This window comes from Actinomadura mexicana, from assembly GCF_900188105.1.
Classification (GTDB): domain Bacteria; phylum Actinomycetota; class Actinomycetes; order Streptosporangiales; family Streptosporangiaceae; genus Spirillospora; species Spirillospora mexicana.
In genome coordinates this window covers 1-55,617 of the sequence record NZ_FZNP01000016.1, presented here as the reverse complement: position 1 = coordinate 55,617, position 55,617 = coordinate 1, and the positions used below count along the sequence as shown (strand labels likewise).

Annotated in this window: 53 protein-coding genes (1 of these 53 only partly in view); 31 read left to right on the top strand and 22 right to left on the bottom strand. The window is 75.0% G+C overall.

Features of this window, described 5'->3' with window-relative positions; genetic code table 11:
* Together CHC11_RS32130 and CHC11_RS32125 are read right to left on the bottom strand one after the other, a co-directional pair.
* A protein-coding gene (locus CHC11_RS32130) for an anthrone oxygenase family protein (protein WP_089315622.1) crosses the window boundary here: on the bottom strand, positions 1 to 137 show its 5' end (the start). The gene continues 367 nt to the left of window position 1, outside the view; 137 of the gene's 504 nt are visible here — the first part of the coding sequence; it begins with the start codon at positions 135 to 137; its stop codon lies off the left edge, out of view.
* Positions 138 to 154: 17 nt separating this feature from the next.
* A complete protein-coding gene (locus tag CHC11_RS32125; protein ID WP_089315621.1) occupies positions 155 to 1,003 on the bottom strand; it encodes a Rossmann-fold NAD(P)-binding domain-containing protein in 849 nt (282 codons plus the stop codon).
* An 82-nt stretch (positions 1,004 to 1,085) separates the two neighbouring features.
* Between CHC11_RS32125 and CHC11_RS32120 the strand changes: the two genes are divergently transcribed.
* Positions 1,086 to 2,027, top strand: coding sequence for an AraC family transcriptional regulator (locus tag CHC11_RS32120; RefSeq protein WP_089315620.1), 942 nt, complete (start codon positions 1,086 to 1,088; stop codon positions 2,025 to 2,027).
* Positions 2,028 to 2,308: 281 nt separating this feature from the next.
* Here the strand turns inward: CHC11_RS32120 and CHC11_RS32115 are convergent, their stop codons facing one another.
* On the bottom strand, positions 2,309 to 3,640 hold the full coding sequence (locus CHC11_RS32115) for a hypothetical protein (protein WP_089315619.1): 1,332 nt from the start codon (positions 3,638 to 3,640) through the stop codon (positions 2,309 to 2,311).
* Between the two features lie 195 nt (positions 3,641 to 3,835).
* Here CHC11_RS32115 and CHC11_RS32110 point away from each other — a divergent pair, with 195 nt between their 5' ends.
* The 6 genes from CHC11_RS32110 to CHC11_RS32085 all read left to right on the top strand — a co-directional run bounded on the left by CHC11_RS32110 (position 3,836) and on the right by CHC11_RS32085 (position 8,080).
* A complete protein-coding gene (locus tag CHC11_RS32110; RefSeq protein WP_245920038.1) occupies positions 3,836 to 4,567 on the top strand; it encodes a GntR family transcriptional regulator in 732 nt (243 codons plus the stop codon).
* A 101-nt stretch (positions 4,568 to 4,668) separates the two neighbouring features.
* Complete coding sequence (locus CHC11_RS32105; protein WP_089315618.1) at positions 4,669 to 6,108, top strand: PTS ascorbate transporter subunit IIC; 1,440 nt, start codon at positions 4,669 to 4,671, stop codon at positions 6,106 to 6,108.
* Positions 6,109 to 6,206: 98 nt separating this feature from the next.
* Complete coding sequence (locus tag CHC11_RS32100; RefSeq protein ID WP_089315617.1) at positions 6,207 to 6,509, top strand: PTS sugar transporter subunit IIB; 303 nt, start codon at positions 6,207 to 6,209, stop codon at positions 6,507 to 6,509.
* A gap of 50 nt (positions 6,510 to 6,559) precedes the next feature.
* Entirely contained in the window at positions 6,560 to 6,988 is a 429-nt protein-coding gene (locus tag CHC11_RS32095; protein ID WP_179279107.1) for a PTS sugar transporter subunit IIA, read from the top strand.
* Positions 6,981 to 7,724, top strand: coding sequence for a sugar isomerase domain-containing protein (locus tag CHC11_RS32090; protein WP_089315615.1), 744 nt, complete (start codon positions 6,981 to 6,983; stop codon positions 7,722 to 7,724). The genes CHC11_RS32095 and CHC11_RS32090 overlap by 8 nt, the downstream gene beginning before the upstream one ends.
* 98 nt (positions 7,725 to 7,822) lie before the next feature.
* Positions 7,823 to 8,080 (top strand): EF-hand domain-containing protein, encoded by a 258-nt coding sequence (locus tag CHC11_RS32085; RefSeq protein ID WP_089315726.1) that lies wholly within the window; start codon positions 7,823 to 7,825, stop codon positions 8,078 to 8,080.
* 66 nt (positions 8,081 to 8,146) lie between these two features.
* On the opposite strand, the gene pgi is transcribed toward CHC11_RS32085, so the two are convergent.
* On the bottom strand, positions 8,147 to 9,775 hold the full coding sequence (pgi, locus tag CHC11_RS32080) for a glucose-6-phosphate isomerase (protein ID WP_089315614.1): 1,629 nt from the start codon (positions 9,773 to 9,775) through the stop codon (positions 8,147 to 8,149).
* Positions 9,776 to 10,014: 239 nt separating this feature from the next.
* On the opposite strand from pgi, the gene CHC11_RS32075 reads away from it, so the two are divergent.
* Positions 10,015 to 11,034 (top strand): lactonase family protein, encoded by a 1,020-nt coding sequence (locus tag CHC11_RS32075; protein WP_089315613.1) that lies wholly within the window; start codon positions 10,015 to 10,017, stop codon positions 11,032 to 11,034.
* An 84-nt stretch (positions 11,035 to 11,118) separates the two neighbouring features.
* Entirely contained in the window at positions 11,119 to 12,498 is a 1,380-nt protein-coding gene (locus tag CHC11_RS32070) for an NADP-dependent succinic semialdehyde dehydrogenase (protein WP_089315612.1), read from the top strand.
* A gap of 42 nt (positions 12,499 to 12,540) precedes the next feature.
* Here CHC11_RS32070 and CHC11_RS32065 read toward each other — a convergent pair whose 3' ends face one another.
* The 8 genes from CHC11_RS32065 to CHC11_RS32030 all read right to left on the bottom strand — a co-directional run bounded on the left by CHC11_RS32065 (position 12,541) and on the right by CHC11_RS32030 (position 19,782).
* Positions 12,541 to 13,941, bottom strand: a complete 1,401-nt coding sequence (locus CHC11_RS32065) for an aldehyde dehydrogenase (NADP(+)) (protein ID WP_089315611.1) — start codon at positions 13,939 to 13,941, stop codon at positions 12,541 to 12,543.
* 122 nt (positions 13,942 to 14,063) lie between these two features.
* Positions 14,064 to 15,065, bottom strand: a complete 1,002-nt coding sequence (locus CHC11_RS32060; protein ID WP_089315610.1) for a proline racemase family protein — start codon at positions 15,063 to 15,065, stop codon at positions 14,064 to 14,066.
* Positions 15,065 to 15,991 (bottom strand): dihydrodipicolinate synthase family protein, encoded by a 927-nt coding sequence (locus tag CHC11_RS32055; RefSeq protein ID WP_089315609.1) that lies wholly within the window; start codon positions 15,989 to 15,991, stop codon positions 15,065 to 15,067. Before CHC11_RS32055 ends, CHC11_RS32060 begins: the two co-directional genes overlap by 1 nt.
* Positions 15,988 to 17,412, bottom strand: a complete 1,425-nt coding sequence (locus CHC11_RS32050; protein WP_089315608.1) for an FAD/NAD(P)-dependent oxidoreductase — start codon at positions 17,410 to 17,412, stop codon at positions 15,988 to 15,990. Before CHC11_RS32050 ends, CHC11_RS32055 begins: the two co-directional genes overlap by 4 nt.
* A complete protein-coding gene (locus CHC11_RS32045) occupies positions 17,409 to 17,717 on the bottom strand; it encodes a (2Fe-2S)-binding protein (protein WP_089315607.1) in 309 nt (102 codons plus the stop codon). The genes CHC11_RS32050 and CHC11_RS32045 overlap by 4 nt, the downstream gene beginning before the upstream one ends.
* The gene (locus tag CHC11_RS32040; RefSeq protein ID WP_089315606.1) at positions 17,714 to 18,874 is read right to left on the bottom strand and encodes an NAD(P)/FAD-dependent oxidoreductase; all 1,161 of its coding nucleotides are present in this window, start codon (positions 18,872 to 18,874) and stop codon (positions 17,714 to 17,716) included. Before CHC11_RS32040 ends, CHC11_RS32045 begins: the two co-directional genes overlap by 4 nt.
* Positions 18,875 to 18,964: 90 nt before the next feature.
* A complete protein-coding gene (locus tag CHC11_RS32035; RefSeq protein WP_245920036.1) occupies positions 18,965 to 19,603 on the bottom strand; it encodes a helix-turn-helix domain-containing protein in 639 nt (212 codons plus the stop codon).
* A complete protein-coding gene (locus tag CHC11_RS32030; RefSeq protein ID WP_089315604.1) occupies positions 19,600 to 19,782 on the bottom strand; it encodes a hypothetical protein in 183 nt (60 codons plus the stop codon). Before CHC11_RS32030 ends, CHC11_RS32035 begins: the two co-directional genes overlap by 4 nt.
* A 178-nt stretch (positions 19,783 to 19,960) precedes the next feature.
* On the opposite strand from CHC11_RS32030, the gene CHC11_RS32025 reads away from it, so the two are divergent.
* The 4 genes from CHC11_RS32025 to CHC11_RS32010 are packed head-to-tail and all read left to right on the top strand — an operon-like array spanning position 19,961 to position 24,565.
* A complete protein-coding gene (locus tag CHC11_RS32025; protein ID WP_218826339.1) occupies positions 19,961 to 21,163 on the top strand; it encodes a branched-chain amino acid ABC transporter substrate-binding protein in 1,203 nt (400 codons plus the stop codon).
* Between the two features lie 11 nt (positions 21,164 to 21,174).
* The gene (locus CHC11_RS32020; protein ID WP_089315603.1) at positions 21,175 to 22,074 is read left to right on the top strand and encodes a branched-chain amino acid ABC transporter permease; all 900 of its coding nucleotides are present in this window, start codon (positions 21,175 to 21,177) and stop codon (positions 22,072 to 22,074) included.
* On the top strand, positions 22,071 to 23,834 hold the full coding sequence (locus tag CHC11_RS43000) for a branched-chain amino acid ABC transporter ATP-binding protein/permease (protein ID WP_179279106.1): 1,764 nt from the start codon (positions 22,071 to 22,073) through the stop codon (positions 23,832 to 23,834). The genes CHC11_RS32020 and CHC11_RS43000 overlap by 4 nt, the downstream gene beginning before the upstream one ends.
* Positions 23,831 to 24,565: an ABC transporter ATP-binding protein gene (locus CHC11_RS32010; protein ID WP_089315601.1), complete on the top strand. Its 735-nt coding sequence runs from the start codon at positions 23,831 to 23,833 to the stop codon at positions 24,563 to 24,565. Before CHC11_RS43000 ends, CHC11_RS32010 begins: the two co-directional genes overlap by 4 nt.
* Here the strand turns inward: CHC11_RS32010 and CHC11_RS32005 are convergent.
* Positions 24,549 to 26,675, bottom strand: a complete 2,127-nt coding sequence (locus tag CHC11_RS32005; RefSeq protein WP_089315600.1) for a thiamine pyrophosphate-dependent enzyme — start codon at positions 26,673 to 26,675, stop codon at positions 24,549 to 24,551. The two genes, CHC11_RS32010 and CHC11_RS32005, sit on opposite strands and share 17 nt — an antisense overlap.
* 213 nt (positions 26,676 to 26,888) lie before the next feature.
* On the opposite strand from CHC11_RS32005, the gene CHC11_RS32000 reads away from it, so the two are divergent.
* From CHC11_RS32000 to CHC11_RS31990, 3 genes are read left to right on the top strand one after another with little or no spacing between them, the layout of a single operon-like run.
* Positions 26,889 to 28,427 (top strand): aldehyde dehydrogenase family protein, encoded by a 1,539-nt coding sequence (locus tag CHC11_RS32000; protein ID WP_089315599.1) that lies wholly within the window; start codon positions 26,889 to 26,891, stop codon positions 28,425 to 28,427.
* A gap of 8 nt (positions 28,428 to 28,435) precedes the next feature.
* Positions 28,436 to 29,605 carry an NAD(P)/FAD-dependent oxidoreductase gene (locus CHC11_RS31995; protein ID WP_245920034.1) on the top strand — a complete coding sequence of 390 codons (1,170 nt, stop codon included), beginning with the start codon at positions 28,436 to 28,438 and terminating at the stop codon, positions 29,603 to 29,605.
* Positions 29,598 to 30,740: a Glu/Leu/Phe/Val family dehydrogenase gene (locus tag CHC11_RS31990; protein ID WP_089315598.1), complete on the top strand. Its 1,143-nt coding sequence runs from the start codon at positions 29,598 to 29,600 to the stop codon at positions 30,738 to 30,740. Before CHC11_RS31995 ends, CHC11_RS31990 begins: the two co-directional genes overlap by 8 nt.
* On the opposite strand, the gene CHC11_RS31985 is transcribed toward CHC11_RS31990, so the two are convergent.
* Both CHC11_RS31985 and paaZ read right to left on the bottom strand, forming a co-directional pair.
* Positions 30,718 to 31,644, bottom strand: coding sequence for a LysR family transcriptional regulator (locus tag CHC11_RS31985; RefSeq protein WP_089315597.1), 927 nt, complete (start codon positions 31,642 to 31,644; stop codon positions 30,718 to 30,720). The two genes, CHC11_RS31990 and CHC11_RS31985, sit on opposite strands and share 23 nt — an antisense overlap.
* A 96-nt stretch (positions 31,645 to 31,740) precedes the next feature.
* A complete protein-coding gene (gene paaZ / locus CHC11_RS31980; RefSeq protein WP_089315596.1) occupies positions 31,741 to 33,780 on the bottom strand; it encodes a phenylacetic acid degradation bifunctional protein PaaZ in 2,040 nt (679 codons plus the stop codon).
* Between the two features lie 212 nt (positions 33,781 to 33,992).
* On the opposite strand from paaZ, the gene mgrA reads away from it, so the two are divergent.
* The 3 genes from mgrA to CHC11_RS42220 all read left to right on the top strand — a co-directional run bounded on the left by mgrA (position 33,993) and on the right by CHC11_RS42220 (position 35,927).
* Complete coding sequence (gene mgrA / locus CHC11_RS31975; protein WP_089315595.1) at positions 33,993 to 35,018, top strand: L-glyceraldehyde 3-phosphate reductase; 1,026 nt, start codon at positions 33,993 to 33,995, stop codon at positions 35,016 to 35,018.
* A gap of 69 nt (positions 35,019 to 35,087) precedes the next feature.
* Positions 35,088 to 35,531 carry a YbhB/YbcL family Raf kinase inhibitor-like protein gene (locus tag CHC11_RS31970; RefSeq protein WP_245920032.1) on the top strand — a complete coding sequence of 148 codons (444 nt, stop codon included), beginning with the start codon at positions 35,088 to 35,090 and terminating at the stop codon, positions 35,529 to 35,531.
* 3 nt (positions 35,532 to 35,534) lie between these two features.
* Entirely contained in the window at positions 35,535 to 35,927 is a 393-nt protein-coding gene (locus tag CHC11_RS42220; RefSeq protein WP_218826338.1) for a DUF6343 family protein, read from the top strand.
* A 22-nt stretch (positions 35,928 to 35,949) separates the two neighbouring features.
* Here the strand turns inward: CHC11_RS42220 and CHC11_RS31960 are convergent, their stop codons facing one another.
* The gene (locus tag CHC11_RS31960) at positions 35,950 to 36,849 is read right to left on the bottom strand and encodes a helix-turn-helix transcriptional regulator (protein ID WP_089315722.1); all 900 of its coding nucleotides are present in this window, start codon (positions 36,847 to 36,849) and stop codon (positions 35,950 to 35,952) included.
* 108 nt (positions 36,850 to 36,957) lie between these two features.
* On the opposite strand from CHC11_RS31960, the gene CHC11_RS31955 reads away from it, so the two are divergent.
* Positions 36,958 to 38,400 (top strand): MFS transporter, encoded by a 1,443-nt coding sequence (locus tag CHC11_RS31955; protein WP_089315721.1) that lies wholly within the window; start codon positions 36,958 to 36,960, stop codon positions 38,398 to 38,400.
* A 22-nt stretch (positions 38,401 to 38,422) separates the two neighbouring features.
* Here CHC11_RS31955 and CHC11_RS31950 read toward each other — a convergent pair whose 3' ends face one another.
* The gene (locus tag CHC11_RS31950) at positions 38,423 to 39,250 is read right to left on the bottom strand and encodes a glycosyltransferase family 2 protein (RefSeq protein WP_089315593.1); all 828 of its coding nucleotides are present in this window, start codon (positions 39,248 to 39,250) and stop codon (positions 38,423 to 38,425) included.
* A gap of 12 nt (positions 39,251 to 39,262) precedes the next feature.
* A complete protein-coding gene (locus CHC11_RS31945) occupies positions 39,263 to 40,150 on the bottom strand; it encodes a glycosyltransferase family 2 protein (protein WP_089315592.1) in 888 nt (295 codons plus the stop codon).
* 231 nt (positions 40,151 to 40,381) lie between these two features.
* Between CHC11_RS31945 and CHC11_RS31940 the strand changes: the two genes are divergently transcribed.
* From CHC11_RS31940 to CHC11_RS31895, 10 genes are read left to right on the top strand one after another with little or no spacing between them, the layout of a single operon-like run.
* Entirely contained in the window at positions 40,382 to 42,022 is a 1,641-nt protein-coding gene (locus tag CHC11_RS31940; RefSeq protein ID WP_089315591.1) for a carbamoyltransferase family protein, read from the top strand.
* A complete protein-coding gene (locus CHC11_RS31935) occupies positions 42,019 to 43,536 on the top strand; it encodes an HAD-IIIA family hydrolase (protein ID WP_089315590.1) in 1,518 nt (505 codons plus the stop codon). The genes CHC11_RS31940 and CHC11_RS31935 overlap by 4 nt, the downstream gene beginning before the upstream one ends.
* Positions 43,533 to 44,561, top strand: coding sequence for a glycosyltransferase family 9 protein (locus CHC11_RS31930; protein WP_089315589.1), 1,029 nt, complete (start codon positions 43,533 to 43,535; stop codon positions 44,559 to 44,561). Before CHC11_RS31935 ends, CHC11_RS31930 begins: the two co-directional genes overlap by 4 nt.
* A complete protein-coding gene (locus CHC11_RS31925; RefSeq protein ID WP_245920030.1) occupies positions 44,558 to 45,553 on the top strand; it encodes a glycosyltransferase in 996 nt (331 codons plus the stop codon). Before CHC11_RS31930 ends, CHC11_RS31925 begins: the two co-directional genes overlap by 4 nt.
* Complete coding sequence (locus CHC11_RS31920; RefSeq protein WP_089315588.1) at positions 45,550 to 46,782, top strand: glycosyltransferase; 1,233 nt, start codon at positions 45,550 to 45,552, stop codon at positions 46,780 to 46,782. Before CHC11_RS31925 ends, CHC11_RS31920 begins: the two co-directional genes overlap by 4 nt.
* Entirely contained in the window at positions 46,782 to 47,387 is a 606-nt protein-coding gene (locus CHC11_RS31915; RefSeq protein WP_089315587.1) for a D-sedoheptulose-7-phosphate isomerase, read from the top strand. The genes CHC11_RS31920 and CHC11_RS31915 overlap by 1 nt, the downstream gene beginning before the upstream one ends.
* 27 nt (positions 47,388 to 47,414) lie before the next feature.
* Entirely contained in the window at positions 47,415 to 48,812 is a 1,398-nt protein-coding gene (locus tag CHC11_RS31910) for a PfkB family carbohydrate kinase (RefSeq protein ID WP_089315586.1), read from the top strand.
* A complete protein-coding gene (locus tag CHC11_RS31905) occupies positions 48,809 to 49,486 on the top strand; it encodes an SDR family oxidoreductase (RefSeq protein ID WP_089315585.1) in 678 nt (225 codons plus the stop codon). The genes CHC11_RS31910 and CHC11_RS31905 overlap by 4 nt, the downstream gene beginning before the upstream one ends.
* Positions 49,477 to 50,433 carry a glycosyltransferase family 9 protein gene (locus tag CHC11_RS31900; protein ID WP_245920028.1) on the top strand — a complete coding sequence of 319 codons (957 nt, stop codon included), beginning with the start codon at positions 49,477 to 49,479 and terminating at the stop codon, positions 50,431 to 50,433. Before CHC11_RS31905 ends, CHC11_RS31900 begins: the two co-directional genes overlap by 10 nt.
* Before the next feature lie 10 nt (positions 50,434 to 50,443).
* Positions 50,444 to 51,400, top strand: a complete 957-nt coding sequence (locus CHC11_RS31895; protein ID WP_089315584.1) for an NAD-dependent epimerase/dehydratase family protein — start codon at positions 50,444 to 50,446, stop codon at positions 51,398 to 51,400.
* 40 nt (positions 51,401 to 51,440) lie between these two features.
* Here CHC11_RS31895 and CHC11_RS31890 read toward each other — a convergent pair whose 3' ends face one another.
* The 3 genes from CHC11_RS31890 to crcB form a co-directional block, all read right to left on the bottom strand.
* A complete protein-coding gene (locus tag CHC11_RS31890; RefSeq protein WP_089315583.1) occupies positions 51,441 to 52,334 on the bottom strand; it encodes a polysaccharide pyruvyl transferase family protein in 894 nt (297 codons plus the stop codon).
* A 266-nt stretch (positions 52,335 to 52,600) separates the two neighbouring features.
* Positions 52,601 to 52,963, bottom strand: a complete 363-nt coding sequence (locus CHC11_RS31885; RefSeq protein ID WP_089315582.1) for a fluoride efflux transporter FluC — start codon at positions 52,961 to 52,963, stop codon at positions 52,601 to 52,603.
* Positions 52,960 to 53,475, bottom strand: a complete 516-nt coding sequence (gene crcB, locus CHC11_RS31880; protein ID WP_089315581.1) for a fluoride efflux transporter CrcB — start codon at positions 53,473 to 53,475, stop codon at positions 52,960 to 52,962. Before crcB ends, CHC11_RS31885 begins: the two co-directional genes overlap by 4 nt.
* A gap of 220 nt (positions 53,476 to 53,695) precedes the next feature.
* Between crcB and CHC11_RS31875 the strand changes: the two genes are divergently transcribed.
* Complete coding sequence (locus CHC11_RS31875; protein ID WP_089315580.1) at positions 53,696 to 54,484, top strand: SigB/SigF/SigG family RNA polymerase sigma factor; 789 nt, start codon at positions 53,696 to 53,698, stop codon at positions 54,482 to 54,484.
* A gap of 18 nt (positions 54,485 to 54,502) precedes the next feature.
* Here the strand turns inward: CHC11_RS31875 and CHC11_RS31870 are convergent, their stop codons facing one another.
* The gene (locus CHC11_RS31870; protein ID WP_089315579.1) at positions 54,503 to 55,366 is read right to left on the bottom strand and encodes a S1 family peptidase; all 864 of its coding nucleotides are present in this window, start codon (positions 55,364 to 55,366) and stop codon (positions 54,503 to 54,505) included.
* Positions 55,367 to 55,617: the final 251 nt, after the last annotated feature.

Sequence of the window (55,617 nt, the reverse complement as noted above, 5' to 3'; positions counted from 1 at the left end):
GCGTCGATCGCCGACGCGGGCCGCGCCGCGTTCAGCCCGGGCATCACCCCCGTGGAGAACCCGAAGAACGTTCCGGCCATGCCGGCCGCCATGATGATGGAAAGGGTCGCCGAGACGCCCGCGAGAGAGAATTTCATGATGTCCGATCCTCGGGTCAGTGGTTCCAGATGCCGCTGGCGGCGGTTTCGCGCGCGTACTCGGAGAAGTCGCGCGGCGGCCGGCCGAGGGCCCGCTCGACACCGTCGGCGGGCCGGGCGTTGCGGCCGTCCAGCACGGTCGTGAACAGGTAGGTCAGCAGGCCGATGACGTCCTCGGGCACGCCGTGCTCCCGGAGGGCCGCCGCGTTCTCGTCCGCGCTGACGGGAACGAAGGCGATCTCGCGTCCGGCGGCGCGGCCGATCTCGGCGACCGCGTCGGCGAACGTGAGCGCCCGGGGGCCGGTCACCTCGTACACCTCGCCGGCGTGGCCGTCCCGGGTGAGCGCCTCGACGGCCACGTCCGCGATGTCGTCGGCGTCCACGAACGGCTCCGGGACGTCGCCCGCCGGGAGGACGACCTCGCCGGCTCGCACGGGGTCGAGCAGGTAGTCCTCACTGAAGTTCTGCGCGAACCAGCTCGCCCGCACGACCGTCCAGACCAGGCCCGACTCCTGGACGATCCGCTCGCACTCCCGCGCCTCGGGCTCGCCCCGCCCCGACAGCAGGACCACGCGCCGCACACCCGCGCCGGCCGCCGCACCTGTGAACGCGCGGATGGCGTCGGGGGCTCCCGGCACGGCCAGGTCGGGATAGTAGGAGAGGTAGACCTTCTCGACGTTCCGCAGGACGGGCGCCCAGGTGGACTCGTCCTCCCAGTCGAAGGGCGGCGAGGCCGACCGCGAGCCCATCCGGACCGGGACGTTCAGGGCCTCCAGCCGCTCGACGACGCGGCGGCCGGTCTTGCCGGTCCCGCCGAGGACGAGGGTGAGGCCGCTTTCGATGATGTCGGATCCGCTGTTCGTCATGCCCTTGAGTCAACAGCCGGGCGGTTCCGGCCACCATGGTTGAGAAGCTCGCCCCCATACGCGAGCGTCTACGCTGACCTCCATGGACGCTCTGGCCGAACTCCTCGACGGTCCTCGCGCGCGGGGAGCGTTCATGCTGCGCTCGACCCTCGCGCCGCCCTGGTCGCTCCGGATCCAGGACGAGGCGCCGCTGACCCTGCTCTCCATGGTCAGGGACGAGGCGTGGCTGGTCCCGGACGATGGCGAGCCGCAGCGCGTCGGCCCGGGCGACATGGTCATCTTCCGGGGGCCGGCCCCCTACACCGTCAGCGACGACCCGGCGACCGCGCCGCAGATCGTCATCCATCCCGGGCAGCGCTGCACCACCCCGGACGGCACGAGCCTGTCGGAGGCCATGGACCTCGGCGTCCGCGCCTGGGGCAACGACCCGGACGGGCCGGCGGTCATGCTGATCGGCACCTACCAGATGCGCGGCGCCGTCACGCAGCGGCTGCTGGCCGCGCTGCCCCAGATCGCGGTCGTCCGCGGCGACACGTGGAGGTCGCCGCTCGTCGCCGTGCTGCAGGAGGAGATCGGCAAGGACGAGCCCGGCCAGGACGTCGTCCTCGACCGGCTCCTCGACCTGCTGCTCATCGCGACGCTGCGCGCCTGGTTCTCCCGCCCGGACGCCGCCGCGCCCGGCTGGTACCGCGCCCACGGCGACCCCGTCGTCGGGCCCGCGCTGCGGCTCCTGCACGACGACCTCGCGCACCCCTGGACGGTCGCGGACCTCGCGGCCGGGGCCGGGGTGTCGCGCGCCGCGCTCGCGCAGCGGTTCGCGAAGCTGATCGGCGAGCCGCCCATGGCCTACCTCACCGGCGTCCGCCTGGCGCAGGCAGCCGATCTGCTGCGCGAGACGGACGCGACGCTGGAGGCCGTGGCCCGCAGGGTCGGCTACGGCAACGCCTTCGCGCTGAGCACGGCCTTCAAGCGCGAGCACGGCGTCAGCCCGCAGGAGTACCGAACCGGGGCGGCGACGGCCTGACCTGCCGGGCTCACTGCTCCCTGCGCAGTGTCGGCTCGGGCAGCGCGAGCGGGCAGGCCGGTGAAGATCATGTCCATGAAGACCTGCCCGGACAGGAAGACGTCGAGGCCGGGCGGCGGACCCGTCCCGGCGTACGGCCGCCGCCTCCCGCTCGGCGCAGGGTTCGGCGAGGGGACGGCTCGGGCGCCCGGCCGGGCGCGGTCTGCTGGGTCACGGGGCCCCCTGGGCGAGGCATGGAACGTTCTCACGGACCCTAGCCCGCACCACCGACATCCGGTCCGCTATCGCGGAACGTACAGGCGGATGTCGTCCACCTGCGCCGATCCCTCGTAGAAGTTCATGTGCGGGTCACCGACCATGAACCGGTCCGGGTAGGCGGACCCGGCCGGCCAGGTGCCGCGGTCGACGAGGGTGCCGCCCGGGCCCGTCCAGGTCCAGTCGGCGTCGAACCGGCCGTCGTACTCGCCGGGCTTCTGGTTGTAGTGCCAGATCGGCTCGCCGTCCTGGACGAACGAGCGCGTGTAGCGGAGGGTCGCCCTGCCCACATGCGCGAAGACCCCGGACATCTCCATCGTGTAGGCGCCGCCGCGCCGCTCCACCGCGAACGTGTACGGCTCCGCCGGCAGCAGCTCGGGCCGCAGGTCGACGGTCGAGACGATGGCGCCGCCCTTGCGCAGCCCGCACTCGCTCTCCATCAGGTACTCGGTGCCCGGCATAGTCGGGTAGCGGCGGTCGTCGGTCATGAAGATCGCGTTGACGCCGTTGCCCGTCCCGGCGGAGTACGGCTCGTACCGCCCGGTCGCCGGGTCGCAGTACAGCAGGCCCTTGCCGGTGTACTCGTACCGGTTGTAGCCGTCCATGGCGACCTTGCGGTGGCCGTGCACGAACACGTTGTTGTGCGGCGCGACCTGCCGGTAGTCCATGATCGACATGTAGTAGAAGCCGTTGGAGTCGGTCCGGACGTCGGCCCATTCGCACTCGGGCCGGGTCTGGTCGCCGCCCGAGGCCCAGGGGAAGTTGGTCTTGCAGCCCTCCGGCGAGTAGCCGTTGATCCTGCCGTCGGGGTAGTCCCAGGACCCGTTCCTCTGGCCGCCGAAGTCCAGGCCGCGCAGCGTCATCTCCACCCGGTACTCGGCGGGCAGGTCGCGGGTCGAGCGGATGACGACGCCCGCCTGGTGGACCGGCTCGTCCAGCCGGGCCACGCCCTCGCGGGAGGTGAGCGTGGGCGGCGCGTCCGGCCGGCCGTCCCCGTCGGCGTCGCGGGCGGCCAACTCGGCGGTGAGCCAGCCGCGCTTCCCGAAGGTGAACGACTTGCGGTAGGTCTTCATCTCCGCGAGCCGCTGCCGGAACCCCGGGCCGCCCATCGTGTCGAAGTAGGCGCCGTCGTTGTCGTAGATGTCGACGTCGTACGGACTGGACGGACCGTCGCCGTCCGGCTTCCAGGGGGCCTTCGCGTCGTCGATGTGCCGGTCGAACGGCTCGGCGGCGACCAGCCTCCAGCCGTCCCTCGCCCCCGGCCGGCTCGCGTCCGCCTGGGCCGGCGCCGCGCTGAGCGCCGCCGGCATGAGCATCGGCAGGGCCAGCGCCACGGCGCCGCGCACGAGCTTCCTCATCTGGCCGCCTTCCTCGCCGCGGCGAGCGCGGCGTCGACACGGTCGGGATCGGCACCGTCGGCCGATCTGCCGAGACGGTATTGCGGACCTTCCGGCGCTGACCACGGCAAACATCGCCAAAGTGGTATTGACCAGTCGCCATAATGGGACATACCGTGTGCGACGACAGGAACCACGTCAAAGGAGGTGACAGGCGTGCCATCCGCCGGTGAGGGCCGGGCCGCGAGCACGAAACGGCAGGCGGTGCGCCGCGAACTGCTCGCGATGCTGGACGACCTGGACGTCGGGGACGCGCTGCCGTCCGAGCGCCGGCTGGCCGAGGAGCTCGGCGTCTCGCGGCCGACACTGCGCCAGGCCATCGACGGGCTCGTCGCCGAGGGCCTGCTCGACCGGCGCCACGGAAGCGGGACCTACGTGGCGCAGCCCCGGATCGCCGTGTCGCTGACCATGACCTCGTTCACCGAGGACATGATCAGGCGCGGGATGAAGCCGGGCGGCAGGGTGCTGTCGTTCCGCACCGAGACCGCGGGGGCGCGGATCGGCCGCCGGCTGGCCCTGTCGCCCGTCGAAGAGGTATTTACCATTCGGCGGCTCCGGCTGGCCGACGAGGCCCCCATGGCCATCGAGACCCTCTACCTTCCGCGGGCGCTGATGCCGGGCCTGCGGCGGAGCGACCTGGAAGGGCGGTCGTTCTACGACCTGCTCCGGGGCAGCGGCATCGCGATCGCCTCGGGCACCGAGACCATCGAGCCGACCGTCACCACCGCCGAGGAGGCCGCCGAGCTCGGCGTCCCGGTGCACATGCCGGCCTTCCTGTTCGAGCGGATCACCAGGGACGCGGCCGGCCGGCCGCTGGAGTACGTCCGGTCCCTCTACCGCGGCGACCGGTACCGGCTGGAACTGGACCTGCGACCACCGAACCACTGACCGCACGCCCGGGCCCCGCGCACCGGGCGCACGATCGTCCGTCCGCGCTGACGGGGGCGACAGCGCACCACCCATCCCCCGAGATGTGAGGCGAGTTCACCATGGACGTCATCAAGGACATCCTCACCTTCCTGGCCGACAACGTGTTCGGCCAGGTGCCCATCCTCATCGGGCTCATCACGCTGGCGGGCCTGCTCCTGCAGCGCAAGCGGTTCGAGGACGTCTTCGCCGGGGCGCTGCGCGCCACGATCGGCGTGGTCATCCTGTTCATCGGCGTGGAGGTCTTCACCGGCGGGCTGACGAGCTTCCAGACCGTGCTCGCCAGCGCGATGGGGACCACGCCGCCGAAGGCCGACCACAGCCTCGCCGACTTCCTCGCCGACCAGGGCGGGACGGTCGCGCTGGTGATCACGGTCGCGTTCCTCGCGCACGTGCTGGTCGTGCGGCTCTTCCCCGCGGCCCGGTACCTGTACCTGACCGGCCACCTGATGTTCTGGGTCAGCACGGTGACCGTCGCCTCCCTGGTGACGATCGCGCCCGGCGCCGACCAGCTCACGCTCGTGCTCTGCGGGGCCGGGTTCGTCGCCGCGTACTGGACGCTGCAGCCGCTGTGGATGCGGCCGCTGATGCGCCGCGTCATGCCGGACGACCGGTTCGGGTTCGCGCACACCAGCTCGCTCGCCTGCCTGATCACCGGCTACGCGGCCCGCCCGCTCGGCAGCCGCGAGAAGCACGACACCGAGAAGCTGAAGCTCCCGCGCCAGCTGTCGTTCTTCAAGGACGTCAACGTCAGCACCGCGCTGATCATCACCGTGATCATGCTGGTCGGGGTCGCGTTCGCCGACCACGGCGTGGTGACCAGGGCCGCGGCCGAGATGGACGACAAGCTGTCGCCGTGGGTGTGGGCGATCCTGGTGGGCCTGCGCTTCGCGGGCGGCATCGCGATCCTGCTGTTCGGCGTGCGGATGTTCCTGGGTGAGATCGTCCCGGCGTTCAAGGGGTTCAGCGACCGGGTCATCCCGGGCACGCGCCCCGCGCTGGACGCGCCCACCGTGTTCCCCGTCGCGCCGACCGCCGTCATGGTCGGGTTCGTCGCCTCCACCGCGGTGTTCCTGGTCTGCCTCGCGGTCTTCGCCGCCGCCGGCTGGTTCACCCTCGCCCCGCCCATGATCATGCTGTTCTTCGTGGGCGGCGCGGCGGCGCTGTTCGGCAACGTGGTGGCGGGCTGGCGCGGCGCGGTCCTCGGCGGCGTCATCACCGGGCTGGCCCTGGCCGTCGGGCAGGCCGTCACCTGGGGCCTGTACGAGCGGACCGCCCCCGAGCTGGCGACGCTCGCCGACCCCGACTGGTACGCGATCGGCTGGCTGCTGAAGGCCGCGGACCCGGTCGTCGGCGGCAACTCGATCTGGCTCGTCCCCGCGGTCGCGGTCGGCGCGATGATCATCACCCTGCTGCTCCTCGGCCGCGCCGAGAAGCGCCGGGCGGCGGCGGACGAGGAGGAGGAGACGGCGCCCGAGAGCACGGCCCCCGCGGAAGCCTGACCGGCGGCGGGAGCCCGAGGGCGGAAGCCCGGCGGACGGCGCAGTCCTGGCGGGCGCCCGCGCAGCCCTGACCGACCCTACGAGGAGAGAAGGACGACATGGCACTGGACCGGCAACTGGAGATCCTCGCGGTCTGCGGCGTCGGCATGGGCTCCAGCCTCATGCTCAGGATGACGGCCGAGGACGCGCTGCGCTCGCTCGGCGTGGACGCCCGGGTGGAGAACACCGACGTGTCCACGGCGCGCGGGATGTCGCCCGACGTGGTGATCGGCCAGGGCATGCACACCGGCGAGATCGCCGACCTGGCACCCGTGGTGATCACGATCAGCGACTTCCTGGACAAGGAGGGCCTGGAGGCCCAGCTCAGGGAGCGCTTGACCGAGCAGGGCTGGCTCTCGTGACGGCCCGCTCCGAGGGGGCGGCCACCGGGTCCGCCGCGCGGGGACCGGTCGTGGCCGCGACGGACGGGGCGAGCGCGGGCGGCTGGCGGGAGGCCGTCCGCGTGGCGGCCTCCGCGCTGGTGGCCGCGGGCGCGGCGGGCGAGGGCTACCCGGAGGCGTGCGTCCGGGTGGTGGAGGAGAACGGCCCCTACATCGTGCTGACCAAAGGGCTCGCGCTCGTCCACGCCCGCCCCGAGGAGGGCGGGCTGGCCGTCGGTGTCGGCGTGACCCGGCTGGCCACGCCGGTCGGGTTCGGTCATCCTGACAACGACCCGGTCGACCTGCTGCTGGCGTTCTGCACACCCGACCCCGACGCGCACGTCGGCACCCTGTCCGGGCTGGCGCGCGCGCTGTCGGGCGGTCTCGCCGACCGCCTGCGCGCCGCGTCCGGCGAAGACGACCTGGCCCGCATACTGAAGGAGGCTCTACCGAATGCCTGACGCGGCGTCCTCCGGGTTCCCCGCCGGGGTGCGCACCCTGCTCGACGACCTCGACGCGACCTCGGGCGGGGCGGCCGGCGACGCCGCCGCCCTGCTGCTCGACGCGATCGGGGCCGGCGGGATCGTGCACGTCGCCGGCGCCGGGCATTCCCTGGCCATGGTCTGCGAGACGTTCTACCGGGCCGGCGGCCTCGCCGCCGTCCGCCCGATCTGGGACCCCGCCGTCTTCCCGCTCGACCACGCGCTGCGCAGCACCCGCGCCGAGCGGCGGGACGGGGTGGGGCGCGCCGTCGTCGAGAAGGCGGCGCCCGCCCCGCCCGACGTGGCGGTGGTGTTCTCCACCAGCGGCCGCAACCCCTATCCGGTGGAGGTCGCGCGGGAGTGCGCGGCGCGGGGCGTGCCGGTCGTCGCGGTGACGTCGGCGCGGGCGTCGCGGGGCGCGGCGGCGCGGGCCGACACGACCCTCGCCGACCACGCGGTCATCGTGCTCGACACCTGCGTCCCGCCCGGGGACGTGCTGCATCCGGCGGGCGCGCCGCGCACCGCGGCGGTCTCCACCGTCCTCGCCGCGTACGCGTGGGCGCGGGTGCTGGCCGACCTCGACGACCTCGCGGCGGCGCGGGGCGTGGAGCCGCCGCGCTGGACGAGCGCGAACGTCCCCGGCGGCGACGAGGTGAACGCCGCGCTGCTGGAGCGCTACCGGCACCGCATCCCCGAGTTGACGGGCGGGGGGTAGCGGGGAACCGCGGATCGCCCCGCGGCGTTTCTCATATGACCGGACCGACCCGCCATGACAAGATGCGGGGCCTGGTTCGGACCGGAACGAGGAGCGAGATGACGACGAGACCGACCGGGGACGACCTTCTTGCCGTGTTCAGGCGCGCGGACCTCGGCGGCGACGAGAAGCTCGACCTGATGGAGTTCACGCTGGTGCTGGACGAGCTGGGACTGTCCTGGACGCGGGCCGAGACGCAGGACAGGTTCGAGAAGGCGGACAGCAACCTCGACGGGTTCATCTCCTACGGCGAGTTCCGCGCCATCCTGGAGTCGCAGGGCTGGGTCGGGGGGCCCCTGCCCGGCGCGCACGCCTGACGGCGAAGAGGTGGGCCCGCCGGACGGCCGGCGGGCCCTTCCGCGCGTCTCGGACCGGCGAAGAGGTCAGACCCTGCGGCCGCGCAGTTCCCGGTACCTGCGCACGAGCGCGCCGGTGGACGGGTCGGGCGCCTCGGACGGCGGCTCCTGCGAGGTGAGGGCCGGGGCGAGGTCCATCGCCATGACCTTGCCGAGCTCGACACCCCACTGGTCGAAGGAGTCGATGCCCCAGATCGTCCCCTCGACGAAGACGATGTGCTCGTAGAGCGCGACGAGGGAGCCGAGGGTCTTCGGGGTGAGCTTCGGCGCGAGGAGCGTGCTGCTCGGCCGGTTGCCCGGCATGACCTTGTGCGGGACGACCGCCGCGGGCGTGCCGTCGGCGGCGATCTCCTCGGCGGTCTTGCCGAACGCGAGCGCCGAGGTCTGCGCGAGCATGTTCGCGGTGAGCAGGTCGTGCATCCCCTCGCGGTCCTCGAACGGCTCGGCGAAGCCGATGAAGTCCGCGGGCACGAGCCGGGTGCCCTGGTGCAGCAGCTGGTAGAAGGCGTGCTGGCCGTTGGTGCCGGGCTCGCCCCAGAAGATCGCGCCGGTCTGCGCGATGACCGGCGCGCCGTCGGCCCGCACCGACTTGCCGTTGGACTCCATCGTGAGCTGCTGGAGGTAGGCGGGGAACCGCGACAGCCGCTGGCTGTAGGGCAGGACGGCCCGGGTCTGCGCGCCGAAGAAGTCGGTGTACCAGACGCCGAGCAGCCCCATCAGCACCGGCATGTTCGCCTCGAACGGCGCGCTGCGGAAGTGCTCGTCGACCTCGCGGAACCCGGCGAGCATCGCGCGGAACGCCTCGCCGCCGATCGCGATCATCAGCGACAGGCCGATGGCGCCGTCGAAGGAGTAGCGCCCGCCCACCCAGTCCCAGAACCCGAACATGTTGGCGGTGTCGATGCCGAACTCGGCGACCCGCTCGGCGTTGGTCGACACGGCGACGAAGTGGCGGGAGACGGCGTCGTCGCCGAGCCGCTCGGTGAGCCACCGCCGCGCGACCTTGGCGTTGGTGAGGGTCTCCAGCGTCCCGAACGTCTTGGAGCTGACGACGAACAGCGTCTGCTCGGGGTCGAGCCCGGCGAGCTTGCCGAGGATGTCGGCCGGGTCGATGTTGGAGACGAACCGGCAGGAGACGCCCGCGTCGGCGAAGTCGTGCAGCGCCTCGTAGGCCATGGCGGGGCCGAGGTCGGAGCCGCCGATGCCGATGTTGACGACGGTCGTGATGCGCTTGCCGGTGAAGCCCGTCCACTCCCCCGACCGGACGCGGCCGGCGAAGTCGGCCATCTTGTCCAGGACGGCGTGCACGTCGCCCGCGACGTCCTGCCCGTCCACCGTCAGGGCCTCGGCGGGAGGCAGCCGCAGCGCGGTGTGGAGGACGGCGCGGTCCTCGCTGACGTTGATGTGCTCCCCGCCGAACATCGCCTCGATCCTGGCGCGCAGCCCGGCCCGCTCGGCGAGCGCCGCGAGCAGCGTCAGGGTCTCGCCGGTGATCCGGTGCTTGGAGTAGTCCAGGTACAGGTCCCCCGCGGTCACCGTCATCCGGTCGGCGCGGCCCGGGTCCTCCGCGAAGAGCTCGCGCAGGTGCCGCCCGGCGATCGCCGCCTGGTGCTCGGCCAGCGCGGTCCATTCGGGCGACTCGGTGATATCAGCCATTGCCTTCTCTCATCTCCTCGTGGGGGCGGGGGGCGTACCCCCGCGGGCGGGCGCCGAACGTCCCCCTGGCGCCACGCCGCTCCCACCGGCGATCATAGATTCGACCGCGCGTGACCGTATCAGGGCCGTCGCCGCGCGCGCAGCGATCCGCCCCGTCCGCCGGTACCGATCATGAACGGGACTAGGCTCGCCCTCGGCCGCCGAGGGCGGGGTGGATCGCGGTTCGAGGGGAGTCCCGGGTGGGCGAGCGGGCGTTCTGGGTGGGCACGTACACCGGCGCGGCCGGCGGCGGCGCCGGGATCTACCGCGTCGCGCGGGCGGCCGACGGGACGCTGCGGGCGGCCGGGCTCGCGGCGGAGGCGGTGTGCCCGTCGTACCTGGCCGTCCATCCCACCGAGGACGTCCTGTACGCGGTCCGGGAGGAGGACCGCGGCGGGGTCGTGGCCTACGCGGCGGCCGGACCGCGGCTGACGGAGATCGGGGCGCGGGAGGCGGGGGCGCTGCCCTGCCACCTGTCCGTCTCGCCGGACGGCCGGCGCCTCCTCGTCGCCGACTACGGGTCCGGAACGGTCCGGGCCTACCCGCTGGGCCCCGGCGGCGGTCTCGCCGGGGAGCCGGACGTGGCGGACGGGCACGGCGGCGGGCCGAGGGCCGACCGCCAGGAGGGCCCGCACGCCCACATGACCGTCCACGCCCCCGACGGGACGGTCCTGACGACCGACCTGGGGGCGGACCTCGTGCGGTCCTTCCGGTTCGAGGGCGGCGCCCTGCGGCCTGCCGGGGAGACGGCTCTTCCGGCCGGGTGCGGGCCGCGGCACCTGGTCGTCCATCCGAGCGGGCACGTGCACGTGCTGGCGGAACTGGCCGCGTCCGTCCTGGTCCTGAGGCCGGCCGACGGGTACGCGAGCCTGGAGGTCGTGGCGGAGTCGCCCGCGACGGCCGGCCCGGCGGGCGACGCGGCCCAGGGCGCGGCGATCAAGCTCGGCGACGGCGCCCGGTACGTCTACACCTCCATGCGCGGCACGGACGTGGTGACCACCCACCGGGTGCTGGACGGCGGCGCGGCGCTGGCGCCGGTCGCGGACGTCGCCTCCGGCGGGCACTGGCCGCGCGACCTGCACGTGGACGGCGAGTGGATGCACGTGGCGAACGAGCGGAGCGACGCGATCGCGACCTTCCGGATCGGGGCGGACGGCGTCCCGGCGCCGGCGGGGCCGCCCCTGGACGTCCCCTCGCCGGTGTGCGTGATCCCCGGCTGACCACCGGTCCGGGCGGGCGTTTCCTGCGGGCCGGCTCGGGCACGTCCCGGGTGGACGAGCCCGACACCCAGGGAGCATCCCGACATGACGACGATCGCCACGACCAACCCCGCGACGGGCGAGGTCGAGAAGACCTTCGACGCGCTGACCGACGAGGAGGTCGACCGGCGCGTCGCGCGGGCGGCGGACGCGTTCGCCTCCTACCGCACGGTCCCCCTGGAGCGGCGGGCGGAGTGGATGAACGCCGCGGCGGACGTCCTGGACCGGGAGGCCGGCCAGATCGGCGCCATGCTGACCACCGAGATGGGCAAGACGCTCAAGGCGGCCGTGGCGGAGGCGCACAAGTGCGCGAAGGCGTGCCGGTACTACGCCGGGCACGCGGCGGAGTTCCTCGCCGACCGGCGCCCCGCCGACCCGGCGGACGTGAACGCGCGGGACGCCTACGTCCGCTACCAGCCGCTCGGGCCCGTGCTGGCGGTCATGCCGTGGAACTTCCCGCTGTGGCAGGTGATCCGCTTCGCGGCGCCCGGCCTGATGGCGGGGAACGTCGGACTGCTGAAGCACTCCTCGAACGTCCCGCAGACGGCGCTGTTCCTGGAGGACCTGTTCCGCCGCGCCGGGTTCCCCGAGGGCGCGTTCCAGACGCTGCTGATCGGCTCGGCGAAGGTGGAGCGGGTGCTGCGCGACCCGCGGGTGAAGGCCGCGACGCTCACCGGCAGCGAGCCCGCCGGGCGGTCCGTCGCCTCCATCGCCGGGGACGAGATCAAGCCGACCGTGCTGGAGCTCGGGGGCAGCGACCCGTTCGTGGTGATGCCGTCCGCCGACCTGGAGGCCGCGGCGCACACGGCCGCGGAGTCCCGGTGCCTCAACAACGGGCAGAGCTGCATCTCGGCGAAGCGGTTCATCGTCGACACCGGCTGCGCCGAGGAGTTCGAGCGGCTGTTCGTCGAGCGGATGCGCGCGAAGAAGGTCGGCGACCCGATGGACGAGGCCACCGACGTCGGCCCCCTCGTCAGCGAGCAGGGCCGCGCCGAGGCCGAGGAGCTCGTGGCCGACGCGGTCGGCAAGGGCGCCACCGTGCTGTGCGGCGGCGAGCGCCCCGGCGGGCCCGGCTGGTACTACCCGCCGACGGTGGTCTCCGGGGTGACGCCCGAGATGCGGATGTACCGCGAGGAGGTCTTCGCGCCGGTCGCGTCGCTGCTGCGCGTGCGCGGGGTGTCGGAGGCCGTCGAGGTCGCGAACGCGACGGGCTTCGGGCTCGGCTCGAACGCCTGGACGCTCGACGACGACGAGCGGGAGCGGTTCGTGCGGGAGCTGGACGCGGGACAGGTCTTCATCAACGGGATGACGACGTCCTACCCCGAGCTGCCCTTCGGCGGGGTGAAGCGCTCCGGGTACGGGCGCGAGCTGTCGGCGGACGGCATGCGCGCGTTCTGCAACGCCAAGACCGTCTGGGTCGGTTGACCGCACGCCCTCGGCCCGCCGCGCGAAGCGGGCCGAGGGGTCTCACCGGACGTCCTGCGGGACCTTCCACGGATTGTCGTCGCGGAGCGGCGGCGGGAGCAGGTCCTGCGGCCAGCCCTGGTAGGCGACGGGACGCAGGAACCGCTCCATCGCGGCCGTGCCGACCGAGGTGGTGGAGGGCGCCGTCGTGGCCGGGTACGGCCCGCCGTGCTGCATCGCGTGCGTGACGGACACACCGGTGGGCCACTGGTTCCACAGGACGCGGCCGCTCCGGCCGGCGAGCACGGCGGTGAGCGCGGCGAGGTCGCCGGTCTCCTCCGGCTCGGCGTGCAGCGAGGCGGTGAGCTGGCCGGGCAGGGCGGCCACGACGCCGGCGAGGTCGGCCAGGCGGTCGTAGGTGACGACGAGGCCGAGGGGCCCGAAGCACTCCTCCGTCGCGGCGTCGATGTCGGCCTGGAACGCCGCCAGGTCCATGGTGAGCAGGCGCGGTGTCAGCGCGTCCTCCTCGTCCGGCCAGACGAGGCGCCGCGCGCCGGGCAGGGCGCCGAGCGCGCCCGCCGCGGCCAGGTACCCGGAGCTGATCCGTTCGTTGAGCATCGGCGCGCCGGCGGCGGCGCGCAGGTGCGCCGCGAGGCCCTCCAGCAGCCCGGCCGGCGCGAACAGCAGGCCGGGGTTCGTGCAGAACTGGCCGGCCCCCAGGGTGAGGGACGCCGCGTAGCCCTCGGCGATCTCCTCGGCGCGGGCCCCGGCCGCGCCGGGCGTGACCACGGAGGGGTTCACGCTGCCCATCTCGGCGTAGAAGGGTATCGGCGCCGGCCGCTCCGCCGCGATCCGCGCGAGGGCGAGCCCGCCCCGCTGGGAGCCGGTGAACGCGGCGGCGGCGACGCCGGGATGCCGCAGGGCCTCGACTCCGGCGTCCTCGCCCTCGACCAGGGCGAACACGCCGTCCGGGAGCCCGGCGCCGGCGATCACCTCGGCCGTCCGGCGCGAGAGCCGGGGGTGGCCGGGGTGCGCCTTGACCACGACGGGGCAGCCCGCCGCCCACGCCGACGCGGTGTCGCCGCCGGCGACGCTGAAGGCGAACGGGAAGTTGCTCGCCGCGAACACCAGCACCGGGCCGACGGCCGTCCGGTGGCGGCGCAGGTCCGGCCTCGGGCCGGTGGCCCACCCCGGGTCGGCCCGGTCGATGCGGGCGTCGTGGAAGGCGCCCTCCAGGACCTGCTCGGCGAACAGCTTCAGCTGGAACGTGGTGCGGGTCAGCTCGCCGTTCAGGCGCGCCTCGCCGAGGCGGCTCTCCTCGTCGGCGAGGGCGACCAGTTCGCCGCGGGCGGCCTCCAGCGCGTCCGCGACCGCCGCCAGGCGGGCGGCGCGTTCGGCCGGCGGCGACGCGGCCCAGCCTGGCGCGGCGGCGACCGCCGCGGATACGGCCTGGTCCGGTGTCATCAGGGTTCCTCCGTGGATGCCCCGGCCTTCGGGCCGGGGAGGAAGCGGACTCTTCTCCATACCAAGGTGAAGCGGCGGTCACGGCCGCCGTGAAGGGATCGGGGCGAGCCGGCCGGCCCCTCCTAGAGGACGAAGCCCTCGGGGAAGGGGTCGGCGGGGTCGAGCAGGTAGGTGGCGGTGCCGGTGATCCAGGCTCGCCCGGTGAACTCGGGGATCACCGCGGGCAGGCCGCCGGCCTCGGCGGTGCCGACCAGGCGCCCGGTGAAGCGGGTGCCGATGAACGACTCGTTGACGAACTCGGTGTGCAGCGGCAGCTCACCGCGGGCGTGCAGCTGCGCCATGCGGGCGGAGGTGCCGGTGCCGCACGGCGACCGGTCGAACCAGCCCGGATGGATCGCCATCGCGTTGCGGGAGCGCCTGGCGTCCGACCCGGGCGCGAGGAACTGGACGTGCTTGCAGCCTCCGATGAGCGGGTCGGCCGGATGGACGGGGCGGTCGGTCCCGTTGATCGCCTCCATGATCGCCAGCCCCGCCCGGAGGATGTCCTCCTTGCGGGCCCGGTCGAACGGCAGCCCGAGCGGTTCGAGGTCGGTGATGGCGTAGAAGTTGCCGCCGTAGGCCATGTCGTAGCGGACTTCCCCGAACCCGGGCACCGTCACCACGGCGTCCCGCCGGAGCGCGAACGAGGCGACGTTGCGGAGCGTGACGTGCTCGGCGACGCCGTCGCGGACCGCGACGCGGGCCTCGACGAGGCCGGCCGGGGTGTCCAGCCGCACGATCGTCTCCGGCTCGGTCACCTCCACCATCCCGGTCTCGACCAGGACGGTCGCGACGCCGATGGTGCCGTGCCCGCACATCGGCAGGAACCCGCTGACCTCGACGTAGACGACGCCCCAGTCCGCGTCCGGTCGAGTGGGCGGCTGGAGCAGGGCGCCGCTCATCGCGGGGTGGCCGCGCGGCTCATCCACGAGGAAGCGGCGCAGCCCGTCCAGGTGCCGCACGGCGTGGCGGCGCCGCTCGGCCATCGTGGCGCCCGGGATGGGCGCGACGCCGCCGGTGACGACGCGCGTCGGCATCCCCTCGGTGTGGGAGTCGACCGCGCTGATCGACCGGGCCGAGCGCATCAGGCCGCCCGCCGCGCGAGGGCCGCGATCGCGCGGTCCATGTCGGCGGTGACGGCGGCGCGGTGCTCGGGCACGAGCGGGCCGCGCGGCGGGCGGCAGGGGCCGCCGTACCGGCCGACCTGCTCCATGCCGAGCTTGATCGCCTGGACGAACTCGGTGCGCGAGTCCCAGCGGAACGCGGCGACGAGCGGCTCGTACAGGGCGCGGGCCTCCTCCAGCTTCCCGGTGGTGGCCAGCTCGTACAGCAGCGCCGACTCGGCGGGGAAGACGTTGGGGAAGCCCGCGAACCAGCCGGTCGCGCCCATCAGCAGCGCTTCGAGGGTGACGTCGTCGGCGCCGGCGACCACCTCCAGGCCCGGGGCCCTCTCCCGGATCTCCAGGACGCGGCGGACGTCGCCGGAGAACTCCTTGACCGCGACGACGCCGTCGATCTGGGCGATCTCGGCGAGCAGGTCCGGGGTGAGGTCGACCTTGGTGTCGATGGGGTTGTTGTAGACCATGACCGGCAGGCCGACGGACGCGACGGCCTCGAAGTGCGCGATGATCTCGCCGCGGTTGGCCCGGTACATCGTCGGCGGCAGGCACAGGACGCCGTCGGCGCCGTCCTCGGCCGCGATCTGCGCCCAGTGCCGGGCCTGGTGGGAGCCGGGGCCGTGCACGCCGACCACGACGACACCGTCCCGGCCGACCGCCTCGACGGCGGTGCGGGCGACGCGCCGGCGCTCGTCGTCGGTCAAGGAGGAGTACTCGCCGAGGGAGCCGTTCGGGCCGACCCCGCGGCAGCCGTTGTCGACGAGCCAGCGGCAGTGCTCGGCGTACCGGTCGTGGTCGACGGCGAGCCCGGCGGGGGCGGCGGCGTCCTCGCGGTAGGGCAGGGCCGTCGCCACGATGACGCCGCCGAGGCTCTGGAGCTTGCTGTCGCTCATCGGGCGCTCTCTTTCTTGTCGGGTGGGTCGACCGGAGGGTCGGCGAGCTCGCCGAGCCGGATGGGCTGGGCGACGGGCCTGCGATGGGGATCGCCCCCGCCCGCGCGGTCGCGGAGCAGCTCGGCGACGGTGGGGCCGCAGACGCGGGCCTGGCAGGGACCGAGGCCGGCGCGGGTGCCGAGCCTGACGGCGCGGGCGGAGCCGGCGGCCTCGCCGTCCGCGGCGCGCAGCAGGGTCCCGTAGGCGGTCTCCTCGCAGCGGCAGACGATCGTGTCGGGGCGCAGCCAGCCGGGCCACGCCGCCCCGACGGGGTGCGCGGCGGCGAGCCGGGCGGCGAACGCGCGCGCCCGGTCGCGGCGCCGGCGCAGGACGGCGGCCGCGCGGTCGCCGCGGGCTCCTCCCCCGGCGGCCCAGCCGGCGAGCAGCCCCTCGGTGCGGGCGGCGGGCGCCCCGGCGATGCCGGTGATCTCCCCGGCCGCGTAGACGCCGGGGACGCTGGTGCGCTGGTCGTCGTCGACGTCGGTGAAGGCGCCGCCGCGCAGCCGGCAGCCCGCGGCGACGGGCAGTTCGAGCTGCGGGCTGAAGCCGTGGGTGACGCAGAGCGCGTCCACCGCGACGGTGCGCTCGGTGCCGGGCACGACCGACCAGTCGTGGTGGAGCCGCGCCGTGACCGCCTCTTCGACGCGCCCGTCGCCCCGGGCCTCGATCACGGCGCGGCCCGTCCGGTACGGGACGCGGTGCCGGGCCAGCAGCCCCGCGTACCCGGCCAGCTCCGCCGCCTTGCCCGCCTGCGGCGCCAGCTCCCACGGGCGCGCGGTCCAGCCGCGCGCCACGGTGGCGGCGGGGTTGGCCTCCAGCACTTCCAGGACGGTGGCGCCTGCCTCGACCAGCGACGCGGCGACCGGGAGCAGGAACGGTCCAGAACCGGCGATGAGGACGGGGTCGCCGATGACCAGGCGCTCCCCCTTCGCCAGCGCCTGCGCCGCCCCCGCGGTGTAGACGCCGGGCAGCTCCCAGCCCGGGAACGGCAGGACGCGGTCGTGTGCGCCCGGTGCGAGCACCAGCGCGTCCGGGCGCAGGACGTGCCGTTCCCGTCCGGCGCCGTCGGCCTCACCTCGCAGCACGTGGACGTGCGGCGGCCCCTGTTCGGTGCGGTCGACGGCCCAGACGGCGCTCTCGGGCCACCAGCCGCAGCGCGGATGGCCGAGCACGCGGTCGCGCAGCCGCTCGAAGCCGCGCCGGCCGTGGTGCAGGCGGCCGGGGCGGGCGGCGCCGAACGCGGCGGGCGGCATCCGGTGGTACTGGCCGCCGGGCTCCTCGGCCGCGTCGAGCAGCGTGACCCGCGACCCGGCGCGCAGCGCGCCCGCCGCCGCGCCGAGCCCCGCGGGCCCGGCGCCGACGACCACGACGTGCCGGCTCACCGGGCGTCCCGGGACTGGGTCGCGACGACGTCGCCGTCGCGGGCGCGGCGGCGGCAGGCCCGCACGTCGCGGGCGCCGTTGACGGTGAGGAGGCAGTCGAAGCAGGCGCCGATCCCGCAGAAGACGCCGCGCGGGGCGCCGGACGGGCCCCGCCGCCAGGCGCGGCGGCCCGCCGCCAGCAGCACCCCGGCGAGGGTCTGGCCGGCGACGCCGTCCACGGGCTCGCCGTCCACGGTGATCCGCAGCGGGACGTCGGGGCGGCGCCCGGTCCGGTCGCCGCCGGCCGGGACGAGTCGCGCGCTCATCGGGTCTCTCCCTCGCACTGGGCGGCGGGCCGGTCCGCGCGGAACGGCGCCGCGTCGATCGCCGGGGCGCGGCCCAGCATGAGGTCGCGCAGGACGGCGGCGGTCCCGGCGGACAGCCCGATCCCGGCACCCTCGTGCCCGGTGGCGTGCCAGAGGCCCTCCAGGTGCGGGTCGGCGCCGATGACGGGCAGGTGGTCGTCGACGTACGGGCGGAACCCTCCGTAGGCGCGCATCACCGGCACCCCGGCCAGGGACGGGAACAGCCGCAGCGCCTTGGCCGCGATGACCGACAGCACCTCGGGGCGGATCCGGTCGTCGAACCCGACCCGGCGGCGCGAGGAACCGAGGAGGATCGTCCCGGCCCGGGTGGACTCGACGACGGCGGACGCCTGCAGGTCCCCGACACCGCTGCCGACCGCGCCCACGTAGTCGGCGTCGTAGACCTTGTGGAAGACGGTCGGCGGCATCGGCGCGGTCACCAGGACCTCGCCGCGGCGGGGCCGGACGCCGAGCCGGGCGCCGAGCCTCCCGGCGACCTGCCCCGACCAGGGCCCGGCCGCGTTGACGACGGCGTCGGCCGCGATCGTCCCGCCGGAGGTGCGGACGCCGGTGATGCGGCCGCCGCGCCGGACCGCGCCGAGGACCTCGCACCCGGTGCGCAGCACGGCGCCGGCGCGCACGGCGGCGGCCAGCAGGGCGACGGCGGCCCCGGCGGGCTGGACCTGCGCGTCCTCGGGGTAGTGGACGGCCTTGGCGAAGTCGCGCGTCACGTGGGGTTCGGCGGCGGCGAGGGCGGCGGCGTCCAGGTCCTCGGCGGCGACCCCGGCCTCGCGCTGGGCGGCGGCGAACCCCGTCAGCGCCTCGGCGCCCGCGGCGGTGGTGGCGACGACGATGCCGCCCTTGGCGTCCCATTCGACACCGCCGGCGTTCGGGTCGCCGTCGAGGATGGCGGGCCACAGCTCGCGCGACAGCCGCGCCAGTTCGAGCTCCGGGCCCGGCCCCTTGTCGGAGACCAGCACGTTGCCCTCGCCGCGGGCGGTGGTCCCGGCGGCGGGTCCGCCCCGGTCGGCGACGGTGACCGCGCAGCCCGCCAGGGCCAGTTCGCGGGCGCAGGCCGCGCCGATGATCCCGGCGCCCAGCACCACCACCCGCGCCATCGCACCTCCCGTTCCGTCGTTCGTTAAACCGAACGATCCCGAGCGTAAGCGCGTCCCGCGCGCGATGTCAACGCGCGGACGGCTGCGGATTCAGGGGGTTTCGACCAGATGGGACGGGGTCCCAGGTGAGGCGTGAAGCCGCTGGTCAGCGCTGTACTGCAGCAGCAGGACGGACCGGACCGGCCCCTCGACGGCGGTGTAGCTGTGCGGCAGGCGCGCGTCGAAGCCGACGTAGTCGCCCGGCCCGAGCTCGACGTCCCGGTCGTCCACCCGAACGGCGAGCCGCCCGGACTGGACGACCGTGTGCTCCGTCCCCACGTGGCCGAGCGAGTCCTGCCGGCGGCCGGCCCTGACCTGCTGGTCGTACACCTCGACCATGGCGCCGCCGGACTCGATGCCGCGCAGCGGCCGCAGGTCGACCCCCTCCCCGCTCAGCACCTCCACCTCCGCCGCCCGCACCACCGTGAGCCCGGACGGCTCCTGGTGGTCGAGCAGGTCGGAGATGGGGACCTCCAGCGCGCGCGACAGGCTGAACACGGTCTCGATCGTGGGGTTCCCGGCGCCCGCCTCCAGCTGGGACAGCGTCGCCTTGCCGATCTTGGAGCGGCGGGACAGCTCCGACAGCGACAGGCCGAGCTCCAGGCGCGCGCGGCGCAGGTTGCCGGCCAGCACGTCCCGCACCGATTCCCCCGACGCGCCCACGCTCCCGCCCCTCGCCCGCTCGCTCACGTTCGCTCTATCGAACGGCCAGTGTACTCGGCGGGCCGACAGGGGCAGAGTTCCACCAGCGTCCCGGCGCCGGCCTCGCGGCCGAGCGCGCCGAACGCCTCCCGCTGCGAGGCGATCGCGGCGGGCAGGTCGAACACCGCGCGCACGTCGGCCGCGGAGAGCAGCAGGACACCGGCCATGGGGAGATCCTTTCCAGGCCGCAGCCGCGCTGTCGAGTGGCGAAAGGGCAAGCGGTGCTTACCGATCAGTGCATGAGATCGCATGCTTGCCCGTCTCGACGCCCGTGCCCCGACGTTTCACGCTTTCACCATCCCGGACCACGAGGACCTGCCGGCCACGAGCGACGGAGAGCCGCCGATGACTCCACTGACCCCGCGGGACCGCGGACGCCGGTTCCGGATGTTCGGCGCGGCGGGCGCCGGCCTGCTGCTCGTCCCGCTCGCGGCCTGCGGGCCGGGCGACTCCGGCGGCTCGGGCGCCATCAAGATCGGCGTACCGGCGCCGCTGAGCGGCGACTCGGCCTCGGCGGGGCAGGACATCCTCGCCGCGGCCAAGGTCGCCGCCGACGAGATCAACAAGGCCGGCGGGGTGGACGGCCGCAGGATCCAGATCGTGGAGGCCGACGACCAGTGCAGCGCCCAGCAGGGCGCCCAGGCCGCGCAGAAGCTGCTCAACAGCGGGGTCGTGGCGGTCGCCGGCGGGTACTGCTCGGGCGCGGCGGTGCCCGCGATCCCGATCTACGGCAGGCGCGGGGTCCCGTTCGTGATGGACGCCTCCACCAACCCGTCCCTCACCGACGGCGGCAAGGGCAAGGTGTTCCGCACCTGCGGGCGCGACGACAACCAGGGCCTGGTCGCGGCCAAGTTCATGACCGGGCCGCTCGGCGCCAAGCGGATCGCGCTGCTGCACGACAACACCACCTACGCCAAGGGGCTCGCGGACGCGGCGGCCGGCTCGGCGAGGCGGGCGGGCGGCCAGGTCGTCTACGAGAACGCGCTGCAGCCCGGCCAGTCCGACTACGGCCCCGTCCTCACCAAGATCGCCTCGACGCGGCCGGACGTGCTGTACTTCACCGGCTACTTCGCCGAGGCGGGGCTGCTGATGAAGCAGCGCGAGCGGCTCGGGCTGAAGTTCACGCTCATGGGCGGGGACGCCACGACCGACTCCACCGTTCTGAAGACCGCGGGCTCGGCGGCCGGCGGCTACATCGCCACCACCGCGCCGCTGGCCAAGGACCTGCCGGCCGCCGCGACGTTCGTCTCGGCGTACAAGGCCGCGAACAACGCCGACCCGGGTCCGTTCTCGGTGTACGAGTACGACGCGGTGAAGGTCGTCGCGAAGGCCGTCGACGACGCCGGGTCCACCCGGGGCGCCGCGATCACCGAGGCCCTCCACAAGATCAAGGACTTCCCGGGCATCACCGGGCCGATCACCTTCGACGCCAAGGGCGACCGGACCGACCCGCTCTACATCACCGTCCAGGTCCGGAACGGCGCGTTCACCGCCTACAAGAAGCTCGACGCGAGCGGCGCCACCTGGGTGGACGCCAAGACCTCCTGATCAGGGGCCCGATGAGCGAATTCGTCCAGTACCTCGTGAACGGCCTGACGATCGGGGCGTTCCTCGCGCTGATCGCGCTGGGCTACTCGATGATCTACGGGGTGGTCCGGCTGATCAACTTCGCGCACGGCGACGTGTTCATGATCGGCGCGTTCGCCGGGTTCGGGACGCTGACCGCGCTCGGCGCGACCGGCGGGATGGCGCTGCCCGCCATCCTCGCCGCCGTCGTGGTCGGCGCGCTGGCCACCGGTGTCGTCGGCGCCGGCATCGCCAGGGCCGCCTACGTGCCGCTGCTGTCGTCCCCGCGCCTGGCGCTGCTGATCGCCGCGATCGGGGTGTCGCTGGCGCTGGAGGAGGGGGTCAAAGTGCTCACCGACGCCCGGTTCGAGTCCTACCCGCACGCGCTGGACGGCGGCCGGATCCTCAGCGGCGCCGTCCACGTCACCTGGGGGCAGCTCGTCCTGGTCGTGCTGTCGGTGGCGCTGATGGCGGCGCTGTGGCTGTTCGTCACCCGCACCGTGACGGGGACCGCGATGCGCGCGCTGGCGATGGACCGCGACGCGGCCCGGCTCCAGGGGATCAACGTGGAGCGGCTGATCCTGACGACGTTCTTCGTCGGGTCGCTGCTCGCGGGCGCGGCCGGCGTCATGTACGGGCTGTACTACGTGCAGATCAGCTTCGGCATGGGGTTCCTCATCGGCCTGCGCGCGTTCACCGCCGCGGTGCTCGGCGGCATCGGCAACCTGCCGGGGACGATGGTCGCGGGCGTGTGCATCGGCCTCGTGCAGTCGTTCTCCGCCGGGTACGTCTCGTCCCGCTGGACGGACGTCCTCATCTTCGGGCTGCTGATCGCGGTGCTGGCGCTGAGACCCACCGGCCTGTTCGGCGAGCGCGTCGTGGAGCGCGCGTGAGGGCGCGGGCGAAGCGGACCGCGGGCGGGGAGGCGGCCGTCCGGTACGGCGGCTGGCCGCTGCTCGTCGCGCTCGCGCTGGTCGCCGGGCAGGCCCTCGACGACTACGCGCTGACCGTCGCGGGGACGATCCTGGTCTACGCGATCCTCGGGCTCGGGATCAACATCGTCGTCGGGTACGCGGGCCTGCTCGACCTCGGGTTCGCCGCGTTCTTCGCGATCGGCGCGTACGCCTCGGGGCTGCTGGCGCTGAAGCTGGAGTGGGACTTCTGGGCGACGCTGCCGGTCGCGGTCGCCGCCGCCGCGGTCGCCGGGGCGGTCATCGGGTACCCGACGCTGCGGCTGCGCAGCGACTACCTCGCGATCGTCACGCTCGGCTTCGGGGAGATCATCCGGATCACGGTGATCAACCTGGAGGTCACCGGGGGCCCCAACGGGCTGACCGGGATCCCCCCGGTGACGGTCGGCGGGCGGGAGATCATCACGCCGCGGGACTTCTTCCACCTCGCGCTCGCGTTCTTCGCCGTCGTGCTGGCCGCGACGGCGCTGCTGGCCCGCTCGCGGCTCGCCTACGCCTGGCGCGCCATCCGGGCCGACGACACCGCCGCCGAGGCGGTCGGCGTCCCGGCGCGGCGGGTGAAGCTGCTGGCGTACGTGCTCGGCGCCATGGTCGGGGCCGTCGCGGGCCCGCTCAACGCCGCGCAGCTCGGCACCGTGGACCCCTCCAGCTTCACGTTCCTGACCTCCCTGATGATCCTGCTCGTGGTGATCATCGGCGGGATGGGCAGCCGGCCCGGCGTCATGGTCGGCGCCGTGGTGATCGTCGCGCTGCCGGAGGTGCTGCGGGCCGTCCAGGAGTACCGGGGGCTGTTCTTCGCGCTGCTGCTCATCCTGATCGTGCTCCTGCGGCCGCAGGGCGTGTGGCCGTACCGGCCGCGCCGCCTGCGGCTCCCGGCGGAGGCGGGGCCCGCGCCCGGGCCCCCGGCTGCCCGGGGAACCCTGCTGGAGGTGGACGGCCTGTCCCGGCGCTTCGGCGGTGTCACGGCCGTGGAGGGGCTCGCCCTGCGCGCGGACGCCGGTCAGGTCGTGAGCGTGATCGGCCCGAACGGCGCGGGCAAGACCACCGCGTTCAACTGCGTCACCGGGTTGATCGCGCCGTCGGCCGGGACGGTCGCGCTCGCCGGGCAGGACGTGCGCGGCCTCGCCCCGCACCGGGTCGCCGCCGCCGGCCTCGCGCGCACGTTTCAGAGCATCCGGCTGTTCGAGGAGATGACCGTCGCCGAGAACGTGCTGATCGGCCGGTTCGCCCGCGACCGGGCCCTGCTGCGGCCGCTGTCGCGCGCCGACCTCGACACGGTCCGCCGCTGCCTGGACTTCGTCGGGCTGCTGGAGGCGGCCGACCGCCCGGCGGGCGGGCTCGCCTACGGCGACCGGCGCCGGCTGGAGATCGCGCGGGCGCTCGCGGGCGACCCCCGCGTCCTGCTGCTGGACGAGCCGGCGGCGGGGGCGAACCCGACCGAGAAGCGGGCGCTGATGGGGCTGATCTCCCGCATCAGCGCGCTCGGCGCCGCCGTGGTGCTGATCGAGCACGACGTGGCGCTGGTCATGTCGATCTCCGACCGGGTGACGGTGCTGGAGCACGGGCGGACGATCGCGGTGGGGCCGCCGGCCGAGATCCAGCGGGACCAGCGGGTCATCGCCGCCTACCTCGGCGTGCCGGACGACCCGGAGACCGACCTCGTCGCGGAGGTGCTGCGGTGACGCTCCTGCGGGTCGCCGACCTGCGCAGCCGCTACGGCCAGGTCGAGGCGCTGTCCGGGATCTCCTTCGAGGTCGGGGAGGGCGAGATCGTCGCGCTGCTCGGCAGCAACGGCGCCGGCAAGACCACCGCGCTGCGGACCGTCACGGGCCTGCACCGGGCCCGGTCCGGGCGGGTCGAGTTCGACGGCCGCGACATCACCCGGCTCGCCGCGCACAGGGTCGTCGCGGCCGGGCTCGGGCACGTCCCGGAGGGGCGGCGCGTGTTCCCGGCGCTGACCGTCGCCGAGAACCTGCTGCTCGGCGGGTACCTGCGGCGCCGCGACCGGGCGCTCGTCGCGGCCCGCCGGGACGAGGTCTACGCGATGTTCCCGCGCCTCGGCGAGCGGCGCGGCCAGCCCGCGGGACTGCTGTCGGGCGGCGAGCAGCAGATGCTCGCGATCGGCCGGGCGCTGATGCTGCGGCCGCGCCTGCTCGCCCTGGACGAGCCGACGATGGGGCTGGCGCCGCGGACGGCGCAGCAGGTGCTGCGGGTCGTGCGGGAGATCCGCGACCAGGGCGCCACGGTCCTGATCGTCGAGCAGAACGCCCATCAGACGCTCCGCCTCGCCGACCGCGCCTACGTCCTGGAGACCGGCCGGATCGTGCTGGAGGGCCCGGCGTCCGCGCTCGCCCGGGACGACCGGGTGAAGGCCGCCTACCTGGGCGGCGACCCGGTCATCGAGGCGACGTGAGGAGCCTGCGCGCCGCCTCCTCGATCGCGGCCTCCGACAGCAGGACGTGGTAGGCGGCGTCTCCGAGGGGGATGAAGCTGTCCTCGCTCGTGACCCTGGCCGCGCGTCCGCGGAAGCCGGCGTCGGCGAGCGCGGTCAGGACACCCTCGGAGACGCCCCCGGTGCGGCGCGTCTCGTCCGCGACCAGGACGGCGCCGGTGGCGCGGGCCTCGCGCAGCAGGTCCTCGACCGGCAGCGGGGCCAGCCAGCGCAGGTCGACCACCCGGCACCGGACGCCCGCGGCCTCCAGGCGGCGGGCCGCCCGCAGGCTCATCCGCAGGCCGTTGGCGAAGGTGACGACGGTGAGGTCGCCGCCGTCCCCGTAGGTGCGGGCGCGCCCGATCGGGACCGTCCCCCCGGCCGGGGCCAGCCACCCGCCGTCGCCGTCCTCGTGCAGGTCGCGGGCATGGTAGAGCGCGATCGGCTCCAGCATCGCGCACACGCGCCCCTCGCCCCCGGCGGCGTCCGCGCACGCGCGCAGCATCCCCGCGGCGTCGTCGGGCCGGGACGGTGACGCGATGACGAGCCCCGGGATGTCGCGCAGGGCGGCGACGGAGTTGTCGTTGTGGAAGTGGCCGCCGAACCCCTTCTGGTAGGCGTAGGCCGCGATCCGCACGACCATCGGGTTGCGGTACCGCCCCGAGGAGAAGAACGGCAGCGTCGCCGCCTCGCCCCGGAGCTGGTCGGCGGCGTTGTGCAGGTAGGCGAGGTACTGGACCTCCGGGACCGGCAGCATCCCGGCCGTCCCGAACCCGAGTGCGAGGCCGAGGACCGACTGCTCGTCCAGGATCGTGTCGAACACCCGCGCCGCCCCGGCCCGCCTCACCAGCCCGCGCGTGACCCCGTAGACGCCGCCCTTGCGGGCCACGTCCTCGCCGAAGACGAGCATGCCGGGCCGCTCGTCCAGCAGGTCGCCGAGCGTCCGGTTGATCGCCTGCGCCAGCGTGACCGGCTCCCCCTCCGCGCTCCGCGCTCCTCCACCGGGGGCGTCGTACCGGAGCGGCGCCATGACCTCCGCGGCGGACGCCAGGCGCGGGGCGCCCGCGACCTGCTCGGCCAGCGCCATGACCTCCGCGCGCTTGGCCTCGTAGCGGCCGACGATGTCCTTCGCGGTCGCGACGCCGCGGTCGACGAGGAGGCGCGCGGTCCGCAGGAGCGGGTCGCGATCCAGGTCCGACGCGATCTCGGCGGGGCTCCGGTACGACGACTCGACGTCGGAGCCGGCGTGGCCCATCAGGCGGACGGTCCGCAGGTGCAGGAACGCGGGACGGCGGCGTTCGCGGACCCAGTCGGCCGCCCGCGCCGCCACGGCGTGGGCGTCGGCGAGGTCGCAGCCGTCCGCGTGGAAGTAGGCGAGGCCGGGCCGCGAGCCGTAGGCGGCGTGGATCCAGCCGGGCGCCGTGCGGACGCTGATGCCGATGCCGTTGTCCTCGCAGACGAGCAGGAGCGGCAGGGGAAGGCCCTGGTGACCGCAGTTGACGGCGGCGTTGACGGCGCCGGTGGCGGTGGAGTGGTTGGCGGAGGCGTCCCCGAAGCTGCACACGGTGATGGCGTCGCGCGGCCACGGCGAGTCCAGGCCGAGCCGGGCGGCGCGTTCGATCGCGAAGGCCACGCCAAGCGCCCGCGGGAGGTGCGAGGCGATGGTGGAGGTCTGCGGGATCACGTTCAGCGGGCGGCTGCCGAACACCTTGTGGCGTCCGCCCGCGATCGGTTCCTCGGCGGCGGCGACCAGCCCGAGGAGGACGTCGCGGAGCGGGTTCCGGCCGGGGACCTGGCGTGCCCGCTCCAGGAAGAACGCGCCCGACCGGTAGTGCAGGAGCGCCGGGTCGTCCGGCCGCAGGGCGCCGGCGACGGCCGCGTTCCCCTCGTGGCCGGACGAGCCGATCGTGTAGAAGCCGTGGCCCTGGGCCCGGAGGCGGCGGGCGGCGAGGTCCAGGTGCCGGCTGCCGAGCTGCGCGTCGAACAGCTCCAGGCAGCGCTCGCCGGTGAGCCCGCCCGGCGGGGCGGGCGCGCCGGACGGCACCAGGGTCGCGGCCGTCTCGAGGAAGTGGACGTCGGCGGGCTCGGGCATGCGTGCTCCTGCCTGCGGATCGGGACGCGTGTCGAGCATCGGACGCCGCCCCGGCCGCGGCCAAGCCGCGCGAGACCGCGAACCGGTGGGGAGTTGGCCAAGGATCGCTTAACGACGGCCCCCGGAGAGCCTCAGCCGGGCTTGGCCTCGCGGTAAGGAGGCCGCGCTCTGCCCGATCTTGGCGCGGGCGGGCGGCCCGTTCAGGCTGGAACCGTGCTCTCCTCCGTCATCGGCGGCGCCCGGATCCCGGCGGGACCGCGCTCGTACCGCTCCACCGACCCGTCCCGCACGTCCGAGACGGTCGCCGAGGTGGCCCTCGCGGACGCCGGCGACCTCGTGCGCGCCTGCCGGGCCGCCCGCGAGGCGCAGGACGCCTGGCGGGACGTGCCGGCGCCCGTCCGCGGGCAGGTGGTCGCCGCGGTCGGCCGGCTCGTCGAGGCCAACAAGGCGGCCCTCGCCGCGATCGTCACCCGGGAGGTCGGCAAGCCCCGCGCCGAAGCCCTCGGCGAGGTCCAGGAGATCGCCGACACCTGCGCGTTCTTCCTCGGGGAGGGGCGGCGGCTGTACGGGCAGACCGTCCCGTCCGAGATGCCCGACAAGCAGCTGTTCACCTTCCGGGACCCGGTCGGCGTCGTCACCGTCGTCACGGCGGGGAACTTCCCGGTCGCGGTGCCGTCCTGGTACATCGTCCCCGCGCTGCTGTGCGGGAACGCGGTGGTGTGGAAGCCCGCCGAGTACGCGGCGGCCTGCGCCGACGCCTTCTACGAGCTGTTCGCGCACGCGGGGCTGCCGGACGGCGTCCTCAACGTCGTCCACGCCGACGGCGCCGAGACGTTCCGCGGCCTTGAGCGGGCGCTGGGCGAAGGACTGGTCGACAAGGTCGGCTTCACCGGCTCCACCGGGGTCGGGGCGCGGATCGGGGAGCTGTGCGGGCGCCACCTCCAGACGCCGTGCCTGGAGCTCGGCGGCAAGAACCCGATGGTCGTCGCCGAGGACGCCGACCTGCCGCTCGCCGTCGAGGGCGCCCTGTTCTCGGGGTTCGGGACGGCCGGGCAGCGCTGCACCTCCCTCGGGACGGCGATCGTCCACGAGTCGGTGCACGGCGAGTTCGTGCGGCTGCTGGACGAGGCGACGCGGGCCGCGGCCGTCGGCGACCCGGCGGACGACGTGCTGTTCGGGCCGCTGATCAGCGAGCGGTTCGCGGACGGCTTCGAGAAGGTCCTCGGCTGGATCGGGCCGGGCCACACCGTCCACGGGTCGACGGCCACCGGGCGCATCACGGCGGCCGCGCCGCGGCAGGGCTTCGCCGGAGACCCCGAGGCGGGGCTGTTCTACCACCCGGTGATCGTCGACGGGGTGGGTCCCGGCGACGAGCTGTTCATGCACGAGGCGTTCGGCCCGATCATCGGCGTCACCGCCTACCGGACGCCGGACGAGGCGATCGCCCTCGCCAACGCCCCCGGCTACGGCCTGTCCGCGTCGATCTACACCACCGACCCGGCGAAGGTCTTCGCGTTCCGGCGGCGGATCTCGGCCGGGATGGTGAGCGTCAACAACTCCACCTCCGGCGCCGAGGCGCACCTGCCGTTCGGCGGGAACGGGCGCTCGGGCAACGGCAGCCGCCAGTCGGGCATGTGGGTGCTGGACCAGTTCACCCGCTGGCAGTCGATGAACTGGGACACCTCGGGACGGCTGCAGAAGGCGCAGATGGACGTCCTGGAGATCGCCCCCGACCCCGGCTTCCGGCTGTAGGGGCGGCCGTGGAGACGGGGACGCAGACCGAGACCGAGACCGAGGCCGACGTCGTCGTCATCGGCGGCGGCGTGATGGGGACGAGCGTCGCGTTCCACCTCGCCGAGGCGGGGGTGCGGCGCGTGGTGCTCGTCGAGCGGGACGGGCTCGGATCGGGGTCGACGTGCAAGGCGGCGGGCGGCGTGCGCGCCCAGTTCTCCGACGAGGTCAACATCCGGCTCGGCGCCCGCAGCCTGGAGGCGTTCACCCGGTTCTCCGGCCGTCCGGGGCAGGAGATCGACCTGCACCAGGTCGGGTACCTGTTCCTGCTGTCGCGGCCCGAGGACGTCGCGGCGTTCGAGGCGGGCGTCGCCCTGCAGAACGAGCTGGGCGTCCCGAGCCGGATGATCTCGGTCGCGGAGGCCCGCCGGCTGTCGCCGCTGATCGTCCCCGACGGGCTGCTGGCCGCCGCGTTCTCCCCCGACGACGGGCACTGCACGCCCGAGTCGGTCGTCCTCGGGTACGCGACGGGCGCGCGGCGGCACGGCGCGGCGATCCGCACCGGCTGCGAGGTCACCGGCATCGAGACCGGCGGCGGCGAGATCAAAGCCGTCCGGACCTCGCGGGGGCGCATCCACGCGCCCGCCGTCGTCTGCACGGCCGGGGCCTGGTCGGCGGCGGTCGGACGGATGGCGGGCGTCGACCTCCCGGTCGAACCGCTGCGCCGCCAGATCGTCTTCACCGAGCCGCTCCCGGACCTGCCGCGCCCGGTGCCGATGACGATCGACTTCGCGACGTCGTTCTACTTCCACGCCGAGGGCGGGGGCCTGATGCTCGGCATGTCCGACCCCGACGAGCACCCCGGCTTCCTGCTGAACCGCTCCGACGCGTGGCTCCCCCGGCTCACCGGGGCGATCGGCGCCCGCGCGCCGCGCCTGCTCGACGTGGGGCTGACGGGCGGCTGGGCGGGCCTCTACGAGGTGACGCCCGACCACAACGCGCTCATCGGCGAGGACGCGTCGGTGTCGCGGTTCCTCTACGCGACGGGCTTCTCCGGTCACGGCTTCCTGCAGGGCCCGGCGGTCGGCGAGGTCGTCCGCGACCTGTACCTCGGCCGCGCGCCCTTCACCGACGTCGCTCCCCTGCACGCCGCGCGGTTCGCCGGCGACGCCCTCCGCCCGGAGACCAACCGTGTCTGACGTGCTCGCGCTGATGGACGAGTGGGGCCCCGAGCGGGTCGTGTGCGTCTCCGACGCCCGGACCGGGATGCGGGGCGTGCTGGTCATCGACAACACCGCCCGCGGCATGGGCAAGGGCGGCATGCGGATGAGCCCGTCGGTGACGGTCGCGGAGGTGGCGCGGCTCGCCCGGGTCATGACCTACAAGTGGGCGGGCGTCGACCTGTTCTTCGGCGGGGCCAAGGCCGGGATCGCGGCGGACCCCGGGTCGCCCGACCGGGAGGCTGTGCTGCGCGCGTTCGTGCGGGCGCTGTCGCAGGAGATCCCCCGCCGCTACGTGGCGGGCCTCGACATGGGGCTGTCGGAGCGGGACGCGGCGATCGTCCAGGACGAGCTGGACGACCGGGGCGCGGCCGTCGGCACCCCGCACGCCCTCGGCGGCATGCCCTACGACGAGCTGGGCGTGACCGGCTTCGGGGTCGCGGAGGCGGCCGACGCCGCGGCCCGGCACGCCGGGATATCGCTGCGGGGCGCGCGGGTCGCGGTGCAGGGGTTCGGCGCGGTCGGCCACGCGGCGGCGCGGCGCCTGCACGAGCTGGGCGCGGCCGTCGTGGCGGTCTCGACCGTGCACGGCGCGCTGCACGACCCGGACGGCCTGGACGTCGGGCGGCTCCTCGCCCTGCGCGCCGAGGCCGGCGACGCGGCGGTGCGGGAGTACGGCGGGCGCCTCCTGGCGCCCGGCGCCGAGCTGTCGGTCCCGGCCGACGTCCTCGTCCCCGCCGCGCTGCAGGACGTCATCGACGCCAAGGCGGCCGCGAACGTCCAGGCGGCGATCGTGGTGGAGGGCGCGAACCTGCCCACCGGGCGGGCGGCGCAGCGCGTCCTCGCCGAGCGCGGCGTGACGGTCGTGCCGGACTTCGTGGCGAACGCGGGCGGCGTCGTCGCGGCGGGGTTCGCGATGGACGCCCGCTACTCGGCGTTCCGCCCCGACCCGGACGCGGTGTTCACGGCGGTCTCGGCAAAGATGCGCGACAACACCGGCCGGGTCCTGGACGCCGCCCGGACGCGGGGCACGACGACGCACGAGGCCGCCGTCGCGCTCGCGCAGGAGCGCGTCCGCGCCGCGATGGAGCTCAAGGGCCGGTGGCGCCGCTGACCTCGCTCTGGACGCCCCGGGCGGCCTCGATGAGGCCGCGCATGGCGTCCTTGACGAGCGGGTTGGTGTTGGTGGTGCGGCGCAGCACGGTGACGTGCCGCCGCGGGCTGCGGCGGCTGAGCCGCAGCGTCCTCAGCCCCGGAGCGGGGACGCAGCCGAGCGCCGGGACGAGCGCGATGCCGAGCCCGCACCCGACCAGCCCGCACACCACGGCGTAGTCGTTGCTGCGGAACGCGATGTCGGGGACGAACCCGGCGGTGCCGCACAGCCGCAGCAGCGCCTGCGCGCCCGCGCTCTCGGGGCGGCTCGCGATCCACGTCTCCGACCGCAGGTCCCGCAGCCGGACGGTGCGCCCCCCGGCGAGCGGGTGGTCACGCGGGACGCACAGCACCAGGTTCTCGTCCATCACCGGCGTCTCCACGATCTGGTCGGGCCAGGTGCGCGGGAACAGGTCGTACCGGTAGGCGAGCTGGAGGTCGAGGTCGCCGTCGAGCAGTTCGGGCAGCAGCTCGTCCGGCTCGCCCTCGGCCAGCGTGATGTCGATGCCGGGCCGCACCCGCGACAGCTCCGCCAGCACCCGCGGCAGGATGCGGGCGCTGGCGGTCGGGAAGCTGCCGAGCTGCAGGGCGCCGCGCTCGCCGCTGGCGACCGTGCGCAGCTCCCGCTCCAGGGTGTCGAGGGCCGACAGCACGTCGTTGCCCTTGCTGACCAGCAGGAACGCGGCGCTCGTCGGGCGCACGCTGCGCGCCCGGCGCTCGAACAGCACCAGGCCGCAGGCGCGCTCCAGCGCGGCGATCTGCTGGGAGACGGCGGACGCGGTGTATCCGAGGTTGCGGGCCGCGTCCGCGAACGAGCCGGTGCGGACGACCTCGCGCACGGTCTGGATGTGCAGGGGACTGATCATGGACGCACCCCGTTCAGCGCCGAACGTGACCGCCTCCCCCGCAGACGCCTCCCTCCATCCGTATCATCCCGCGGGCCGGCTCCCCAGGCCCGAAGATCAGTCGTGCCGCGGGCGCTTGGCCACCAGCGTGAGGACGTCGTACTTGGCGACCGAGGCGCCCTCCTGGTTCGTGACGTCGGTGTCCCAGCGGACCTCGCCGTAGTCGGCGCCCTCGCGCGGCGAGATCTGCTTGGCCGTCAGGGTGACGGTCAGCTCGTCGTCCGGCTTGACGGGCGTGAGGAACCGGAGGTTCTCCAGTCCGTAGTTCGCCAGGACGGGCCCGGGGGACGGCTCCACGAACATCCCGGCCGCGAACGACACGACGAGGTAGCCGTGCGCGACGCGCCCGCCGAAGAACGGGTTCGCCCTGGCGGCGTCCTCGTCCATGTGGGCGTAGAAGGTGTCGCCGGTGAACTCGGCGAAGTGCTCCACGTCGGCGAGGGTGACGACGCGCGGGCCGCCGACGGCGGTGTCGCCGACGCGCAGGTCCTCCAGGTGCTTGCGGAACGGGTGCTCGTCGGTGACGGTCCGGTCGGTGCCGGGGACCCAGCGCCCGGTGATGGAGGTGAGCATCGCGGGCCCGGCCTGGACGGCGGTGCGCCGCATGTGGTGCACGACCCCGCGGATACCGCCCATCTCCTCGCCGCCGCCGGCGCGCCCGGGGCCGCCGTGGACGAGCGGGGGCAGCGGCGAGCCGTGCCCGGTCGACTCCTTGGCGTCCTCGGCGTTCAGCACGAGCAGCCGGCCGTGCCACGGCGCGGCGCCGAGCACCACCTTCCGGGCGAACTCCGCGTCCCCCGTCACGACCGACCCGGCGAGGCTGCCGCGCCCGCGCGCGGCCAGCTCGACCGCCTGCTCGGCGCCCTCGTACGGCATCAGGGTGCTGACCGGGCCGAACGCCTCGACCTCGTGCGGCTCGGCGCGGCCCGCGTCGTCGGCGCGCAGCAGCACCGGGGAGATGAACGCGCCGCGCTCGGCGTCCGCGCCCACGACCTCGACCCGCTCGGGGTCGCCGAACACGACGCGGCCGGCGTCCATGAGGGCCTTCAGGGAGCGCCGCACCTCCTCGCGCTGGTCGAGCGTGGCGAGGGCGCCCATCCGCACGGACGGGTCGGACGGGTTCCCCACCGTGACCTTCGCGAGCCGCTCCCGGACGGCCTCGGCGACGTCGTCCATCAGCGCGGCGGGGACGAGCGCCCGGCGGATCGCCGTGCACTTCTGGCCCGCCTTCACGGTCATCTCCGTGGCGAGCTGCCTGACGTACAGGTCGAACTCCTTCGTGCCGGGCGCCGCGTCCGGCCCGAGGACGGAGCAGTTCAGCGAGTCGGCCTCGGCGTTGAACCGCACCGCGTTCCCCACGATGACGGGATGGGTGCGCAGCAGCCGGGCCGTGGACGCCGACCCGGTGAACCCGACGATGTCCTGCTCGGTGAGGTGGTCGAGGAGGTCGCGCGGCTCGCCGCAGACCATCTGCACCGACCCCTCGGGCAGGATCCCGGCCTCCACGATCAGCTCGACCAGCCGGGCCGTCAGGTAGGCGGTCTGGTCCGCCGGCTTGATCAGGCTCGGCACTCCCGCGAGGAACGCGGGCGCGAACTTCTCCAGCGGGCCCCACACCGGGAAGTTGAACGCGTTGATCTGCACCGCGACGCCGTGCGACGGCGTGCACAGGTGCTGACCGACGAACGTCCCGCCCTTGCCGAGCGGCTCCACGTCGCCCTCGACCAGCACCGTGTCGTTCGGCAGCTCCCGCTTGCCCTTGCTCGCGTAGGCGAACAGGACGCCGATGCCGCCGTCGACGTCGAACTTCGCGTCGTTCAGCGTCGCACCCGTCCTGGCCGACAGGGCGTACAACTCCTCGCGGTGCTCCCGCAGATGGGACGCGAGCGCCTTCAGCAGGGCCGCGCGCTGGTGGAACGTCAGCTCCCTCAGCACCGGGCCGCCGACCGACCGCCCGTACTCCAGGGCCGCGCCCATGTCGACCCCCGCCGAGGAGATCCGGGCGACCTCCTCCCCGGTGACGGCGTCGTGCAACGGCGCCCCCTCCTCCTCCGGGGCACGCCAGGAACCCGACACATAACTGCGCAGCACGACCACGGGGACCTCCTCGTCCAGATCTCAGACCATTCTTGCCACTTCACAGGTCACTTCACCCTCGCAGACATGACAGCCGGGGCATCGATCCTTTGTGTACTCCCGCGCCGCCGCCCGCGCGCCGCTGCGGATCGCGCCTCCTGAAGATCATGGTGCCGATGGCGGCGGACCGGCGGCGCGCTCGGCGGGCCACGTGTCCTGAAATACTCCTGACCATGACCTTTGTGGCAGACAGTGAGCGATATGAGCGCATCCCCTACCGGCGGTGCGGGCGGAGCGGGCTGCGGCTCCCGGCGATCTCGCTGGGCCTGTGGCACAACTTCGGCGACGACCGGCCGCTGGACGTCCAGCGGGCCATCCTGCGGCGCGCGTTCGACCTCGGCGTCACCCACTTCGACCTCGCCAACAACTACGGCCCGCCGTACGGGTCCGCGGAGACCAACTTCGGCCGGATCCTGCGCGAGGACCTCGCCCCGTACCGGGACGAAATCGTCATCTCGACCAAAGCGGGCTACGACATGTGGCCGGGCCCGTACGGCGAGTGGGGGTCGCGCAAGTACGTGCTCGCGAGCCTCGACCAGTCGCTGCGCAGGATGGGCGTCGACTACGTCGACATCTTCTACAGCCACCGCTTCGACCCGGAGACGCCGCTGGAGGAGACGATGGGGGCGCTGGACCGGGCGGTCCGGTCCGGCAAGGCCCTGTACGCGGGGATCTCGTCCTACTCCCCGGAGCGCACCGCCGAGGCGGCGGCGATCCTGCGGGAGATGGGGACCCCGCTGCTGATCCACCAGCCGTCCTACTCGATGCTCAACCGCTGGATCGAGGGCGGACTGCTCGACACCCTCGACCGGGAGGGCGCCGGCTGCATCGCGTTCTCGCCGCTGGCGCAAGGGATGCTGACCGGGAAGTACCTCGACGGCGTCCCGGAGGGGTCCCGGGCGAGCAGGGGCACGTCGCTGTCCACGAGCCTGCTCACCGAGGACAACCTGCGGCACGTCCGGACGCTGAACGCGATCGCCGAGGGGCGCGGGCAGTCGCTCGCCCAGATGGCGCTGGCCTGGTCGCTGCGGGACGGCCGGGTCACCTCGGCGCTGATCGGCGCGAGCAGCGTCGCGCAACTGGAGGAGAACCTCGCCGCCCTCGACCGGCTCGACTTCACCCCGGACGAGCTCGCCGCGATCGACCGGGACGCCGTCGAGGCGGGGATCAACATCTGGGCGGCCTCCAGCGCGGGCTGACCGGCCCGCGGGCCGGGGCGGCGCGTGCATCGACCGGGCGTCACGGGGCACGAGCAGCACATGGAAGAGATGACGCTGACAAGCACCGCGTTCGGCGACCACGCGCTCATGCCCTCGGATCACTCCCACGACAGCGGGGACCTCTCGCCGCCGCTGGAGTGGTCGCCCGCGCCCGAGCGGGTGGTGGAGCTGGCCCTGGCGTGCGAGGACCCCGACGCCCCGTCCGGCACTTTCGCGCACTGGCTGCTCGCCGGGATCGACCCGGCGACCACCGGCCTGGACGCCGGTGAGCGGCCGACCGGCGCCGTCCTCGGGCGCAACGACTACGGCACCGAGGGCTACGGCGGGCCGAAGCCCCCGGTGGGCGACGACCCGCACCGGTACTTCTTCCGGCTGTACGGGCTGGCGGAGCCGTCCGGGCTGCCGGACGGCTTCACCGCCGAGGACCTGCGCGCCGCCGTCGAGGACAAGGTCGTCGCGTCGGGGACGCTCGTCGGCACCTACGCCAGGTGAGCCATGGGCGGCACCGGAACGGACGGGCCGGGGCGGCACGAGCCCGGCGGGAGCGGGCCCGAGCGCAACCAGCCCGAGCGCAGCGAGCCCGAGCGACGGCACGAGCACGACCGGCACGACATCGGCCGGGAGGACCCCGGCTGGCACGGCCCCGGGTCGCACGGGCCGTATCCGCACGAGCAGCCGCGCGGGGACGAGCCGCTGACCGCGCGCAGCCCGCTGCTGCTGCGGGCCGTACTGTCGGCGGTCGCGCTGGTCGGCGCGGTGGCCGCCGCGATCCTGTTCACGGTGAACGCCTCGGGCGGCGGCTCCTGGACCGCGGCGGGCATCTGCGCGGCGGTCGCCGTCATCGCCGCCGCCGACCTGGTGGTGATCGCCCGGCGGGCCCGGCACTGAGCCCGGTGCCCGGTACCGGTGCTCAGTGCCGGTGGTCGAGGGCCGCGGCCGCGGGGTCGGCGAGCAGCCGGCCGATCCGCTCCCGGCTCTGCTCGTCGGTCGGCGTGTAGACGACGAGCCGCGCGTTCAGGGACGCGGTGATGTCCATGCTCGTGGTGCGGGTGCGGATCTCACCGGCGGCGTGGTGCCGGAACACCTTCACGCTCGGCCCGGGCAGCGCCACATCGTGCGACGCCCACAGCCGAGCGAACAAGGGGCTGGCCGCCTGGAGCCGCCGGACCAGTTCCTTCCAGCCCGGCTCGTCCAGGTGCCTGCTGTAGCGGTGCCGGAAGACGGCGACGTGGCCGGGCGCCGCCTCCTCCAGGTTCGCGACCGGGTTGCAGCACGGCGGCAGCGTGAACACCATCCACAGGGAGTTGCGCTCGCACGGCCGGGCCGTCGGCACGTGCGGGAGGATCGCGGAGTAGGCCGAGTTCCAGGCCAGGATGTCCGAGCGGGCGTTGGCGACCGCCGCCGGCATCGGAGCGAGCGCGTCCAGGATGCCCTGGACGTCCTCGGGCAGGCTCCCGGCCTCCTCCTCGACCGCCGCGTCGGGGACGTCGGCCAGCCGGTACAGGTGCTCGCGCTCGGCGCCGTCCAGCCGCAGGGTGCGCGCCACCGCGTCCAGCACCTGGGTGCTGGCGTTGATCGGGCGGCCCTGCTCCAGCCACGTGTACCACGTGACGCCGACCCCGGCGAGTTGGGCGACCTCCTCGCGGCGCAGGCCGGGCGTGCGGCGCCGCAGGCCGGGCGGCATCCCCACGTCCTCGGGGGTGATCCGCTCGCGCCGGCTTCGCAGGAACGCCGCCAGCTCCGTGCGGCGGCGCGGTCCCGCACCACTGCCGTTCCGGCGGGCGGCGGGCGCCGCGGGCACACTCGTCATCGTCACTCCCCCAGCCTGGCCCTGCCCGGCGCCCTCTTCCAGGTGCTGTCAGTACCCGTATCGGCAGGCTCTCGTTACCGGTACCGGTCCGCCCGCATGCTCGTCCCCATGACACAGACAACCGATCTGCGCGGGACCGTTCCCGAACGGGGGTCGCGGAACGGGTCCGGCGGGCTCGCACTCGCCGTCATCCTGCTCGGCCAGTTCATGGCCATCCTCGACGTGAACATCGTCAACGTGGCCCTCCCGACGATGCGCACCGACCTGCGCGCCTCGGGCTCGGGGCTGCAACTGGTCGTGGCGGGCTACATCGTCTCCTACGCGGTGCTGCTGATCACGGGCGCGCGCCTCGGGGCGATCGCGGGCCACCGCCGCCTGTACCACCTCGGCCTCGTGTCGTTCACCGCGGCGTCGCTGGCGTGCGGGCTGGCGCCGTCCACCGGAACGCTGGTGATGTTCCGCTTCCTGCAGGGGGCGGGCGCGGCGCTGCTGACCCCGCAGGTGATGTCGATGATCCAGCGGGACTTCTCCGGAGCGGCCCGGGCGCGGGCGCTCGGCCTGTACTCGGCCGTCATCGCGGGCGGCGTCGTCGTGGGGCAGGCCGCCGGGGGCCTTCTGGTCGGCGCGAACCTGTTCGGCGCCGGCTGGCGGACGGTCTTCCTCGTCAACGTGCCGATCGGCGCCGCCTTGCTGCTCGCCGGGCCGCGCGTGCTGCCCCGCGACGAGACGGCGCGCCGGACACGCCCGCTGCGGACCGAGCTGGACCTGCCGGGACTGCTCACGCTGGCCCCCGCGGTGCTGCTGCTCGTCGTTCCGCTGATCATGGGGCACGAGCTGGGGTGGCCGCCATGGGGCTGGGCGGCGCTGGCCTGCAGCGCCGCGTTCGCCGCGGCCTTCGCCGTCGTGGAGCGGCGCGTGGCGGCCGCCGGCGGACGGCCGCTGGTCTCGCCGCGGGTGCTGCGGGCCCCGCTGCTGGTCCCGGCCTGCGTGGCGATCGTGTTCGCGCCGGCGAGCTGGGGGACGTTCCTGTTCACCACCACCCTGCACCTGCAGGGCGACCTGCGGATGTCGCCGCTGGAGTCGGGGCTGGCGTTCGTGCCGTGCGTCACCGCGTTCGGGCTGGTCGGGCTGAACTGGCAGCGGCTGCCGGCCCGCTGGCACCGGCGCGCGATCCCGGCCGGATTCGCCGTGGCCGGGGCGGGCTACCTGTGCGTCGGGCCCCTCGCCGGAGGCGGCCTCGCCTACGAGGTGCTCACCGTGGTCATCGGGTTCGGGCTCGGGGTGATGCCGATCGTCATGACGACCGCGCTGCAGCACGTCCCGCGCGGCGACGCGGCGGACGCCAGCGGGCTGCTGCTCACGCTGATGCAGCTCGCGCAGGTGATCGGCATCGCCACCGTCGGAACGCTGTTCCTCACGCTGGCCGAGTCCGGCGGGTCGACACGGCACGCCGAGTACGGCACCGGGTGGGCGCTCGCCGGCATGGCGCTGATCGGCGCCCTGTGCGCGCTCTCCCTGACCCGCGCCCGGTCCTCCTCCCTCTCCAGGTAGCCCTGCTCGGGGCGCGGAACGGTCAGTACCGCGCGAGGCGGGTGCGGGCGGCCTCCACCGCGGGCGGGACCGGCCGCCTGGCGCGGGCGAGGGCGGGCAGCGCGCGGGCCGCGTCGGCGAGCCCGGCGCGGCCCTCCCGGCTGGCGAGCGCGGACGCGGCGGTGCGCGCGACCGCGGGGAGCGGGCGGCGCAGCCACGCGGTCAGCACCCGGTTGCGGGCCTGCCTGCGGCGGCGGGCCGCCGGGTCCCGGCCCGTCTCGGACGGATGGTGGTGGACGACCAGTTCCGGCACGTAGGCGAGCCCCCATCCGGCGGCGGCCAGATCGAGGGCGAGCAGCTCCTCCTCGCCGCCGAAGTGCAGGACGTCGGAGAAGCCGCCGGCGTCGAGGAAGGCGTCCCTGCGCATGACGACCGAGCAGGCCAGGAAGCCGAGAACGGCCGGCCCCGGCAGGTCCTCGGGGCGCCCGAGGGGCGAGCGGGCCATCTGCTCGGAGACGGGATCCACCCGCCCCTCCTCCCCCACCAGGACCTTCGCGGCGAGCAGCGCCGTGCGCGGGTGGGCGTCGAGGATCTCGACCGCCCGCTCCAGCGAGCCCGGGGCCCACCAGGAGTCGTCGTCGGCGAAGGCGATGTGGCGGGTGGCGGCGAGCTGGGCCCCCGCGTTGCGGGCCGCCGCGCCCCGGTTGGCCGGAAGCCTCAGCACGGTCGCCCCCGCCGCCTCCGCGACGGCGGCGGTGCCGTCGCGGGAGGCGTTGTCGGCCACGATGACCGGGGCCGTGTGATGGCCGAGGCTGCGGTGCAGTTCCGGGGCGCGGTCGCGGGTCGCGACCACGATCGTCACGTCCGGCATGCGGTGGCCTCCCTAGCTCACGTAGCGGCGTGCCCTGGACTCGCGCTGGGACGCCTCCAGGCGGCGCAGCCGGTCCTCGACGTCGCGGGGCAGCGTCCTGCGCTCGCGGACCACCCAGGCCAGCCCGGCGGCGGCCTCGGCGAGCGCGGCGGCCGTCACGCGGTCGCGCGGCAGGGTGCGCAGCAGGACGGCCGTCCGGCGGGCGGCCGCGGGCAGCGGGCGGCGCAGCCAGGTGAACCACAGGGTGTTGCGGATCCCGTGGCGTCGCCGCAGGTGCGCCTCGCGGACGCGGGAGGGCTCGTGGTGCACGACGACGTCCTCGGCGAAGCACAGTTGCCAGCCGAGCGCCATCAGGTCGGCGCTGAGCAGTTCCTCCTCCCCGCCCAGCCACAGCCGGGGAGAGAACCCGCCCGCCTCGCGGAACGCCTCCGCCCTGACCATGGAGGCCCCCGCCAGGAACGAGCCGAGCGCCGGTCCCGGCAGCCACGGCGGCCCGGGGACGGGCGAGTGCCGCAGCTCCGGCACGATCGGGTCCTCGCGCCCGCCGGGCTCCACCAGGATCCGGCCGGTCACGACGGCGAGCCGCGGGTGCGCGTCCAGGAGGCCGGCGGCGCGCGACGGCGCGTCCGGGTCCCACCAGGTGTCGTCGTCCCAGAACGCGACGTAGGGCGTGCGGACGTGGTCGACGGCGAGGTTGCGCGCGACGGCGCCGAGGTTGCGCGGCGAACGGATCAGGGTGGCCTCCGGGAACTCCTCCGAGACGGCGGCGGCGGACCCGTCGCGGGAGGCGTTGTCCACCACGATGACCGGCGCCCGCTCGGTGAGCGCGCGGGCGGCGGCCAGGACGGTGAGCAGGGAACGCCGCCGGTCCCGGGTGATGACGACGACGGTGTAGCGCATGAACCGGCCAGTACCCCCCGCATTCCCCTATATGTGCGCGGATGCCGCGTCACCTGCACTTTTTATTACCCGCGACTCTGCCGACATCAGCGTTTAACGGCACAGTTTCTCGGCAATGTCCGGAATTACCTATAGGGGATTCCGCTCCGGCCGTCCGTCCCGGGGCGCGGTGCCTAGGACGAAGGCACCCGTCCTCTGCCTTACCGAACGCTGCGCCGAAACGGGGTACTCATGCGCGTGCTCGGAATCAACGCGATCTTCCATGATCCGGCCGCCGCGCTGGTGGCGGACGGCGCCGTCGTCGCCGCGGCCGAGGAGGAGCGCTTCAGCCGCCGCAAGCACGGGAAGCGGCCGGTGCCCTTCTCGGCCTGGGAGACGCCGGAGCAGGCCGCCCGATGGTGCCTGGAGGAGGCCGGACTGGAGCCCGGCGACCTCGACGCCGTCGCCTACTCCTACGATCCCGACCTCGTCGAGCCCGGGCTCGACGGTCACGACGCCCGGTGGGAACGCCTGCGGACGCTCTACGCGCGGCGCGCCCCCGATTTCCTGGCGACCGCTCTGCCGGGGCTCGACCCCGGGACCGTCCGTTACGTCCCGCACCATGTCGCGCACGCCGCCTCCGCCGCGCTCGCCGCGCCGCGGCCCGGCGAGGGCGACGTGCTGGTCCTGGACGGCCGCGGCGAGTCGCACTCGCACCTGGCCGGGACGTACGAGGGAGGCGAGCTGACGCCGCTGCACGCCCAGCGCCTCCCCCACTCGCTCGGGCTCATGTACGAGGACCTCACCGAGCACCTCGGGTTCCTGCGCTCCAGCGACGAGTACAAGGTCATGGCGCTCGCGTCCTACGGCGAGCCGCGCTTCCTGGACGAGCTGCGCGAGCACGTCCGCGCGACCGGGGACGGCGGCTTCGCGGTCGCCCCGATCGACTGGGGCTCCCTGGCGAAGGCCCGCCGGCCCGGCGGCGAGTGGACCCGCGACCACGCCGACCTCGCCGCCGGGGTCCAGACCCGGCTGGAAGAGGTGATCCTCGATCTCGCGGCCTGGCTGCACGGCCGGACCGGCGCCCGGCGCCTGATGCTCGCCGGCGGCGTGGCCCTCAACTGCGTCGCCAACACCCGGCTGGCCGAGGCCGGGCCCTACGACGACATCTGGGTCCAGCCCGCGGCGGGCGACTCCGGGACGGCGCTCGGCGCGGCCCTGCACGTCGCGCGGTCGGGCGGCGACCCGCCGACCGCCATGCCGGGCGCCGGCCTCGGCCGCCGGTGGGACGACGAGGAGATCGCCGCGCGGCTCGACACCGCCGGGATCCCGTACGAGCGGCCGGACGACCTGGCCGCCGCCGTCGCCGGCGCCCTGGCCCGCAACGAGATCGTGGCGTGGTTCCAGGGACGCTCGGAGTTCGGCCCGCGCGCGCTCGGGCACCGCTCCCTGCTCGCCCATCCCGGGCATGCCGGCAACGTCGAGCGCCTCAACGACGTCAAGGGCCGCGAGCAGTTCCGGCCCATCGCGCCGATGGTGGCGCTCGACCGCGCACCCGAGATCTTCGAGGGCCCGCTGCCGAGCCCCTACATGCTGTTCGTGCACCGGGTGAGACCGCGGTGGCGCGACCGGATCCCCGCCGTCGTGCACGTGGACGGCACCGCCCGCGTCCAGACGGTCGACGCCGCGGACGAACCGCTCGTGGCGCGCCTCCTGGAGGAGTTCCGCCGCCGCACCGGGCTGCCGGTCATCGTGAACACCAGCCTGAACACCGCCGGCCGCCCCATGGTCGACGACCCGCGCGACGCGCTGGAGTGCTTCGGCTCGGCGCCGGTCGACCTGCTGGCCATCGGGCCGTTCGTGGTGCGCCGCCGGGAGGTGCGTGCCCGATGAACTGCACCGTCGTCATTCCCACGATCGGCAGGCCGAGCCTGCGCGTCACGCTGCACGCGCTGCTGGCCGCCGGGGAGGACGGCGCGGGCCCCGCGCCGCAAGAGATCATCATCGTGGACGACCGCCCGGCGCCCGGCGCGCCGCTGCCGCTTCCGCCGTCGGCCGGGCCGCGGGTCCGGGTGATCCGCTCCGGGGGCCGCGGGCCCGCCGCCGCGCGCAACGCCGGCTGGCGAGCCGCCACGACCGAGTGGGTCGCGTTCCTGGACGACGACGTCGTTCCCGAGGCGAAGTGGCCCGCCCGGCTCGCGGCCGACCTCGCCGCCCTGCCGCCGGAGGCCGGCGGTTCCCAGGGGCGCGTGACCGTCCCGCCGCCGGAGGGCCGGGCCCCGACGGACTGGGAGCGCGGCACCGCCGGGCTCGCCGGCGCCGACTGGATCACCGCCGACATGGCCTACCGCCGCGTCGTACTGGAAGCGCTCGGCGGCTTCGACGAGCGCTTCCGCCGCGCCTACCGCGAGGACGCGGACCTGGCGCTGCGCGCCATGGACGCGGGGCACGGCCTCGTCCTCGGGGAGCGGCGGCTGGCGCATCCGGTCCGCCCGGCCGGGTTCTGGGCGTCGGTGCGGGCGCAGGCCGGGAACGCCGACGACGTCCTCATGTGGCGCGTGCACGGCCCGTCCTGGCGCCGCCGCGCCGGCGAGGGCCGCGGCCTGCTCCGCCGCCACGTCCTCACCACCGCGGCGGCCCTGCTCGCCCTCGCCGCCCTTCCCGCGGCGGCGCGCGGCCGCCGCGGCGCGGCCGTCGCGCTCACCGCCGCGGGGGCCTGGACGGCGCTCACCGCGAGATTCGCCCACGAGCGGATACGGCCGGGCCCCCGGACGCCGGAAGAGGTCACCAGGATGCTGGTCACCAGCGCCGCCATCCCGCCCGCGGCGGTCTGGCACCGCGTGCGGGGCCTGGCCGTCCACCGGCGGGCGCGGGCGTGGGGCGGGACGCGGGCCGTCCTGTTCGACCGCGACGACACCCTGATCAGGGACGTCCCCTACAACGGGGATCCGGCGCGGGTCGAGCCGATGCCGGGCGCCCGCCGCGCCCTCGACCGGCTGCGGCGGCACGGAGTCCGGATCGGTGTCGTGTCCAACCAGTCCGGGATCGCCAAGGGCCGCGTCACCGCCGGGGACGTGCGGCGCGTCAACGCCCGCGCCGAGGAGCTGCTCGGCCGCGTCGACGTGTGGGAGTTCTGCCCGCACGACGGCGGCGACGGCTGCGGGTGCCGCAAGCCGCGCCCGGGGCTGGTCGAGCGCGCGGCCGAGCGGCTCGGGGTGCCGCCGTCCGACTGCGCGGTCATCGGCGACATCGGCGGCGACATCGAGGCCGCGGCGGCGGCCGGGGCGCGCGGCATCCTCGTCCCGACGGGCCGGACGCTGCGGGCGGAGATCGAGCGGGCGCCGGAGACGGCGCCGACGCTGGAGGCCGCCGTCGACCTGGTCCTCGGCGGAAGGAGGCGCCGATGAGAGTGCTCGTCGCACGGCAGGACAACATCGGCGACGTCCTGCTCGCCGGCCCCGCGGTGCGGGCGGTCGCCGAACGCGCCGACGAACTCGTGCTGCTGTGCGGGCCGCGGGGGCGCGCCGCGGCCGACATGCTGCCCGGCGTCGACCGCGTCATCGAGTGGCGCGCCCCCTGGATCGACCCGGACCCCGTGCCCGTCGAGCAGGCCGACGTCGACCGCCTCGTCCGCGAGCTGAGGGGGTTCGACCGGGCCCTGGTCCTGACCTCGTTCCACCAGTCGCCGCTGCCGCTCGCGCTGCTGCTGCGGCTCGCCGGGACGCCCTGGATCGGCGGCATCAGCGAGGACTACCCGGGGTCGCTGCTGGACCTGCGGCACCGCCCGGACACCGATGTGCCCGAGCCGCTGCGCATGCTCGGCCTCGTCGAGGACGCCGGGTTCCCCGCCCCCGCCGACACCCGGCTGCGGGTCCGCGGCCCGCTGCCCGACATCGACCACCTCACCGGCGGGCCCGGCTACGTGGTGGTGCACCCGGGGACCTCCGTCCCGGCGCGCGCCTGGCCGCCCGGGCACTGCGCCGAGGCTGTGCGGCTGCTCGTCGCCGCGGGACGCCGGGTGGTCGTGACCGGCCACAAGGACGAGAAGGAACTGACGGCGCTGGTCGCCGGGGAGGACGGCCTCGACCTCGGCGGGCGCACCAGCCTGCCCGAGCTCGCGTCGGTGCTGCGCAGCGGCTGCGCCGTCGTCGCCGGCAACACCGGCCCCGCGCACCTGGCGGCGGCCGTCGGGACGCCGGTCGTGTCGCTGTTCGCGCCGACCGTCCCGGCCGCCCGGTGGGCGCCCTTCGGGGTCCCGCTGGCGCTGCTCGGCGACCAGCGGGCGCCGTGCAGGGACAGCCGCGCCCGCGACTGCCCCGTGGACGGCCACCCCTGCCTGTCGTCGGTCGGCCCCGACGAGGTCGCCGCCGCCGTGGAGATCGTGGCGTCGGACGAGATCACGGCGTCGGACGAGGAGGTGCCCGCCCGGTGAGAGTGCTGATGTGGCACGTGCACGGATCGTGGGCGACGTCGTTCGTCCACGGCCCGCAGACCACGCTCGTCCCCGTCACGCCGGACCGGGGCCCGGACGGGAGGGGCCGCCCCGACACCTTCCACTGGCCCGACCGCGCGGTCGAGGTGCCGCCGGAGCGGCTCCGCGACGAGGACGTCGACGCCGTCGTCCTGCAGCGCCCCCGCGAACTGCGGCTCGCCGAGAAGTGGCTCGGGCGCCGCCCCGGACGCGACGTCCCGGCCGTCTACGTCGAGCACGACACGCCGCGCCGGACCCCGTCCGACGTGGGGATGCCGGAGGAGGTCGTCCCCGACAGCCGCCACTTCCTGCACGACCGCTCCGACATCCTCGTCGTGCACGTCACCCACTTCAACCAGCTGTTCTGGAACTGCGGCCGCGCCCCGACCAGGGTCATCGAGCACGGCGTCGTCGACCCCGGCCACCGGTACACCGCCGAGCTGCCGCGCGCCGGCGTCGTCATCAACGACCCGCTGCGCCGCGGGCGCGTCGCCGGCGCCGACCTGCTGGCCGAGCTGGCGGCCGCCGTCCCCGTGGACCTGTTCGGGATGAACGTCTCCGGCGCCCCGGGCAGGCTCGGCATCGCGCACGAGGCGCTCTGGACCTTCGAGGACCTGCCGCAGGCGAGGATGCACGAGGAGCTCGCCCGCCGCCGCGTCTACGTCCACCCCTACCGGTGGACCTCGCTCGGCCTCGCGCTGATCGAGGCCATGATGCTCGGCCTCCCGGTCGTGGCGCTCGCCACCACCGAGGCGGTCGAGGCGGTCCCGCCGGAGGCCGGGGTGCTGTCCACGCGGGTCGCCACCCTGGCCGGCGCCGCGCGAACCCTGGCCGCCGACCCGCCGCGCGCCCGCCAGATGGGGAAGGAGGCGCGGGCGCACGCCGTCGACCGCTACGGGCTCCCGCGGTTCCTGCGCGACTGGCGGCGAACTCTCCAGGAGGTAACGCGATGAAGATAGCCATGATCTCCGAGCACGCCAGCCCCCTCGCCGCCGGGAGCGGCCCCGCCGGGACGGGGCTGGGCGGAGCGGACGGCGGCGGGCAGAACGTGTTCGTCGCGGAACTGGCCGCCGAACTCGGCGCGCAGGGGCACGTCGTCACCGTCTACACCCGCCGGGACGCGGCCGCGCTGCCCGAGCGGGTCGGGTTCGCGCCCGGCGTGACCGTGGAGCACGTCCCGGCGGGCCCGGCCGGGCCCATCGCCAAGGACGACCTGCTGCCGTGGATGCACGACTTCGGGAGGTACCTGGGGCGGCGCTGGGCCGCGGACCCGCCCGACGTCGCGCACGCCCACTTCTGGATGAGCGGCCTCGCGGCCGTCCAGGCGGCGCAGGCGGCGGGGGCCCGGCGCGTCCCCGTCGTGCAGACCTACCACGCGCTCGGCACCGTCAAGCGGCGCCACCAGGGCGACGGCGACACCAGCCCCGCCTCCCGCGTCCGGCTGGAGCGCGCGCTCGGGCGCGCCGCCGACGCCGTCGTCGCCACCTGCTCGGACGAGACCGCCGAGCTGACCGCGATGGGCGTCCCCCGCGACCGCGTCCGCGTGGTGCCGTGCGGGGTCGACCTGGACCTCTTCTCGCCCGGGGGTCCCGCCCGCGGCGGGCGCGGACGGCCCCGGCTCGTGGTGCTGTCGCGGCTCGTCGAACGCAAGGGCGTCGACACCGCCATCCGCGCGCTGGCGCATCTGCCGGACGCCGAGCTGCTGGTCGCGGGCGGGCCGCCCCGCGACGGCCTCGACGGCGACCCCGAGGTGCGCAGGCTGCGGCGGGTGGCGGCGGACGCGAACGCGGCCGGGCGGGTGGAGTTCCTCGGCCGGCTCGGCCGCGACGAGGTCCCGCCGCTGCTGCGCTCGGCGAGCCTCGTCGTCACCCTGCCCTGGTACGAGCCGTTCGGCATGGTGCCGCTGGAGGCGATGGCCTGCGGCGTCCCGGTGGTGGCGACCGCCGTCGGAGGGCACCTCGACACCGTCGTGGACGGCGTCACCGGCGTCGTCGTCCCGCCGCGCGACCCGGAGAAGGCCGCCCGGGCGATCCGGCGGCTGCTGGACGATCCGGCCGAGCGCGCCGCGATGGGGCGCGCGGGCGGCGGGCGGGCGCGTGCACACTACTCGTGGGCCCGGGTCGCCGCCGGCACCGCCGAGGTCTACCGGCACGCCGCCGCGCTGAGCGGGGTGGCGGCCTGATGACCGCGCAGCCCGGGACCCGGACCCGCACCTCCACCGTCCACGACCGGCGGCTGGAGGCGCTCGCGGAGGCGGCGCTGCTGTTCCGCGAGCAGGTCCCCACCGTGCAGGCGTGGGGCCTGCGCCTGGCCGGCGTCCTGCGCGCCGGGGGCCGCCTGCTGGCCTGCGGCAACGGCGGCAGCGCCGCGGAGGCGCAGCATCTGACGGCCGAGCTCGTCGGCCGGTTCGAGGACGAGCGCCGGCCGCTGTCGGCGATCCCGCTGCACGGCGACACCTCGTCGCTCACGGCGATCGGCAACGACTACGGCGCGGCCACCGTGTTCGAGCGGCAGGTGCAGGCGCACGGCCGCCCCGGGGACGTGCTGGTGTGCCTGTCGACCAGCGGGCGCAGCCCCAACGTGATCGCGGCGGCGCGGCGGGCCCGGGGGCTCGGGCTCGCGGCCTGGGCGGTCACCGGGCCGGGCCCGAACCCGCTGGCCGAGGCGTGCGACGACGCGATCACCGTGCGGGCGGCCTCGACCTCGACCGTCCAGGAGATCCACCTCGCCGCGATCCACCTGCTGTGCGGGGCGGTCGACGACGCGCTGGGGGTGCGCCATGCCTGAGCGGGACCCTCGCGGGAGGGAGGGGCCATGACGGCGCCACTGGTCGTGGTGGGCGACGTCCTGCTCGACGTCGACGTCGTCGGCAGCAGCAGCCGGCTCTGCCCGGACGCGCCCGTCCCCGTCGTCGAGCAGGCCGAGGAGCGGCCCCGTCCCGGCGGCGCGGGCCTCGCGGCGCTGCTCGCCGCGGCGGGCGGCCGCGAGGTGGTGCTCGTCACCGCGCTCGCCGACGACGACCCGGGCCGGCGGCTGCGCGCGATGCTGGAGCGGCACGTGGAGGTGGCGGCGCTCCACCTGCACGGCGGGACGCCCTGCAAGCTGCGCATCCGGTCCGGCGGCCACTCGGTGGCGCGCCTGGACGCCGGGGACGGGCAGGCCCTGGACGGGCCCGTCGGCCCCCGCGTCGCCGAGGCGATCGCCGGGGCGGGCGCCGTGCTGGTCTCCGACTACGGCCGCGGCGTCTCCCGGCACCGCGCCGTCCGGTCCCTGCTCGGCGAACTGCCCCCGAGCGTCCCCGTCGTGTGGGATCCGCACCCGCGCGGCGAGCCGCCGGTGCCGGGGGTCCGGCTGCTCACCCCGAACGAGGAGGAGGCCGCCCGGCTCGCCGCGGCCGACGGCGCCGACATCACCGGGTTCGGACTGTCGGCCGCCGGGCGGCGCGGCCGCCACCTCGGCCGGTCCTGGGGCATCGAAGGCGTCGCGATCACGCTGGGCGCCGAGGGCGCGCTGCTGTGCGACGGGTCCGAGGCCCCGTTCCTCGCGCCCGCCCGGCCCGCCCGCGGCGACTCGTGCGGCGCGGGCGACAGCTTCGCCGCCGGCGCCGTCGGCGCGCTCGCCGACGGCGCGGACCTGGCCGCTGCCGTCACCGAGGGCGTCGACCGGGCGTCGGAGTTCGTCCACGCCGGCGCCGCCGCGGCCGTCGCGGCGCAGCTCGCCGAGTGCGGCACGGCCCGGCTCGTCCCCGAGCGCGGCGAGGACGCCTGGGACGTCGTCGAGCGGACGCGGCGGGCGGGCGGCACGGTGGTGGCCACCGGCGGCTGCTTCGACCTGCTGCACGCGGGCCATGTCAGCCTGCTGCAGCAGGCGCGCAGGCTCGGCGACTGCCTGATCGTCTGCGTCAACTCCGACGCGTCGGTCCGGCGCCGCAAGGGGCCGTCCCGCCCGGTGACGCCCGCCGCGGACCGCGTCCGGGTGCTGGAGGCGCTCAGCGACGTCGACGCCGCGCTGGTGTTCGACGACGACACCCCGGCGCCGCTCCTGGAGCGCCTGCGCCCCGACGTGTGGGTCAAGGGCGCCGACTACGCCGGGGCGGCCCTGCCCGAGGCCGAGACCGTCCGGTCCCACAACGGCGAGGTGGTCCTGCTGCCCCTCCTGGAAGGGCGCTCCACCACGCGCCTGCTGTCGACCACGAAGGGAAACGCGTCATGAACGTTCTCATCACCGGCGGCGCTTCCGGACTCGGCGCGGCCGTCGCGCGGAGGGTCGCCGACGACGGCGGGCGGCCCCTGGTCCTCGACCGGCACCCTCCGAAGGAGGACTTCGAGCACATGCAGGCCGACCTCGCCGACCGCCGGTGCGCCGAGCGCGCCGTGCACTGCCTGGCGCGCGCCGCCGGCGGGCTCGACGCCGTCGTCACCGCCGCCGGCATCGACGCCTGCGGGACCCTGTGCGAGGTCCCCGCCGAGGACTGGGAGCGGGTCGTCCAGGTGAACCTGCTCGGCACCGCCGCCGTCGTGCGCGCCGCGCTTCCGTACCTGGAGAACGAGCCGCACGGGCGGGTCGTCACGGTCGCCTCCACTCTGGCGTTCCGCGCCGTGGGCGACGCGACCGCGTACTGCGCGTCCAAGTTCGGCGTCGTCGGCTTCACGCGGGCGCTCGCCGCCGAGACGGCCGGGAAGGTCGCCGTCACCATGGTGGTGCCGGGCGGGATGGACACCGCGTTCTTCGACGGCCGGCCCGACCGGTACAAGCCCGGGGCCGACGCCGAGCTGAACCCCCCCGAGAACGTGGCCGCGACCATCGCGTTCGCGCTCGCCCAGCCGGCCGGCTGCGAGGTGCGCGAACTGGTCGTCTGCCCCTCCCGAGAGCCGTCGTGGCCGTGACCGCCGCCCCCGCGGCGCGCAGGGCGCTGGTGCTGCGGGCACTCGGCCTCGGCGATCTGCTGACCGCGGTCCCGGCGCTGCGGGCGCTGCGGCGCGGGATGCCCGGGGCGCGGATCACGCTCGCCGCGCCGCCGGCGCTCGCGCCGCTCGCCCGCACGAGCGGCGCGGTCGACGACGTGCTGCCGACGGACGGCCTGGATGCTCCGCTGCCGCCCGCCGGTCCCGTGGACGCGGCGGTCAACCTGCACGGACGGGGCCCGCGGAGCCACCGGCTCCTCGCGGCTCTGGAGCCGGGCCGGCTGCTGGCGTTCGCCTGCCCCGGCGCGCGGCACGCCGGCGGCCCCGCCTGGGACCCGGGCGAGCACGAGGTGGCCCGCTGGTGCCGGCTGGTCGCGGCCTACGGTTTCGACGCCGACCCCGGGGACCTCGACCTGCCGGTCCCGGCAGCGGCCTCGCCCGCGCCCGGCGCCGTCGTCGTCCATCCCGGGGCGGGGTTCCCGGCGCGCCGCTGGCCTCCCGAGCGGTTCGCGGCCGTCGCGGCGGCGCTGCGCGACGGCGGGGAGCGCGTGGTCGTCACCGGCGGCCCCGGCGAGGCGTGCCTCGCGCGGCGCGTCGTGGGGCTCGCCGGGCTCGGCCGGGCCGCCGACCTGTCCGGCCTCACCCCGCTGCCCGGGCTGGCCGCGCTCGTCGCGGGCGCCCGGCTGGTCGTCTGCGGCGACACCGGGGTCGCGCACCTCGCGACCGCCTACCGCACACCGTCGGTGCTGCTGTTCGGCCCGACTCCGCCCGGCCGGTGGGGGCCTCCGGACCGCGCCGAGCACCACGTCCTGTGGGCGGGACGCCGCGGCGACCCGCACGGACGCGAGCCCTGTCCCGGGCTGCTGGAGATCACAGCGGACGAGGCCGTCGAGGCCGCCGGGAGGGCACTGGCCCACCCGAACCGATGAGGGGGACAAGATGAGACATCCACGCGCCGTCGTCACCGGGGGTTCCGGCTTCCTCGGCTCGCACCTGTGCGAGGCGCTGCTCGCCGAGGGCCTCTCGGTGGTGTGCCTGGACAACCTGCTGACCGGGACCTCCCGCAACATCGCCCATCTCGCCGGGCGGCGGGACTTCCGCTTCCTCAAGCGCGACCTCACCGAGCCGGTGAACGTCCCCGGCGGCGTCGGCCACGTCTTCCACCTGGCGTCGGCGGCTTCCCCCGCCGACTACCTGCGGTACCCCATCCAGACGCTGGAGGTCGGCAGCCAGGGCACCCGCAACGCGCTGGACCTCGCCGAGGCCAAGGGCGCCCGCTTCGTCCTCGCCTCCACCTCCGAGGTGTACGGCGACCCGCTGGTGCACCCGCAGCCCGAGTCGTACTGGGGCAACGTCAACCCGGTCGGGCCGCGCAGCGTGTACGACGAGGCGAAGCGGTTCGGCGAGGCGCTGACGTCGGCGTTCCGACACTCCCGCGGCCTCGACGCCGCGATCGTGCGGATCTTCAACAGCTACGGCCCCCGGATGCGGCCGGACGACGGCCGCGCGATCCCGACGTTCCTGCGGCAGGCGCTGACCGGCGAGGACCTCACGGTCACCGGCGACGGCTCGCAGACGCGGTCGATCTGCCACGTGGACGACACCGTCCGGGGCATCGTCGCGCTGGCCTTCGCCGACCACCCCGGGCCGGTGAACATCGGCAGCCCCTACGAGATCTCCATGGCCGACCTCGCGCGGCTGGTCATCGGCCTGACGGGGTCGCCGTCCCGCGTGCGGTTCATCGACCGCCCGGAGGACGACCCGCGCGTCCGGCGCCCCGACACCGCACTGGCCGAGGACGTGCTCGGCTGGCGCCCGCGGATCTCCATCGAGGAGGGCCTGCGGAGCACGCTCGAATGGTTCGCCAGGGAACTGCCGGTCGCACGGCCCGCCTGAGCGCCGGCCCACGGCGGGCACCTCCCGGCATGCCGGACCGCTAACGCACGCCGAGGACGTCCATCAGCCCGCCGATCAGCGCGCCGTCCGCCGGATGCGCGGGGGCCCGCCCGGCGCCCTCGGGCGACAGGCACCACCTCCACCACCGGTCGAGTTCCGCCGCGTCCAGGACCCGCTCGCCGGGCGGCGCCGCGGGCGGTGTCACCACGGCGGGCCACGACCAGGCCCGCGCCTGCGCGGTCACCTTCGCGCCGCCGCCGACCGGGTCCACGGCCAGCGCGGGGATCCCGTTCTTCAGGGCCAGGACGAGGCCGTGCAGCCGCGTCGTGACCACCACGTCGAGCCTGCGCAGCACCGACTCCAGCTCGGCCGCCGTCGTGAACAGGCGCCAGTCGCGCGGATCGAGCCGCGTGTCCAGTGGCAGCCGCGCGCAGTCGCGTGCGGCGAGCCAGCCGGCCAGTTCCCGCTCGACGCGGTCGTGGCGCCGCCGGTCGCCGTACTCGGCCTGGCCGGGCGCGAGCAGGACCCCGGCCACGGGCACCGAGGGCGTCGCGGGCAGGGCGGCCAAGTCCCGCCGCGGCGTTCCGGCAGGCGCGTCCCGCGCAAGGACGGCGTGGAACCCGGTCGCCGCGGGGTCGGCCGGATCGATGACCGACACTCCCACGGCGACGCGCGTGCAGCGCGCGTACCGGCGGTGGAGCTCCTCGACCTGCCGGCCGTGGACCGGCCCGCAGGCGAACACCAGGTGGGTGTAGGACGCGGGGTCCGCCCGGTCGAGGTCCAGGCCGCCCGGCCGGAAGACCGGGCTCCACGCCAGGTGGCAGTCGATCCCGGCCCCGGTCAGCGCCGCGCGCACGGCCTCCATCGCCAGGACGTCGCCCGCCGTCGCCTCACCGTGCAGGAAGCTCGGCCATCCCGTCACCAGCACGCGCATCCCCAAGCCGCCTTCCCCCGCCTCGGCCCCCGCCGGGTGCTCCTCCCAGGACGCCGAAGAGACGCCCTGCGGCGCTGCTACCCGCCCCCGTCCGTCCCATGTCCGGGCCAGGTGTGCCCCGTGGCGGAAGGAGGCGGTTCCCACACGGTGACAGTCCAGACACCCAGCGGTTTACCGAGATGCCCGCTTGGGCAGAGTCCTGGCGCGGCCCACTCGCCAGCTCGGAGCCAAGTGCCCCGAACTGCGAGCCTGGGCCGCGCCAGCTCTCACCCGGCGACGGCCTGGGCGATCGCCATCCCGCAGTACGCGGCGCCGAGCCCCGCGACGATGCCGGCCCCCGCGTTGGCCACGGCGTAGAAGCGCGTCCCCTCCTCGGCGAGGCGCAGGGTCTCGTAGCCGAAGGTGGAGTACGTGCTCAGGGCGCCGCAGAAACCCGTCCCGGCGAAGGCCATCACGCCGTCGTGCGCGGGCAGCGCCGCCAGCAGGCCCAGAGTGAACGACCCCGCGATGTTGACGGTGAACGTCCCCCACGGGAACACCGAGTCGTGCCGGGCCTGGACGGCGCGGTCGGTGAGGTAGCGCAGCGGAGCACCGAGCGCGGCGCCCAGCGCGATCAGCACGATGGTCATTCGCCGTTCGCCCCGCTCCGCTCGGTGCACCGGGTCCGCGCGACCGCTTCGCGGCGGCCCGGCCGGGCCAGCAGCCGGGTCGCCCGGACGCCCGCGTAGACCGCCGTGAGCGCGGCCGCGAGCGTCCCGGCGAGGTAGGCCAGGCCGACCAGGGGCGCGCCGTGGTCCACCATCTCCTGGACGTCGACGACATAGGTCGAGAACGTGGTGAAGCCGCCGAGCACCCCCACCCCGAGGAACGGGCGCACGAGCCGGTGCGCCCTCCACGTCTCGGTGATGAGGACCATCAGCACCCCGATCAGGAGGCACCCCGAGACGTTCACCCAGAAGACGGCCCACGGGAACTCCCCCGCACGGTGGGGGAACGCGGTGCCGAGCCCGTACCGCGCCAGCGCCCCCAGGGCCCCGCCGGCCGCGATCGCCGCCAGAACCCCCCACGGCCCTTCGCGCAGCTCGGACCGCTGCCTCGGAACATGCAGATCGACATCGGAATCGACAGGACGGCCGTTCACGGGCGCACACTCCTACCAGTAGCCACGACGCACTCACCGGTAGGGACCGTTGGCGGAGGTTTCCGCGGTTCGCCGTCCAGGCACGGCGGGCCCCACCGCCGTTCCCCGTCTCCAGGTCGTTTCGAGCCTACCGGCACCGTGTGACCTGAGCTTCCCAGGGTAGTGAGACGGGACCAAACGATCCTCCTACCCTCACCAGCCCCGCTGGAAGGGAGCGCGTATGCCGTGGGCGGAGTCCACCGGCCGGTTCGACGACGGACAGACCGAGACGCTTCTCAAGGAGATGAACCGGCTCCAGGTGACCGACCCCCGGCGGGAGCGGTTGCGCGAACGTATCGTCGCCCTGCACAAGCCCCTGGTCCGCAGCGTGGCGCGCCGCTACGCCAACCGGGGGGAGCCGCAGGACGACCTCCAGCAGGTCGCCTACCTGGGCCTGGTCAAAGCCATCAACCGTTTCGATCCCGCGGTCGGGGACCGGTTCGTCACCTACGCCTACCCGGTGGTCACCGGCGAGGTGAAGCGGCACTTCCGCGACAAGACGTGGGGCATCCGGGTGTCGCGCCGCATCCAGGAGCTGCGGCCGGTCCTGCACCGGACCGTCCAGGACTTCACCCGCGAGCACGGCCGCTCCCCCACCACCGCGGAGACCGCGGCGCTCATGGGCGTCACCGAGGACGAGGCGGTCGAGGTCATCATCGCCTGCGACGCCTACCGCCCGCTGTCGCTGGAGGCGCCGGCCGACGGGTCCCCGGACGGCGAGGCCGGCACCGTCGGCGAGTACCTCGGCTCCGAGGACCCGGCGCTGGAGGCCTTCATCGACGGCCACGCCCTCAGGCCCCTCATCGACGGCCTGCCCGAACGCGAGCGCACGATCCTGCTGCTGCGGTTCTTCGGCAACAAGACGCAGACGCAGATCGCCGAGCAGATCGGACTGTCCCAGATGCACGTCTCCCGGCTGATCCGCGCGACCCTGGACCGGCTCCGCTCCGGCCTGCTGGCGGAACGGTGACCGCCCGCGCCCGGCCCGTCAGGGCCTCGGCAGCGCGCACGCCCCGCCCAGCACGATGTCGTTGCCCCGGCCCAGGCACCGGGCGAGCAGGTACGTCTGCTGCCCGTAGTGGATGCCCTGCCGGACGGTGACCTTCCCGGCGCGGTCGACCTCGCACGGGTTGTTGAGCGTGCAGCGCTCGCCGTCGTCGTTGCCGGTGTTGTTGATGCCGGCGACCTGGTGCGTCCGGGCGTCGATGACCGGCGATCCGGACGTCCCGTGGACGGTCCGGCATTCCGGTCTGTAGCGGATGGAGTCCTTCCACGTCCAGTCCGCCTCGCGCAGCCGGTAGACGGTCGCGTCGGTCGTGCAGCCGTAGATCCTCCGCCAGTAGCCGGACACGATCCGGATCGGCGTCCCGTCGTGCGGCCTGGCCGTCGACAGGCGCAGCGCGGGGATCCCGTAGCGCCTCTGGATCGCCGCGTAGGTCGTGCTGAGCCGGTACACCGTCACGTCGGTGTCGGTCATCGTGGCGTACTCGACCCTCGTGGCCTGGAGGGTGCCGAGGTTCCGGCCGCCCGTCCGGTCGAGGAGCGTGAACGTCCGGGACGACCTCCGGTCCACGATCACCTCGCCGGCCCCCGGCATGCCCGACTCCAGGCAGTGGCCGTTGGTCAGCACCAGCGCGGCGTCGGTGTCCCGCGACCGCGGCCCGCGCACGAGGGACCCCGAGCAGTTGCTCAGCGCGACGATCCCGGTGAAGTCGACCGCCGCCCGCTGGGCGCGCGGCGCCTGCGGCTGGGCGGGTGCGGCCCGCACGGGACCGGCGGCGAGCACGCCGGCGCCCGCGAAGGCGAGCGTCCCGGCGGCGGTGAGGGCGGCTGCGGCGATGCGGCTGGGCATGCGGATCCTCTCGGGCGGGCCGGCGGCGGAGAGCGCCCCGGCCGGGACGGCGCTGACTCGGCGGATGCTAGATCAATGGATTCCCGCTGAGAAGCACCGCCGCCCTTCCCCGCGTGGCACCCTTCTCAGTCGACCTCCACCCAGCCGTAAGTGCGCTCGACTGCCTTTTTCCAGCCTGCGTAGCCTTGTTGGCGTTGGTCGTTGTTCCAGGTGGGTTGCCAGCGTTTGTCTTCGTTCCAGTTCTGGCGGAG

Coding starts and splice junctions, on each gene's coding strand:
- CHC11_RS32125 (WP_089315621.1), bottom strand. CDS start 1,003: ATGACGAACAGCGGATCCGACATCATCGAAAGCGGCCTCACCCTCGTC.
- CHC11_RS32055 (WP_089315609.1), bottom strand. CDS start 15,991: ATGAGCGACAGCAAGCTCCAGAGCCTCGGCGGCGTCATCGTGGCGACG.
- CHC11_RS32105 (WP_089315618.1), top strand. CDS start 4,669: ATGGACGTCATCAAGGACATCCTCACCTTCCTGGCCGACAACGTGTTC.
- CHC11_RS32070 (WP_089315612.1), top strand. CDS start 11,119: ATGACGACGATCGCCACGACCAACCCCGCGACGGGCGAGGTCGAGAAG.
- CHC11_RS31935 (WP_089315590.1), top strand. CDS start 42,019: ATGAACTGCACCGTCGTCATTCCCACGATCGGCAGGCCGAGCCTGCGC.
- CHC11_RS31970 (WP_245920032.1), top strand. CDS start 35,088: ATGACGCTGACAAGCACCGCGTTCGGCGACCACGCGCTCATGCCCTCG.
- CHC11_RS31940 (WP_089315591.1), top strand. CDS start 40,382: ATGCGCGTGCTCGGAATCAACGCGATCTTCCATGATCCGGCCGCCGCG.
- CHC11_RS32120 (WP_089315620.1), top strand. CDS start 1,086: ATGGACGCTCTGGCCGAACTCCTCGACGGTCCTCGCGCGCGGGGAGCG.
- CHC11_RS32025 (WP_218826339.1), top strand. CDS start 19,961: ATGACTCCACTGACCCCGCGGGACCGCGGACGCCGGTTCCGGATGTTC.
- CHC11_RS31890 (WP_089315583.1), bottom strand. CDS start 52,334: ATGCGCGTGCTGGTGACGGGATGGCCGAGCTTCCTGCACGGTGAGGCG.
- CHC11_RS31910 (WP_089315586.1), top strand. CDS start 47,415: ATGACGGCGCCACTGGTCGTGGTGGGCGACGTCCTGCTCGACGTCGAC.
- CHC11_RS31920 (WP_089315588.1), top strand. CDS start 45,550: ATGAAGATAGCCATGATCTCCGAGCACGCCAGCCCCCTCGCCGCCGGG.
- CHC11_RS31955 (WP_089315721.1), top strand. CDS start 36,958: ATGACACAGACAACCGATCTGCGCGGGACCGTTCCCGAACGGGGGTCG.
- CHC11_RS31885 (WP_089315582.1), bottom strand. CDS start 52,963: ATGACCATCGTGCTGATCGCGCTGGGCGCCGCGCTCGGTGCTCCGCTG.
- CHC11_RS32090 (WP_089315615.1), top strand. CDS start 6,981: ATGCCTGACGCGGCGTCCTCCGGGTTCCCCGCCGGGGTGCGCACCCTG.
- pgi (WP_089315614.1), bottom strand. CDS start 9,775: ATGGCTGATATCACCGAGTCGCCCGAATGGACCGCGCTGGCCGAGCAC.
- CHC11_RS32045 (WP_089315607.1), bottom strand. CDS start 17,717: ATGAGCGCGCGACTCGTCCCGGCCGGCGGCGACCGGACCGGGCGCCGC.
- CHC11_RS32060 (WP_089315610.1), bottom strand. CDS start 15,065: ATGCGCTCGGCCCGGTCGATCAGCGCGGTCGACTCCCACACCGAGGGG.
- CHC11_RS32005 (WP_089315600.1), bottom strand. CDS start 26,675: ATGCCCGAGCCCGCCGACGTCCACTTCCTCGAGACGGCCGCGACCCTG.
- CHC11_RS31960 (WP_089315722.1), bottom strand. CDS start 36,849: ATGACGAGTGTGCCCGCGGCGCCCGCCGCCCGCCGGAACGGCAGTGGT.
- CHC11_RS32115 (WP_089315619.1), bottom strand. CDS start 3,640: ATGAGGAAGCTCGTGCGCGGCGCCGTGGCGCTGGCCCTGCCGATGCTC.
- CHC11_RS31895 (WP_089315584.1), top strand. CDS start 50,444: ATGAGACATCCACGCGCCGTCGTCACCGGGGGTTCCGGCTTCCTCGGC.
- CHC11_RS42220 (WP_218826338.1), top strand. CDS start 35,535: ATGGGCGGCACCGGAACGGACGGGCCGGGGCGGCACGAGCCCGGCGGG.
- CHC11_RS31950 (WP_089315593.1), bottom strand. CDS start 39,250: ATGCCGGACGTGACGATCGTGGTCGCGACCCGCGACCGCGCCCCGGAA.
- CHC11_RS31930 (WP_089315589.1), top strand. CDS start 43,533: ATGAGAGTGCTCGTCGCACGGCAGGACAACATCGGCGACGTCCTGCTC.
- mgrA (WP_089315595.1), top strand. CDS start 33,993: ATGACCTTTGTGGCAGACAGTGAGCGATATGAGCGCATCCCCTACCGG.
- CHC11_RS31905 (WP_089315585.1), top strand. CDS start 48,809: ATGAACGTTCTCATCACCGGCGGCGCTTCCGGACTCGGCGCGGCCGTC.
- CHC11_RS31945 (WP_089315592.1), bottom strand. CDS start 40,150: ATGCGCTACACCGTCGTCGTCATCACCCGGGACCGGCGGCGTTCCCTG.
- CHC11_RS32085 (WP_089315726.1), top strand. CDS start 7,823: ATGACGACGAGACCGACCGGGGACGACCTTCTTGCCGTGTTCAGGCGC.
- CHC11_RS32030 (WP_089315604.1), bottom strand. CDS start 19,782: ATGGCCGGTGTCCTGCTGCTCTCCGCGGCCGACGTGCGCGCGGTGTTC.
- CHC11_RS31870 (WP_089315579.1), bottom strand. CDS start 55,366: ATGCCCAGCCGCATCGCCGCAGCCGCCCTCACCGCCGCCGGGACGCTC.
- CHC11_RS32100 (WP_089315617.1), top strand. CDS start 6,207: ATGGCACTGGACCGGCAACTGGAGATCCTCGCGGTCTGCGGCGTCGGC.
- CHC11_RS32020 (WP_089315603.1), top strand. CDS start 21,175: ATGAGCGAATTCGTCCAGTACCTCGTGAACGGCCTGACGATCGGGGCG.
- CHC11_RS31985 (WP_089315597.1), bottom strand. CDS start 31,644: ATGATCAGTCCCCTGCACATCCAGACCGTGCGCGAGGTCGTCCGCACC.
- CHC11_RS32040 (WP_089315606.1), bottom strand. CDS start 18,874: ATGGCGCGGGTGGTGGTGCTGGGCGCCGGGATCATCGGCGCGGCCTGC.
- CHC11_RS32065 (WP_089315611.1), bottom strand. CDS start 13,941: ATGACACCGGACCAGGCCGTATCCGCGGCGGTCGCCGCCGCGCCAGGC.
- CHC11_RS31875 (WP_089315580.1), top strand. CDS start 53,696: ATGCCGTGGGCGGAGTCCACCGGCCGGTTCGACGACGGACAGACCGAG.
- CHC11_RS31915 (WP_089315587.1), top strand. CDS start 46,782: ATGACCGCGCAGCCCGGGACCCGGACCCGCACCTCCACCGTCCACGAC.